Raw genomic sequence first — 57,671 nt, forward strand, 5'->3', positions numbered from 1 at the left:
CAAATGTTTTTTGTTACGTATGAATAAAAAAAGAGGAGGAATAAGTATGGAGGAATATGAGAAGTTGGTTTACATAGAATTAGCAGAATGGAAACGGAAGCTTCGTAAACGTTCATCCATGATCACTAGATTTTCCAAAAAAACACAAAATAAAATTAATGCCTATATACCTTCCAAAGCTCAAAGGGCAGTGACAGAAGCAATTAAACAAATGATTCAAACGACTCTTAAAGGATCTAACAGACTAACGAAAAAAGCTCAGAGCGAAAACATAACACTCGAGGAAAAAGACGAGCTTATGATGAAAAAAATAAATTTTTACCGAAAAACGGCAAGTGTAGAGGGGGCTAGTACAGGAGCAGGGGGAATATTATTAGGACTGGCGGATTTCCCCATACTTTTATCCATTAAAATGCAGTTTTTAATGGAAGCGGCTTCTCTTTATGGATATGATACAGAATTATATGAAGAAAGAGTTTTTCTGTTATATATTTTTCAGCTTGCTTTTTCTAGTGATGAGAAAAGAGCGGATCTCCTTGAGATAATAGAGAATTGGGAAGAATATAAAAAGGAAAAGACAGAACTTAATTGGGAACAGTTGCAAATGGAATATCGGGATTATATTGATTTTGTGAAAATGCTTCAATTAGTTCCAGGGATAGGAGCTTTTGTTGGGGCATATGCTAATTATAATTTGCTGGATCAACTAGGAGAAACAGCGAAAAATGTTTATCGAATAAGATATTTGCAGACTGCTGCTAAGTAAAAGCTTAAATAAGCAGAGTCTTTATTAGAGCATAAATGCTCTAATAAAGACGCTGTATTTTATTTCGCTATTAATGTTGGTTTTTTTAAGGATGCATCCGTATATTGCACAGCTGCAGAACATAATGTTTTGGCAGCAATCAGCATTGCTTTTTCATTAATATCAAATTTTGGATGATGGTGGGGATAAGTAGGTCCATCTGTATCTGGCTGTGCTCCTGTAAAGAAGAAAGTTCCTTTGACATGCTGCAAGTAATAAGAAAAATCCTCGCCTGTTAAATCAGGATCTCCTTCTATAGCGGTCACTCCTGGAATAGCAGAGGCGCATTGTGCAAGATATTCTGTTTCCTCTTTATGGTTGATAACAGGAGGATATCCTTTTTCAAAATTAAATGTATAAGAGCTGTTTGCTGTATAGCATGTTCCTTTAATGATTCTTTCCATTTCTTCAATAATCAATTCTTGTGCCTGTTCATTAAATGTTCGCACCGTACCACTGATTGTAGCTGTATCTGCTATAATATTCGGCGCTGTTCCGGATGTAAATGTCCCAATGGTAAGAACGGCCGATTCAATTGGATTCACTTTTCTGCTGATAATTTGCTGCAGGTTAACAACAAGAGCAGAGGCTGTTACAATGGAGTCTTTTGTCTTATGGGGCTGAGCTCCGTGTCCGCCTTGTCCTTGAATAATAATGTCAAATCCATCGGCTGCTGCCATCATTGGTCCGACGCGATAAGAAATGGTGCCAGTTGGCAAAGTAGCCCAAAGATGTGTGCCAAAAATGGCATCCACACCATCTAAGCATCCCGCCTCTATCATTGGTTTCGCCCCACCCGGATTTACTTCTTCTGCATGTTGATGGATAAGGACAAAGTTTCCAGATAAAGATTCTTTATTTTGTTCGAGAACTTTTGCTAATACTAATAAAGTAGCAGTATGTCCATCATGTCCACATGCATGCATCACACCAGGTGTTTTTGATTTATAAGGAACATCTTTTTCATCTTGAATTGGCAATGCATCAAAATCTGCACGAAGCGCTACTGTTTTTCCGGGTTTGCCTCCATAAATTTTAGCTACTACCCCATTGCCACCGATATTTCCTTGAACTTCAATTCCCAATTTTTCATAATAAGAATAGATATACTGAGCTGTTTTATGCTCATTATAGGAGAGTTCTGGATATTGGTGAAGGTATCTTCTTATTTCAACCATTTCTTGATAACTATTTTCTAAATCTAGAAACAGATTTTCTAACATTACTTTCACCTCATATAAAATTCTGAAAATTATTATTTCATATTATACCATGATAAAATGACAAGAGAAATGAAAATCAACATGCTGATACACTAAAGCATTGATTAAGTATGATATTAGGGGATTTTCGGGAAAAATAAAATTCAGGATTTTCTAGCTATACAACATTTGCTACACTAATGCTAGTAAATAGAAATGGAGGAACTAACAAGGTTGAAAAATTCTAAAGTGATTGTAGCTGGCGTAGTAATCGCCTTTATATTGTCCATCTATTTGATTATTGTTTTGGAAAGAGGAGGCAGCTTTGCCATCGATTCTGTGTTAACAGACTTTATTCAAGGAATATTTCCCCATAGCAGTTATTCTTTTTTTGAATTTCTGTCGAATTTTGGAGATAAAATAGGGATTGGGATTGTTGCTATTATTTTCATTATTTGGCTTGCATGGAAGAAACGGGATTTTCATGGAATTGCAGCCTTTGTTATTGCGATAGGGCTTGGCAATGAATTTAATAAAGTAATTAAAGAAGCAATCGCAAGACCTCGTCCTACATTTAATCATTTTGTAGATGAAAGCAGCATGAGTTTTCCAAGCGGCCATGCAATGGTGGGGCTTATATTATATATGTTTATTGCCCATTTTCTAGCGAAGGAAGCGAAATCCTCGGCTGGAAAAGGAATAATCGCCATTTGTGCTCTTTTGTTTGTACTGTTAATTGGAATTAGCAGAATTGTATTAGGTTTTCATTATCCAACTGATATTATTGGTGGATATTTAATTGGATCTATTTGGCTGTTTCTTTGGATTTCTTTATATGAACGGTTTGCAAATCGAAAAAAAGAACGAAACAAATGAAAAAGGAAGCCTGCTGGTTAGGCTTCCTTTTTCATTTAGGCTATTTTCGTATAGATTGTGGCTTTTAAAGTATCAGCCTGCAGATACTTCACTTTCCTTGGAAAAAACCTGAGCCGCTTCGTCGCTTTGCTCTTGCAAGGTCTTATCTTTTTTGCATTCTTACAGGAGTCTCCATATATGCAGGCTACTCAAGCTCTACTTCTCCTGTTTTTCTGATAAAAACAGCAAACTTTGAGAAAATAGTCTTCATTTAAAACAGTTTCCTTTTTAGCATAGATTGTTTTTTGCATAATTGATTTCTAGATAATTGAAGTTTTAGATAAGAAACATTGCAACAATGGTAGTGGCAACAAGCCCGATAATTACTGGTACTAGATTTCGTCTGGCTAATTCAAATGGATCAATATTACAAATTGCCGCTGCTGGAATTAATGCCCAAGGAATTAAAGTTCCTCCGCCTACCCAAATGGCGGCAATTTGTCCGAGAGCAGTGAGTGTGCTTATTCCTGCACCAATTGCATGTGCAAACAAACCAGCAATGGACCCTGCAAGGGAAATTCCTGAAAAGCCGGATCCATCTAATCCAGTTATTACTCCAACTGCTGTAAGGGTGATGGCGCCAATTTCTTTTGTCAGCGGTACGGTTGAAGCAAGTGCAACCCCTAGATCATTCACTAGACCATGAGAGGCTTTAGGAAGATGGTCTCCAACAATAGTAGTAAAACCCGAATCTCCAAGATAAAAGAAAGCAGCAATCGGAATGACAGGTCCAAATACTTTAAATCCAAATTGAAAACCTTCTATTAAATAGCTTGTTGTTTTTTCTAAACCTTTATTTTTATAGCTTACCAATGTAATTAAAATAAGAATTAGAATGGAGGTTCCTCCAACTAATGCAGTTGCATCTCCACCTTGAAGTTTTAAAAGAGACATTGCTACAACATCCAGGGCGAATAAAAGGGGAATAAGCAGGGCGAACATTCTTTGTTGTGTTTTGGAAAGCAAGTAGGAGTCTTGTTTCGGCAAAATGGAAGAAGAAGTGGAAGAAATGCCGGTAGTCATCGTTAACTTGCCATTCTTCATATCTTTTTTAATAAAATAAAAAGCGGCAACTGTAGTAACTGCTCCCATTACAATAACAAGTGGCACACTTGCAATCATCACTTCGTGGACAGGAATGCCAGCTGCATCTGCAGTAAGTTTTGGAGCGGCCTGAATAATAAAATCTCCAGATAAAGCAATTCCATGGCCAAATAAATTCATCGCCATTGCGACAGCAAGAGGAGGCAATCCTACCCGAATAGCTACTGGCAGCAGGACAGCTCCTATCAGCGCAACTGCTGGTGATGGCCAGAAGAAAAAGGAAATGACCATCATTAAAATTCCAATTATCCAATAAGCTAAACCTGGGGAACGAATCAATTTAGAAAAAGGAGAGATCATGACATCATTTATTCCTGTTTTCGTTAAGATTTTGCTCATCGCTACAATAATAGAAATAACCAATATGGTGGGCAATAATTCTGTAATTGCATAGATAAAACTAGTGAAAATGCTGCTAATCGATCCGCTTAATGATCCAGTTGCTGTAATGGCCAATAAAAAAATGCCAACAATACAGATGAAAGTAGTATCACGCTTCATTACCATAAATCCAATAATAAGCAATATAAATAAAACATATATCCAGTGAAGTGCTGTTAATTCTACACCCATATTCCTCGACTACTCCCTTCTAATCCGAGTGCAAAAATAGGCGATTTAACCAATTTCGGATTTACTACAGATTATGAATAGAGAGGAATTTGGTGAGTATATAGTAGAAGAAAAGTTTTAGTGGTTAAAAATGGGAAAGGGAAGTGCCTATCTTTTGAGATGGCGGGAGAGAGTTGCTTGCAAGTTATAAAGTCTAAGGCTGTCAACTGCTAGCCATACCTGTCATTTCCTCGGAAATATTCTATAATTTTGTCGGATGGCAAAGCATACTTTGTCTAATATGCAAAAAAATCTTAAAAAGTAGAGGGCAGGCTGCCTGAAAATCATTTGCTTTTTTTAAAGGAGTTTCTGGATAGGCAAATGTTTTTGTTCAGCCTGAATTTTCACTTTGCCCCTTTTTTAATAATCTGATCTCTTGGAAAGTAGCGCCTTTAGCTATTTTCTGCCGGTATAGTGAGTTGTGACAAATATGGCTTTCCATAAAAAAGATTATGTTGAGGATCATTCCAAGTTTTTTCAGGATTTTCTGTAAGGGGGGAAGAAATGTTGATTGGGTTTTGTCTCCACTTTATATATTCGCTTTTTGAAACCCATAAGCAAAAAATAATATACATATCTCCATTTTTTGGACGCAATAATCTGCTTGCTCGAAAGTCGTCCCTTTTTAGAGAAAGGGTCTTTTTGATTTCATATTCAAAAAGTGGCTTATGTTCATCTGTCACAGGGATATGGTTCATGGTAACAAACCCCTCGTTTACTAAACTGCCAGCAGAATCTATAACTTCATATCGCCGAGGCGAATGAAAAATGGTCTTTGCTGAAGTCTCATGCAAAAGAACTCCTTCCCCATTATTATTCTGCATTAAAAGCAGTGTTTCTGCTGCAAATTTTTTTTGATATTTTTTATATAAAAAATCATATGTGCCGCTAGTTAGATAAATATCCATTGTTTCCTCCTTAAATGAAGTTATTCTATTAAAGAATACGATATATAATAAGAATTTCCTGTATAAAGTCTCAAAAATTCTCAGCTAATACATTAACGTAACAGATAATGATTTATTTTTGGCTGTTTTCTATCCTTTTTGATAAGGCGGCTGCAGTTTAAAAGAGCAAAGCAGTTTTGAATACATGTAGATTCCTGCGGGAAATTGGCATGCAGCGAGGGAGAGCAAGGAGTCTCAAAAGTCTACTCACAGAAAGCGCAATGTACTCAGAAGTTGATGTAAACAGCAAAAATCTATATGCAAAGAGCGATGATTTTTAAAATATTAGATAAGTTTGTGTACTTTTTGTGACAGTTAGTTAAGTTATCTATACAGAGATAGGGGAAACAGCTATATTTAGTAGATTGTCATGTTTTATTCTATTTTATTTGAGGAACAATAAAAAAATAAATCATTTCTCTTTATTAAATTATATATATTATAATATAATAACAATTATTAATAAAAAGACAACTAAGCGAAACCTCCAATTGATAGGGATAAAATAGAGCAGCTCAAAATATGAAGTTTTTCACAAACTTTACTATAATAGATGATGAATGAAAGTAAATTTATAAAAAATAGAAGGATACACTCCGAAAGGTGGATATATTAAGTAATGGGCATGCAAATAAATGATACATTTTTAAAAGCAGCAAAGGGAGAGAAAACGGATTTTGTTCCTGTATGGTATATGCGTCAAGCTGGGCGATCACAGCCAGAATATCGAGCAATCAAGGAAAAGTATTCCCTATTTGAAATAACCCATCAGCCAGAGCTTTGTGCATATGTAACAAAGCTGCCTGTTGATCAATACAATGTGGATGCAGCTGTACTATATAAAGATATTATGACACCGCTTCCTGCTATAGGGGTAGATGTAGAAATAAAATCTGGCATTGGTCCAGTTATTGCAAATCCTATTCAGACACTTCAAGATGTAGAGAAATTAGGAGTACTGCAGCCACAAGAAGATATCAAATATGTGCTCGATACGATTAAATTGCTTACTGAAGAACAATTGACTGTTCCGTTAATCGGCTTTTCTGGCGCACCATTTACACTTGCCAGCTATATGATTGAAGGGGGTCCTTCTAGAAATTATCATAAAACAAAAGCGTTTATGCATTCAAATTCCACAGCATGGTTTGCTTTAATGGAGAAATTGGGTGATATGGTAGTTACATATGTAAAAGCGCAAATTAACGCAGGTGCAGGGGCTATTCAAATTTTTGATTCATGGGTAGGCGCATTAAGTGCAGAAGACTATCGAATATTTATTAGACCTATCATGAACAAAATTTTCTCTGCATTAAAAGACGAAACAGTCCCTCTTATTATGCATGGGGTAGGGGCAACGCATCTTGCTAAAGAATGGAATGATCTCCCATTGGATGTAGTGGGGCTAGACTGGCGTTTGCCAATTAGAGAAGCAAAAGAAAAAGGAATAACAAAAGCTGTCCAAGGAAATTTAGACCCTGCCCTTCTTTTGGCTCCTTGGGACATATTAGAAGAAAAGGCAAAAGATATTATTGATCAAGGAATAGAGCATAATGGATTTATTTTTAATTTAGGGCATGGTGTGTTTCCTGAAGTAGATCCACAAGTTCTGAAAAAACTAACAGCATTTGTTCATGAATATTCTTTGGAAGCATTAAAGAATAAATAATGTTTACTAATTGATTATAGAGATGGGTGAGGAAAGATGGCGAAAAAACAAGTTGGATTATTGGTGATGGCATACGGGACTCCATACAAAGAAGAGGATATTGAACGATATTATACACATATTAGACATGGCAGAAGACCCACTGATGAAATGCTTGAAGATTTAAAAAATCGTTATGAGGCAATTGGAGGTATTTCTCCCCTTGCGAAAATTACAATGGAGCAGGCGAAAAGTTTAGAAACATACTTGAATAAACAACAAGATGAAATAGAATTTAAGATGTACCTAGGACTAAAGCACATTGAGCCATTTATAGAGGATGGAGTAAAAAGCATGCATGAAGATGGCATTACAGAAGCTGTCAGCATTGTACTTGCTCCACATTATTCCACATTCAGCATTAAATCATATAATGGCCGAGCAAAAGAAGAAGCGGAAAAACTTGGCGGATTAACCATTCAGAGTATTGATAGCTGGTATAATGAGCCGAAATTTATTCACTATTGGGCAGAAAAAGTAAAAGAAATATTTGCTTTTATGCCAATTGAGGAAAAACAACATGCAGCATTAATAGTTTCGGCGCATAGTTTGCCAGAAAAGATTCTGCAATTTGGAGATCCCTATCCTAATCAATTAAAGGAAACGGCTGAGCTAATCGCAAAAGAAGCTGGTGTTTCTGCCTACTACAACGGGTGGCAAAGTGCAGGAAATACTCCGGATCCTTGGCTTGCTCCAGATGTTCAAGATTTAACAAAGGAACTGCATAAAAAATATGGCTATAAAGCATTTGTATATGCACCTGTCGGATTTGTATCTGATCATTTAGAAGTGCTGTATGATAATGATTATGAATGTTTAGTTGCTGCAAAAGAAGTTGGAGCCAGTTATTATAGACCGGAAATGCCAAATGCACAACCAGCATTTATTGATGCTTTAGCAACTGTTGTGTTAAATAAATTAAAAGTTTCTGCAATGAATTAAGTTGAATAGGAAATGGATAGATGCAAAAGGAAGAGAAAAGCGGGCTTATTCTAGTTATTTTCTTTTCCTTTTGCTTTTTATCACGGGGTTATGGGTTTTTTGGCTACCTATTTCAAGAAAATCTTCACTGATCGAAGTTTCATTTTATGAGAAATTAAAAAAATTCATATGATAGCGTTCGCTTATAAAGGATAGCGTGAAATGGTATTGATATAGAGATAACACTATGATATAGTGATAAACGTACTTTGTGACCAAAATATTCATTTGGTCATTTTTGTAGTCCATAAAATATTTAATTTAAAGGCTGCTTCTAGAAGATCGTTGTTTTTTGGATAATTTCCATAAGTAAATTCATGGTTAAAACAGATTGATTAGAGTGAAAGGTGCGAGACCTCTGTAGGATTAGCGGAATAGGCGATACGCCGAGGAGGCTCACCGCCCGCCCCACGGAAAGGGATCATCCTGGAACGGAAATCAAAAAAGCAACAAAGTTTACGAAAACAGCCAATTTAAAAAATAGAAGAGTAAAATGGTGGTGATATATATGGCGGTGGACAGGAGAAAACAAATTGTCGAAGCTGCATCCAAGTCTTTTTCTACATTTGGTTATAAAGCAACGACGATGGAGCAAGTCGCAAAAATTGCAAATGTAGGCAAAGGCACAATCTATACTTTTTTTAAAAATAAGGAAGAACTTTTTTCTGAAATTATCTCTGGATTGATTCAAGAGATGAAAGAAACTGCAGATGAGTCGTTTCATCCTGAACGTCCATTTATGGAGAATGTGCATAAAACACTTGTGAAGATGTTAGAATTTCGCAAAGAGCATCAATTAACGGTAAAGCTTTTTCAAGAACAAAGGGAAATGGGAACATTAGAAGTAAAAGAGGTAATTGATAGATTAGAAAGTGTAATTGTTCAATATATACGAAATCGTGTGCAAGAAGCGATTGATAAAGAGGAAGTTCAACAATGTGATACTGAATTAATGGCTTTTGTAATTTTTAAATTATATATTGCCCTTATTTTTGACTGGGAAAAACAACATGATCCACTTCAAGGAGAAGAGATAGCTGTATTTTTGGAAAAAACTTTTTTTAAAGGATTGTCCATCTAAGATAATCCTATTTTTATTAAAGGGAATGACTGAATGAACAAAATGGTCATTAAGTAATAGGAGGTAATAAAATGAAAACAGGTTTATTAAAAGCAGAAGTTTCATCCATTTTTAAAAATAGAATGAAGCTTATTTCAATCATCGCAATTATTTTTATTCCAATTTTGTATTCTGGCATTTATTTATGGGCATTTTGGGATCCTTACGGCAATTTAGAAAAACTTCCAGTTGCAGTAGTAAATGAAGACAGCGGTGCAAAAATGGATGGAAAAAAGTTAGAACTTGGAAAGGATTTGGTAGACAATTTAAAGGATAGCAATGATTTTGATTTTACCTTTGTGGAGAAGGAAAAAGGCTATAAAAACTTAGAAAATCAAAAATATTATATGCTAATTGAGATTCCTAAGGATTTTTCGGAAAATGCTACAACATTGATGGAAGATAATCCTAAAAAATTAGATTTGATATATGTTTCTAATCCAGGCTATAACTTTATTAGTGGCCAAATTGGCAATTCAGCAATGGAGAAAATTAAAGAAAGTGTAAGTAAAGAAATAACAAAAACATATGCTGAATCTATTTTTGACAATATTGGAGAAATGGCAGATGGACTGAAGTCAGCGAGTGATGGGGCAAAAAAATTGGAAGAGGGCACATCGAAAGTCCAATCGGGTTCAAAAGATGTATACAATAATTTAGCTGTACTTGCTGAAAAATCCATTGCTTTTAATCAAGGTGTTTCTTCAGCCAATGCTGGTGTCAAGGATTTGAAAGATGGTGCAGAAAATTTAGCTGAAGGGTTAGGAAAGCTGCAAACTGGTCAAAGTAGCCTTACGGATGCAGCTGGTAAACTGCAAGCTGGAGATCAATCCATTTTAAATGGAATTTCTCAAGCAACAGAAGGCATCAATAGTGTAAAAAATAGTATTCCAGCTTTAATAAATGGAACAAGCAAATTAAAGGAAGGTTCTGACTCATTATCTAATGGACTGACTAATTGGAGTGAAAAGTCAACAGAATTAGCAGATGGAGCCAAACAGTTAAATGCAGGCACAAAACAATTGCAGGAAACGATTAATTCTATGCTGCCATTGCTTGAAGGAGTACCAGAAGAAAATCAAAAAGAATTAGCAGCTGCTTTGCAAAGTCTTGTAGATGGAAGTGCATCGATTGCGGCAAACACTGAAGGCTTAGCGCAAGCTGCCAATCAGTTAGCTTCAGGTGGAGAAACATTATCAACTGGGCTAACTGATTTAAATCAAGGGCATGAGAAATTGCAGTCTGGCGTTAATCAGCTCGCAGATGGAAGCGCCAAATTACAAAGTGGCTCCCAGCAGCAAGTGGCAGGACAAAAACAATTTATTGCTGGCTTAAATACGTATTCTGAGCAATTTGGAAATGCAGTCAATGGCTCTACACAACTTGTTAAAGGAGTGGAGTCTCTTCAATCAGGGATGGATACATTAGCATCTGGTTCAAGTGCGTTATCTAATGGAACGAATAAATTAAAGGATGGTTCTAAAGAGCTGGCAGATGGTACGACTTCTTTAGTAGATGGAAGCAAGGAGCTGTCTTCCAAATTAAAAGATGGAGCAGATGATGCAAGCTCTATTCATTCTGATGATAAAACATATGATATGGTAGCTTCGCCAGTAGAGCTTAGTGATAAAAAAATCACAGATGTTCCAAACTATGGAACAGGATTGGCCCCATATTTTATCTCATTAGGATTGTTTGTTGGCGCATTAATGCTGTCCATTGTCTTTTCGTTTGATGAGCCAGAAATAATGCCAAAGAGCGGCTTCAGATGGTTTTTAAGCAAAACAGCCATCTTAGTGACAGTCGGCATCTTACAAGCATTAGTAGTTTCTTTTATTATGCTTGCTGTATTAAAAGTAGATGTGCAAAGTGTTCCTTTATTTATTCTATTTACAATTATTATTAGTCTTGTATTTTTCTCTATTATACAATTTTTGGTTACGGCATTAGGCAATCCAGGACGCTTCCTTGTTGTTATTCTATTAATCTTCCAATTAACGACAAGTGCAGGCACATTCCCATTGGAATTGATTCCTGACATATTGCAAGGAGTGCATGCACTTCTTCCAATGTCTTATTCTGTTGCAGGCTTAAAAGCGGTCATTTCAAGTGGTGATTTTGCTTTTATGTGGCATAATGCAGGGATACTAGCCATTTATCCAGCAATATTTATTATAAGCACACTTGTCTATTTCCTCGCCATGTTTAAACGCAAATATGCAAATGGCAGTCAAACAGCAGAATAATAGAGAAAAGATAGTCTGATCTTTTAGTAGGTCAGGCTCTTTTTTTCTTGATTTTCTAAGCAAATGTGCCAATAAAGTGAAATGAGTATAAATTAGATGAATAAGACGTGTAGATTAGATATAGTAAATAAGGACATAAATATTACTACTATAAAAGTTGTGTTACTATTATAATATGGAAAGATGAAAAAAAGGGGTGTCACCATGCTTTTTATAGATAATAAAGGTATAACGGATCCGCGCATTAACTTGGCAATAGAAGAATATGCGGTGAAAAATTTAGACATAAATGAAACGTATTTGCTATTTTATATAAATGAGCCATCTATTATTATTGGCAAAAACCAGAATACAATTGAAGAAATCAATACAGATTATGTAGAAGAAAAAGGCATACATGTAGTCAGAAGGCTTTCTGGCGGCGGAGCAGTTTATCATGATTTAGGAAATTTGAACTTTAGCTTTATTACAAAAGATGATGGAGACAGCTTCCACAATTTCAGAAAATTTACTGAACCTGTTGTAAAAGCTTTGCAAAGCTTAGGCGTTAATGCAGACTTGAGCGGCCGCAATGATTTGCTTGCGGAAGGAAGAAAAGTTTCTGGCAATGCTCAATACGCAACAAGGGGAAGAATGTTCAGCCATGGAACTTTGCTGTTTCGTTCAGAAATGGATCATGTTGTTGCTGCTTTAAAAGTAAAAAAAGATAAAATAGAATCAAAAGGAATTAAGTCTGTGAGAAGTCGAGTAGCGAATATTACAGAATTTTTGAAAGAGGATATAACGATTGAGGAATTCCGCAAATTGCTTTTAGCATATTTGTTTGAAGGAGAAGAAAATATTCAAGAGTATGTATTAACAGATGAAGATTGGGAGAAGATTCACATTATTTCAAAAGAACGATATCAAAATTGGGATTGGAATTATGGCAAGTCTCCGAAGTTTAATATTCAGCATTCCCACCGGTTTCCTGTCGGCCAAATCGATGTGCGTTTTGATGTAGTGAAGGGAATTGTAAAGCACTGCAAGATTTATGGTGACTTCTTTGGTGTTGGAGATGTTGCTGATATTGAAAATAGATTGATCGGTGTTCGTTATGATCGTGCTGATTTAAAAAAAGCATTAGAAGAAACGCCGATAAAACACTATTTTGGCAATGTAACAAAAGAGGATTTTCTACACCTTATCTATTAAAGATATAATTTTAAAAATGCTAAAAAGATGGCTAGCAGATAAAGCCATCTTTTTAGCATTTTTTTGATGAACCCTCCATTTTACAGTCCGCTAGAAGAGAAGAAAAGTAACAGAGTTTATTTTTCATTCGTTATTTGGCATGAACCGACTTGTGATTATTGCCTAAAGAATTTTGCAAAAAAGGGAGAATTTTAGGTAAGGAGAGAAGGTGTCCATAAAAGCTTTATCTAAGGGAATATTGTATTTCCTATATCTCCTGCTTTGCCTCAGGCTAGAATCAAGGAGGATGAAACAAACACTGATCGGAGTTTCACTTTATTTATAATTTCATAACTTCTAGTTCTAAATGAAAAGTTTTAGACTAATTATTATTAATAGGTTGTACTAGGATTGGAGGGATACAATGGCGAGGAAAATTGGATTTTATACGGTTTTATTTTATGTGGCGTACGGATTATTTTTTTATTGGTACTTATTTTATCATGCTGACACAGCTTTGCCTTTTGAATATCAAGGGTCACAAGCAGATCCAGCAACTTTTTTAAATAGCAGGGAACTTGCTCTTAGTGAGGAATATTCTAAAGTTCGCAATTTCTTATTTTTTCTGTCTACACCCTTTGAATGGGTGCTTTATATTCTTATATTAATATTCGGTTTATCAAAGGCCTATCAAAAATGGGGAGAAAAATCAGCGAAGTATAAGCTTTTGCAACAAGGGATCTATTTATTTTGGCTATCTGTAACTGCCTATATTGCCACATTTCCATTAAGCTATATCAGCTATACACTATCGAAGACATATCATATTTCCACACAAAATTTTGCAGCATGGATGAAAGATGAGCTTATAGATTTTTGGGTTAATTTCGTTTTTTTGTATCTTTTGGTTATAGTTATTTATTGGCTGATGAATAAAAGCAAAAAGCGCTGGTGGCTATACGCCTGGCTTATTTCGGTGCCATTTACCTTATTTATTACATTTATTCAGCCTGTTGTCATCGATCCCTTGTATAACGACTTTACACCTTTAAAAAACAAAGAGCTGGAAACAAAAATATTGAATCTAGCAAAAAAATCAAATATCCCAGCAGAACATGTTTTTGAAGTAAATATGTCTGATAAAACAAATGCTTTAAATGCATATGTTACAGGGATTGGCAGCAATTCAAGAATTGTTCTTTGGGACACGACGCTAAATCAATTGAAGGATAAAGAAATTTTATTTGTTATGGCACATGAAATGGCTCATTATGTAGAAAAGCATATTTATATAGGCATTGGGATTTCTTTAAGTTTATCACTTATAGGTTTATATATCATTTATAGGCTAATGCACATTATTATAGCCAAATGGGGAGATGCTTTTAAAATTAATGAGGTAAAGGATATCCGCTCTTTGCCGCTTATGCTTGCGCTGATCTCTTTTTTGTTTTTTATTTCTAGTCCATTAACCAATACTATCTCAAGGTATGAAGAGAACAGAGCAGATGAATATGCTGTAGCAATAACAGAGGATCCAGAATCAGGAATTACTACTTTTCAAAAGTTAGCGAAAACAGGGTTAAGTGAGGTAAATCCACCATTATTAGTAAAGATTTTTCGCTACAATCACCCAACTATGCTAGAACGAATAGCTGAATTGGAGGAAGCAAGCGTGCTAAAAAGAAATAGCGAAAAATAAAGGATGATGAACAATTGGAGTCTCTGCTAATTGTTGAAGCTTTTTTATAGAATATCGGAGACACGGATGGATAGTTTTTGTTTTTCTTTAAATGCTTTCTTCGTATAGATATGGTTTTTAAATGTGCAGCCTGCAACGAGTCTCTGCTTCCTGCGGAGCTCGTTTTTTCGCATTTTCATAGGAGTCTGCTTGTATTCAGGGTGCTGAAATCTATTTCCACCATTTGTCCGGTTAAAACTGCTTTTACACTATCCATTTAAACTTTTCTCTTTTTAAAAACTTTTTAGGGAGAAAGGGATAAAAGAAAATGCCACTTATTTTATGATAAAATAAGTGGCATTTTAGAATATCTTAATTACCGAAGCGCTTACATAATTGGTTGAATTCAATACTTAATTGATTAAATTTTTCTTTATCTCTTTCGTCAATGGCTTTATCAATCAGGGACATTAAGTTGTCTTTTTCTATCTTCAAATGAATTTCAGATAGCAGCATATCAATGTAAAGGTCCATCACATAAGTTTTTGCTTTTTTTCTTTTCATAGCATTTAATTTAGTTAACTCAGTGTATGACTTTTCCTTCATTTTCTTCACCCCTGATACCTTTTTAATATTATATGGTGAAATTTTCAAAATATCAATCAAATATTTTAAAAATTAAGAAAATGATTAAATAATTTGAATAAATTAGGAAAAATTAAAACTTTTAAGTAATAAGTAGTTCTTTAGTGCTATTATAGTGGGAAAGATAAGTGAAGGGGGAAATTTTTTGGTTTATATTTCAGAAATTTCGGAAAACTACAGCATTAATTTATTAACACTGGCAATCTTTCCTTTTACTACAAAAAAGGGAGAACTATTTTCAGAAATATATGAAGGGAATCAGAGTATTATTTGCAGTTTGCCGCCAAAAGAAATAATAAACAGGAATTGTATTGAATTGGGCTGTTCTTATGATGGAAAAAAAACAGGGACACGGGCGCTCATGAATTACAGCTATAAAGTGCCAATTGCAATTGATGCTTTTTCCATTTGTCTTTTTCCGACTCATTCTCCATCACATATTTCTTGCTCATGGATTTCTGTTTCTCCTATTGTAGAAGTGAAAAAAATCGGTTCTCTGCAAACAAATATCATTTTTAAAAATAATGTGGAGATTACGGTTAGCGTTTCCCATCATTCCATTACCAACCAAATATCTAGAAGCAATGCATTGCTGAAAAAGGTTAATCATAATCTAGAAAAGAAAAACAGTTCCTCCTTTTTTATTAAAAGTGAACATAAAAATAAAAAAGGAATGGAAGGGGAAAAATGTAAAGAAGACAATATTCTTTATCCAGAGGATTATGAGGAGAATTAGATATCCAATAATCGTTCTAAAGTTTATTTAATGATGTTGAATCTTTCTAGCGTGGTTTTATATGCAAGTCTTCGTTTATTAACTCTTTATGTACAGTCCTCACTGTTATTTTAATTAAGTCCCAAATAAATTTTTTGCTAATGCCACTATCATGATAATTAAGTATAGGCAGATAAATGGGGCATTCTATTAGATGCCTGTTTTGCTTTAGTGTTTTATATGAAAGTATTTTGCTTAATTTAGAGAAAAGTTTTTCAGCAAATGGCATTTTTTCGTCCATAGTTGAATTTAACTAGCAATTGGGGTAAAGTAGCGAATATAAGAATCCTTTCTGTGGTTATTCGTAGTTTTGTTAGCCGAAACAGAAATGGATTCTTTTTGCATTTAATCAAGTGCGGATAGGAAAAAGTTTTGGCATAGAAGTCTTTAACATGCATGAATGGGTTCTTGCCCTCCACCTAAGGGAAAACGAGAAATCGAGGCGGATAGAAATCTGCTGATTAAAAGCTTGATTGGAGTTTCGCTTGAATATATGGTCAGGTATGTTTGGATTAGAGCAAAGAAGCAATTAGAATTAGTATATGAAATGATAAAAAGGATGGTGTGTTATGAAAGAAAAAAAGGGTATAGAGGCTGAACATCTGTATAAATTAAATTCTGTTGTCGATCCTCAAGTAGATAGTAGCGGAAATGATTGTTTATATGTTGTTACATCGATTTGCCAAAAAAATGATACATATACTTCTAATATTTATTACAAAAGCTTAGAAGAAGACACAGAAGAGGTGCAATGGACATTTGGCACTGACAGAAATCATTCGCCTAGATGGTCTCCAGACAGCAAAAAAGTTGTATTTGTATCTAATCGAACAGGAAAAAATCAACTATTTATATTAAATAGAGAAGGAGGAGAAGCTAAGCAGCTCACTAATACTCTTAATGGGGCTACCAATCCTGTATGGTCTCCTGATGGATTAAAGGTTGCGTTTCAAACAAGTTTGGGCAAGGAAAAAAGCATCTATGATAAGGAAGATGAAATACATAAGAATAGTAAAACAGTTCCTTTCGAAGTTACAAACATGAAGTATAAATCAGATCAATCAGGCTTATGGGATGGAAAGTATCAGCACATAGGAATGGTTGATATTAGTACAGGAGAATTAACAGAGATTACTACCGGTGAAAATGATTATTTATTAGAAAGCTGGTCCCCAGATGGAAAATATATTGCGATTTCGGCAGATACACGTAAGGATAAGGACTTTAGTTTCTGCTCAGATGTTTTTTTATATGAGATAGAGACTGATAATTGGAAAAAAATAACTTATGGAACAGGGTATTATGGAAAAGCGACATGGTCTGCCGATGGGAAGAAAATAGGATTAATTGGGCATGAAAGGGAATATGAAAATGCAACATATTCTAAATTATGGGTATATGATGTTGAGTTAGAGTGGCTGCAGTGTTTAACACCTGATTGGGATGCAAATATTGGGGATGATGCAATTGGAGATTTTCAGCAAGGCATTGTTACCCCTGGAATGCTGTGGGGAGAAGACAATGAAAGCTTTGTATTTTTAGGAAGCGATCATGGCAATACGATTGTTTATTTTGGACATGAAACAGGAGCCATCTATCCATCTTTAATCGATAATCAGCATGTTTATGGTCTATCAACAGGGGGCAGCCTGAAACGGGCAGTTGTAGCTATAAGCAAACCGCAACTGCCGGGAGATTTATTTCTATTAAACTTAGAAACAGGTGAAGTAAAACAATTAACGGATATAAACAAACAGTTTGCCAAAGAGCATGAATTTGCAGAGGCAGAGGCCATTCAGTTTCAATCAGATGATGAATGGGAATTGCATGGATGGCTTATGAAGCCAATAGGTTTTAAAACAGGAGAAACATATCCATTAATTCTTGAAATTCACGGCGGTCCACATGCTATGTATGCGAATACTTATTTTCATGAATTTCAAACATTAGCAGCAAATGGCTTTGCAGTTTTATATATAAATCCTAGAGGAAGTTTTGGTTATGGTCAGCATTTTGTTGATGCAGTTAGAGGAGATTATGGAAACAAGGATTATGAGGATATAATGGCTGCAGTTGATTATATTCTTGCAAACTTTGACTTTATTGATGAAACACGATTAGGAGTAACTGGGGGCAGTTACGGCGGATTTATGACAAATTGGATGATAGGACATACAAATCGTTTTAAAGCCGCTGTTACACAGCGTTCTATTTCTAATTGGATTAGTTTTTATGGGGTAAGTGATATTGGCTACTATTTTTCTGATTGGCAATTAAAGGCTGATTTAACCGATGTTGAGACATTATGGAAGCATTCTCCATTAGCATATGTAGAAAAAATAGAAACTCCCTTGTTAATATTGCATGGAGAAAAAGACCTTCGCTGCCCAATTGAACAGGCAGAGCAATTATTTATTGCATTAAAAAAACAAAAGAAAACGACAAAATTTATTCGTTTTCCAGAATCGAACCATGAATTGTCAAGAAGTGGGAAACCATCTCTTAGGATAGAGCGTCTAAACTATATAAAGAATTGGTTTAAAGAGCATCTGATGAAAAACTAGTTTTATCATTTAACAATCAGCAGAGACATGGAAATCCTCCACTGATTGTTAGTTTGACTTTATTCGACAAGTGGAAAAATTATCTTGAAAAGCAGATTTTCTGATATGATAATAGAAAAGTCATTAGAATAAAAAATTTTAATAAAAGAAATAATAGAATTTTTGACTGAAAAATAGTGTAATTCTAGTTGGCAAGGGTAACAATTGTACAGAGAAGGACTAATTTTTTATAATTTTAAAAAAACAATTGTCATGCGAACAATGGGGAAGTCTCTATAAGCATAAATTTATCACGCATAATCGGGATTTTGCTCCTGCCTAAGGGATACAAAAAGAAAACATTAAATTTAGGTGGGAAGAAACTTGCCTGGAAAAGCCTGATGAAAATACAAAGACTTATAGTACCAATGTGTATAAGATCTATATTCATAGGTCTCAATTAACAATCATTGGGGGACGTGGAAAATTCCCGCTGATTGAAGTTTCACTTTATTAGCTGAAAATAGCATGGAAAGGAAACCTTACTGGGATGGAGAGAACAGATTATCAAAAGAAAAGAAAAAAACGAAGAAGGCTTAGGAAGGGCAGAGTATTTTTTGTGTTTCTTCTGATGGTATTGATCGTAGGGGCAGCCTATATTTACTTTCAATATAAGCAAGGAGTAAAGCAATCGGAAGAAAAAGGAGCCATTAGCAAGGTTAAGTATGAATTTAACGGGAAAGAGGATGCCGCTGGTGGAACCAACGTCTTATTGTTAGGAAGTGATGCTCGCAAAGAGGATGATAAATTTCGCACAGACACGATTATGATTGCCCAATACCATCCAGACAAAGGTACCTATAAAATTCTTTCCTTAATGCGTGATATGTATGTGGATATACCTGGGAATGGACAAGGCCGAATAAATTCTGCTTTTACGTTTGGAGGACCTGAATTATTAAGACAAACTATTAAAGAGAATTTTGATATAGACTTACAATATTATGCAATCGTTAATTTTGAAGGGTTTGAGGCACTTATTGATGAGGCATTTCCAGATGGTGTGGAAATGGATGTGGAAAAGAAAATGTCTACAAATATCGGAGTAACGCTAGAGCCTGGATTGCAGCATTTAAATGGAAAACAATTGCTTGGATATGTTCGTTTTCGCCATGATGCCATTTCTGATTTTGGAAGGGTAGAAAGACAGCAAAAAACGCTAAAAGCATTGGCTTCTCAAATTTCCAGTGTACAAACTGTTGCGAAATTGCCTAAGCTTGCTGGAGTAATGATTCCGTATATAAATACAAGTATGAATACTGGAGATATCATTTATATAGGAAAAGAACTTATTACAAATAAAGATGTGGAAATAGAATCTATGCGAATTCCTGTTGATGGCAGTTATCAGGATATGAGGGTAAATGGAGCGGCTGTTTTAAGTGTGGATCTTGAGCAGAATAAACAGGCAATAGCAGAATTTTTATCGAATTAAGAACAAACATTGTTAAAGAATACCTAGGGCAGATGATATTTTTTATGATTTTTAGCAAGTCGATGTTAAACAGTTATTGTTTAATGAAAAAAATGAAAAGAATTGATAGATATAAATGATTCTTTAAAAGGTAGCAAGGGGTTTTTATTAATGGATATAGAGACAATTAAAGCGTGGTTCACCATGGAAAATATCATGCAAATAATTGATAGCTACCGTTCTTTTGGTCCGCTGCCAGGCATTCTTTTACCTTTGCTGGAATCCTTTCTTCCATTTTTGCCATTGTTTTTATTTATAATGGCAAATGTAAATGCATTCGGCTTTTGGTTAGGATTCCTTTTTTCATGGATTGGCACCTGTGGTGGAGCACTGCTTGTTTTTTTATTGGTGAGAAAATATGGACAAAAAAGATTATTAAGTTTTATTAGAAATCATCAGAAGGTGCAAAGACTGATGATTTGGATAGAAAATCATGGATTTGGACCATTGTTTATCCTTTTATGTTTTCCTTTTACGCCGTCTGCACTAGTAAATATTGTGGCAGGATTGTCGAGAATTTCAATTGGACAGTATATGCTTGCTGTTTTAATTGGAAAGCTGGTAATGATTATTACCATTAGTTTTATTGGGTATGATCTAAAGTCAATGATTATGCAGCCGATGAGAACCATTCCTATAGCAGTTGCTATATTTATTCTATGGTATGTGGGGAAAAGGATAGAAGAGAAAATGAACCATACGGAAGAAAAAGAAAGAGGAAATGCATAGTGCGTTTTGAGCTTTAAAACTGGTCTGGAGGGAGAAAGCAGTTGAAGGAAACGTTCAAGAGAGAAGGCAAGGAATGGCTCAAGGCTTTTGCTATTGGGATTATCATTTTTATTATTATTCGTGCTTTTTTCTTCTCCAATTATGAAGTAGATGGTGAATCAATGATGCCCACCTTAGAAAATGGAAACAAGTTGGTTGTAAATAAAATCGGATATAAGATAAGTGATCTAAAGCATTTTGATGTGATTGTATTCCATGCGAATAAAGAAGATGATTATGTGAAAAGAGTAATCGGACTTCCAGGGGATAAAGTAGAATATAAAGATGATCATTTGTATATCAATGGGAAAAAATATGAGGAGTCTTTTTTAGATAATTATCGAAGCCAAGTTGCAGCAGGCCGCTTGACTGGTGACTTTACGTTGGAAGAAATTACAGGCAAAAAAACTGTACCGGATGACTCATTGTTTGTATTAGGGGATAATCGTTTAGGAAGCTGGGACAGCAGGCATTTTGGCTTTATATCAATTGATCAAGTAGTTGGAAAAGTAAGTGTAAGATATTGGCCGCTGCATGAATTTCAAATGGATTTTTAGAAATATGCATAATAAAATGGCTATAGTAATTAGACTGGTTTTATTTCAAATGAATTTAACTGGTCTTTTTTATAGAGATGAATGTTGGCTAAAAAAGAAATAGATATCGGTAAAGGGGTGGGATTATGAATAAGATGAGTGAATTTTCGAGATTTACAAATGAACATGCAGAAATTCTAGCTGTTGAAATAGTAGAAAATGTTCTTAGTGGGATTGAGGCAGCAATTCCAGCTTGGGAGAAAGAACAGGCAGTTTCCATGTATATTGATTTTTTTGGTTTTTTTGGAAAATCACTCATAGATCAAAATAAAGAGAGTGTTCCAGATGGTTTGATGGAATGGAGCAAAAAAAATGCAGCACGAGTAGCTTCAGATGGACAAATTTCAGAAATTGCGATGCGTTATCCTATAACACGAGAAGTAATAACAGATATTGTCACACGAATTAGTATCGAACAGGGATTATCTGTTAAAGAAAATGCATATATTATTAAACGCCTTAATGCTATGTTGGATATTAGTCTGATGGAGACAATTTGTGTATTTGAAAAGCTTAAAGATGCCAATGAAAAAGGCCTAAAAAAAGAATTAGCAAAATTGTCGGCTCCTCTTGTGCCTGTTAGCAATGGAGTTGTCGTTCTTCCCATAATCGGCATAATAGACTCTTTCCGGGCGAACTATATTATGGAGCATGTGATTCCGAAAGTAGCAGAATTAAATATTGAGAAAGTTATTATAGACTTTTCAGGCGTATATACTCTTAATACAGAAATTGCACAATATTTTCATGAAATTGGAGAAATGTTTCGTTTGATGGGAATTGAAACTTTTGTTACTGGATTGCGACCAGAATTAGTTCAAGTAGTCATAAAAAGCGCCATTACTATTAATAGGAATAATAGTTTTTCGAATGTTCAGCAGGCATTAAAAAGTATTCAAAAATAAAAAGAAGCTGTCGATTTTAGTCAGCTTCTTTTTATTTTACCGGCAAGAGCAACCTACCAAAAGTTCTCAGCTTATTAAATGCCAGTTCACTTTATGGAACAGATGTTTGTATGATATGATGAAGAAATACTAATTTAGAATGGGAAAGGAGTGGCTAATATGGCAGTACGTCTATTAGCTGGGCGAACTGGCAGCGGGAAAACCACCCAATGCATAGAAGAAATTCGCAACAAATTGCTAGAAGATCCCCAGGGGAATCCAATTATTTATCTAGTGCCAGAACAAATGACCTTTTTATCTGATCAGCGTTTAGTTGCTTCCGAGGGTATTGATGGCATGTTTCGTGCTCAAGTTTACAGCTTTACACGACTTGCATGGAGGGTCCTGCAAGAAACAGGTGGCATTAGCCGTTATCATATTGATAGTGTAGGCATTAATATGTTGATTAGAAAAATCATTGAAGATAATAAAGAAGAACTGATTTTATTTCAAAAAGTTGTGGAGAAAAATGGCTTTATTAGTCAAGTAGAACAGCTTATTACTGAATTCAGAAGATATTGTGTGACGAAAGAAGACTTGGCAGCAAAGCAGCAGGATATTTTTGCTGAAAATGATACCAAAGCATTAGAGGATAAGCTTCATGATTTACAGCTTATTTATGAAAAATTTGAAGAGAATATGATTGGAAAATATATAGATGGAGAGGATTATTTTCGTCTTTTGGCAAACAGTATATCAGCATCCAGCTATTTGCAGCAGGCAGAAATATATATAGATGGATTCTATAGTTTTACACCGCAGGAATATTTGATCATCCAGCAATTAATGAATGTATGTAAAAATGTAACAATTACTTTTACGTTGGATAAAATCTATAAATATGATTTGCCGAATGAATTAGATTTATTTCGAATGTCTGGAGAAACTTGTCAAATCATTTATTTGATGGCAGAGCAGTCAGGCCATGAAATCCTAGAAACGGTCATTACAGGACAAAAAAGAAGCAGTGAAGTATCTTTAAAGCACTTAGAAGCCCAATTTGCCAGCAGACCTCAATCTGCCTACAGAGGGAAAAATGCTGTGCATTTTGCAGAAAGTGTCAACAAAAGGGCGGAAATAGAAGGCATTGCAAGAGAAATCTTAAAAATAATTAGGCAAAAGGGCTATCGTTATCGAGATTTTAGTTTGCTTGCCCGAAATATAACAGAATATCAACATATCATTGAAACGATTTTTGCAGACTATCAGATTCCTTTTTTTATTGATCAGAAAAGAACAATGAATTTTCATCCTTTGATTGAGCTAATTCGTTCGTCTTTAGAGATTTTTGAGACAAACTGGAGATATGAACCAGTGTTTCGTGCCATTAAAACAGAGCTTTTATTTCCATTGCATGAAACAACAAATAGTTTGCGAGAAAAAGTAGATAAATTGGAGAACTATTGTTTAGCTTATGGAATAAAAGGAGACAAATGGACAAAAAAAGAGAGGTGGAAATATAAAAGAATTTATGGTCTTGAAATGGAGCAAGGAGTACAAACAGATAATGAACAGAAAGTGGAACAAGAAATAAATGAATTGCGTTTTGCGCTATCTGACCCATTGCTTCGTTTTGCAGGGCGCCTGAAGCGAGGAAAAACGGTTCGTGCTAAGTGCGAAGCTTTGTATTTATTTTTAGAAGAATTAGAAGTGCCAAGAAAATTAGAGTTATGGAAGACAGAACTAGAGCTAGCAGGAAAGCTTGTAAAAGCAGAAGAACATGATCAGGCATGGAATAGTGTTGTTGATTTGCTTGATCAATATGTTGAAATTCTTGGCGAGGAGGAATTATCCAATAAACAGTTTGCAAAGGTTCTTGATGCAGGACTGGAGACACTTCGTTTTTCTCTTGTGCCTCCAGCGATTGACCAAGTATTAATTGCAGATTTAGAAAAATCCCGTCTTGATAATATTAAGGCAGTGTTTGTAATCGGCCTAAATGAAGGAGTTTTTCCATCAAAGTTTGCAGATGAAGGCATATTTGCAGACAGCGATAGAGAAAGTCTTATCCAAACCGGCATAAAAATTGCCCCTACAAGCAAAACAAGATTGTTGGGTGAAGAATTTTTAGCTTATAAGGCATTTACTACACCATCCGATTATTTATATGTGACGTACCCGTTAGCAAATGATGAAGGAAAGTCGCTCCTTCCATCTGTTTATATCAAAAGATTAAAAGATTTATTTCCAGATGCCAAAACGTCTTATTATATGGCAGATCCGAAAGATTTATCAGAATCTGGCCAACTAGAGTATGCGGTTTTATGGAAAACAAGCTTGTCATATTTAACAGGACAGCTGCAATTAAAAAAGCGAAACTATGCAATTTATGATTTCTGGTGGGATGTCTATAATGCCTATATGGAGAATCAGAAATGGAAAGAAGCGGCAACTAAGGTATTCTCCAGTCTTAACTATCAAAATAGGACAAGCGATTTGACAGAACAGACAACTTTGGATCTATATGGAAATAATATTACAGCAAGTGTATCGCGTATGGAATTATTTCAGTCATGCCCATTTTCCCATTTTGCCAATCATGGCTTACGTTTAAGGGAACGTCCAGTTTTTCGTTTAGAGGCACCAGCCATTGGCGATTTGTTTCATGCTGCCTTAAAAATTATTGCAGAAACGGTTATGCAGGATAATCTATTGTGGTCTGATTTAACAAGAGAACAATGTGAAAAGCTGGCAAAAGAAGCGGTAGATATATTAGCTCCCAAACTGCAAAATGAAATATTATTAAGCACTAATCGCCATCATTATATAAAAAGGAAGTTAGAACAAATTATCAGCAGAGCCTCTTATATATTAAGCGAACATGCTAAAATCAGCGGTTTTTCTCCTGTTGATTTAGAATTGGAATTTGGTCCAAAGGGAAAAATGCCGCCACTTACTTTTGGATTGAAAAATGGCAGGAAGATGGACTTAGTTGGCCGGATTGATCGTGTAGACAAAGGTGAAGTCGACAATGAAATATTTTTGCGCGTAATTGATTATAAATCGAGTGCTCATGAATTGAATATGAATGAAGTATATTATGGGTTATCGCTGCAAATGCTGACCTATCTGGATTTAATTATTACAAATAGTTCTTTGCTTGTGGACAAGGAAGCACATCCAGCAGGAGTTCTTTATTTTCATGTTCATAATCCAATGCTTGCGAGCAAAAAAATCTTAACATTGGAAGAAATAGAAGAAGAATTGCTAAAGAAGTTTAAAATGAATGGTTTAATGCTAGGGGAAGAAAAAGTAATCAATTTAATGGATGTAACATTAGAAAAAGGGGATTCAGCAATTGTTCCAGCAGGTTTGAAAACAGACGGAACATTAACCAAACGCTCTAAAGTTGCAACAAAAGAAGAGTTCCGCTATTTGCAGCGATTTGTCCGCAATAAGTACTTGGAAATTGGAAATAGCATTACAGAAGGAAAAGTCGATATAGCGCCATACCGATTAAAGGAAAAGACCCCATGTACTTTTTGTTCATTTAAATCTGTATGCCAGTTTGATGAGGCTCTAGAGACAAATGAGTTTCGGTCTTTAGCATCTCACTCAAAAGAAGAAGCGCTTGAGCTGATAAAGAAGGAGGCAGAGAAAATATGAGACAAACCAATATTCCCCAAAAGCCAAGTGATGTCACATGGACAGATGATCAATGGAAAGCAATCATGGCAAATGGCCAGGATATTTTAGTTGCTGCTGCTGCTGGTTCTGGAAAAACAGCTGTTCTAGTAGAAAGAATGATTCAAAAAATGATTGCAGATGCTCCTATTAATGTGGATGAACTGTTGGTTGTTACCTTTACGAATGCATCGGCAGCTGAAATGAAACATCGAATTGGTGAAGTATTAGAAAAAAAACTGCATGCAAATCCAGCTTCCCAGCATTTAAGAAAGCAATTAGCTTTATTAAATAAAGCACATATTTCAACGATTCATTCTTTTTGTCTAGAGGTTATTCGAAGGTTTTATTACTTAATTGATCTTGACCCTGGCTTTCGAATCGCCGATGATACGGAAGCGCAGCTGCTTCGTGATGAATGTTTAGAACTATTATTTGAAGAAGAATATGGAAAAGCGGAGAATAATGCTTTTTTTGATGTGGTCGATGCTTTTACAAATGATCGAAGCGATGATGCTTTACAGAAAATAATCCAAGAAGTGTATGATTTTTCTAGAGCAAACCCATCGCCGAATGCTTATCTTTCTTCTGTTGTTAAAATGTATGAATTAAAAGAAGACAGCAAGATTGAGGAATTGCCTTTTGCTAAAGATTTATTATTTGATGTTGCGCTTCATTTGGACGGAGCAAAAAAACTTTTGAAATATGGAAAGCAATTAACCCAGAGGCCAGGTGGACCGAGCCCACGAGAAGCTAATTTTAAGGATGATTTAGCTTTAGTGGACGTGCTTATTCAAGCCAAAAATGATGGATGGCAAACATTATATGAAGCTATGCAGTCATTAAAATTTACGCGGGCTAAACCATGCAAAGGCGATCAATACCTTTCAGAATTAGTGGAAGAAGCACAGAGAGTAAGAGAAAAGGCAAAAAAAATCCTGCAAGAAATGCAAAGTGAATTATTTTCGAGAATGCCGCAAAGCTTTTTAAGAGATATGAAAGAAATGAAGCCATATGTCGAAACGCTTGTTGAACTTGTCCAGAAATTTTCACAGTTGTATCAGGCGGCAAAGGCAGACAAAGGACTAGTGGATTTTGCTGACTTGGAGCATTTTTGTCTAGAAATATTAAATGATCCAGAAGCAGCGAAAGAAAATTCCATAAGACCTTCCAGTGCTGCCGAAGTTTATCGCAATCAATTTAAGGAAGTATTAATAGATGAGTATCAAGATGGTGTGACACGTTGCTAATTGAAAAGATTAGCCACTAGCGCCTTTTGCTAGGAGAACTAAGAAACCAGATGAGTCGAATGAGGAGGTAACGCTCTGAAAGGCTCGACCTAATACTCCGAATAGCTTCATTTTGTGCAATCAAAATGTGGTTATAAGCTCGGTGAAGTCAGTTGAATATCACCCTAATTATAGGAAAGCGAAGTGGAGGCATTTTGTGTGATAGATAGACTGGGGTTCTACAAAAATACACACGGTTAGAATTTGGGGAAAAAATTCCCTAATGACAAAATTCCGAATGTACGGCTCTAGAGGTATAGGTACTCGAAAGGGTATTCCAACTTATTGTTGGGTTAGTGAGGTGGAGTAAAATTCGTCTTTATGAAACACCTTATGATGTTATAGGCATCATCCAGCTAACAGGGCTAAAGGAATGACCTAAATGTATTATATGTACAGATATGATTTCTTGGAACGTGGGAAGCTGACTACTTGGAGAGATTGCACTCGATGAAAAGGTATAAGGGAAAACTTAACTGTATAACCTTATTTTAAGTCAGTGAAAGTGATGGCATAGTACCTGCGAAGCCGTGATAATAAGCGGTGGAGGGATAGCCATTAGTCAATTGTATGAATAACTAAAACATTACTTTATATTATCAGGTTCTCGTATGACTAAAAGAAATGCAAACACCAAATGAATTTCAAAAGTGGTGAGAGTATTGACTGATACAGCAAACAAAAAAGTTTTAAAACGCCAGTCTTTACGAAACAATGAGTATTACGGTATGCAACAAACCTTCGATCAGCTTTACAAAGAAAGTCAAAGCAACAAAAAATTTAAAAATCTCTACGAACTTATAGTGAATAGAGAAAACATTCTACTAGCATATAGAAACATCAAGAAAAATAAAGGCTCTTTCACCAAAGGCATAAACGAATCAACAATCATCACAATAGGTGAAAACGAACCCGAAAAACTCGTTAATTATGTTAGAAAAAGATTAGAAAATTTTACTCCACATAAAATAAGAAGAAAAGAAATACCAAAAGCCAATGGCGGAATCAGACCGTTGGGAATACCGACAATTGAAGACCGCATTATACAACAATGTATAAAACAAGTCCTAGAACCAATATGCGAAGCAAAGTTCCATCATCACAGTTATGGCTTTAGACCGAACAGAGGAACGCTACACGCATATTCAAGGGCAGTAACGTTGGCGAATATTAACAAACTGCACTATGTGGTTGATATAGACATCAAAGGCTTCTTCGATAATGTCCATCATGGAAAACTTCTGAAACAAATGTGGAATCTAGGAATTCAAGATAAAAGAGTAATTTCCATAATTAGCAAACTGTTGAAAGCCGAAATAGTCGGTATAGGAAAATCTGACAAGGGTACTCCTCAAGGAGGTATTCTATCACCACTACTATCAAACATAGTTCTCAATGAACTTGATTGGTGGATTAGCGATCAATGGGAAACTTTCAAAACAAGGAAAAATTATGAGAGAGAACGTATCATAATTGGTAAAAGAAGGCTGGATAGGTCTGTAAAATATAAGACTTTAAAAAGAGCCACAAAATTAAAAGAGATGTTTATTGTTAGATATGCAGATGATTTTAAGATCTTTTGTAGAGACCACAAAAGCGCCTTTAAGATTTTCGAAGGAGTTAAAAAGTGGTTAAAGGAAAGATTGCATCTCGATATTAGTAAGGAAAAATCGAAGGTAATAAATTTAAGAAAGAACTTTTCTGAATTTCTTGGTTTTAAAATGAAAGTGACGAGGAACAAGAAAAAGCATACCGTAAAATCATTCATGACTGACAAAGCGAAAAGAAATGCAACACAAAAAATCAAAGAAAACATCAAAAGAATCAAGAAAAATACCAGCGCTCGAGAAGTGTCCAAAATTAATGCAACAATCTTAGGGCTTCAAAACTTCTATCAGCAAGCAACAATGGTAACAAAAGATTTTAGTGAAATTGCATTTTCAGTCAAACGAAACCTATATAACAGCTTAAAAGATGTGTCATCCGAAAATGGGGAACTTAGCAAGTATTACAAAACTCACTACAAAGATTATTTACGCAAGAAAAAGACATTTGTAGCAAAGGTCGCAATATTCCCTATTGATGGTGTTAAACACAAGAACCCGAAGAACTTTACTCAAGAAATAAACAACTACACAATTGAAGGTAGAAGCCTTATTCATAAAACACAAAAGTCAGTTTCAGAAGGAATCATAAGGTATCTTATGAAAAATCCCTTAATCAATCAAAGTATGGAGTACAACGATAACCGTATATCAAAATATATTGCTCAAAAAGGGATATGTTTCGTAACAGGAGAACCGCTCCTTCTGATTAATATGGAATTACATCATAAGAAACCCAAGTCATTAGGTGGAAGTGATGAATATAATAACCTAGTTTTTATAACTAAATCCATACACAAACTGATACACGCAACAAGAGAAGAAACAATTGAAAACTACCTTCAAATGATAAAAGTAACAAAAGAATGTAAAGATAAGGTGAACAAACTTCGAGTTATGGCTGGAAATAAAGTATTAGTTTAAAGATTCACAATTGATGGAACGCCGTATGAGGGGAAACTCTCACGTACGGTGTGAATGGGGGGAAAAGCCGGAGATCATCTCAAAGGCTTACCTATCCATATTAAATTTAGTGCAAGAGTCGATTCTTCAGCTTGTCACGGCAGATGAAGAGGCCAATGGAAATTTATTTATGGTGGGCGATGTAAAGCAGTCCATCTATCGATTTCGACTGGCTGAGCCTAATCTTTTCTTGTCTAAATATCTTCGTTTTCAGGAAAGAGAAGATTCTGGCTATAAAATAGATTTGGCGAAAAACTTTAGAAGCCGCAAGGAAGTGCTTGATGGAACAAACTTTATATTTAAACAAATTATGGGCGCCGTGGTCGGCGAAATTGAATACGACGAAAGTGCAGAACTAGTAAAAGGTGCATCCTATCCAGAAGAAACCTCTTATCCAATTAATCTTATTCTTGTTAATCAAAAAAATACAGAAAAAGAAGATGGAGACAAATCACAGGTTGATAATGAAGAATACGATGCAAAAGATTTGGAGCAATCTGTGTTAGAGGCTAGAGTGATTGCTAAACAAGTGACAGAGCTATTAGAGAATCATCATGAAGTCTATGACCCAAAAACTAAAAGCTATCGTCCAATCCGGTATAAAGATATGGTGATACTTCTTCGTTCCATGACATGGGCACCACAGATTATGGAAGAGCTAAAGCAATTTAATATTCCTACTTATGCAAACCTTACAACAGGATATTTTGAATCGACAGAAGTAAATATTACGATGTCTTTATTAAAAGTAATCGATAATCCCTATCAAGATATCCCTCTTGCTTCTATTATGCGCTCTCCGATTATGGGGCTGAATGAAGAGGAGCTTAGCAGAATTAGAATTGCCAATAAACAAGGGTCCTTTTATGATGCAGTACAAGCATTTTTATATGAAAAGGGAAATCAGGAAGAAGCATTGTATGATAAAATAAGACCTTTTTTTGATATGCTGCAAAATTGGCGCACACAAGCAAGACAGGGAGAAGTGTCTGCGCTTATATGGAAATTGTATCGTGATACGCATTTTTATGATTTTGTTGGTGGATTGCCAGGAGGAAATCAGCGCCAGGCAAATTTGCGTGCATTGTATGATCGTGCAAGACAGTATGAGGCGACTTCTTTTCGAGGGCTTTTCCGCTTCTTGCGTTTTATCGAAAGAATGCGTGACAGAGGAAATGATCTCGGCGCAGCACGTGCATTAACAGAACAAGAAGATGTTATTCGAATTATGACTATACACAGCAGCAAAGGGCTTGAATTTCCAGTTGTATTTTTAGCTGGCATTGGCAGAAATTTTAATACAATGGATTTAAAAAAATCTTTTTTGCTAGATAAAGATTTAGGAGTTGCAACAAATTATATTCATGTGAAAAATCGTATCTCTTATCCAGCTCTTGCACAAATAGCATTTAAGAAAAAGAAAAAAATGGAGCTGCTTGCAGAAGAAATGCGAGTATTATATGTGGCTTTGACTCGGGCAAAAGAAAAATTGGTCCTAGTAGGGTCGGTTAAAGATATCGAGAAGTCCAAAGAAAAATGGCGACAAATGACAAGTCATAATAATTGGCTATTAGATGAATTTGACAGAGCCTCTGCCAATTCTTATTTGGATTGGATTGGTCCAGCATTAGTCAGGCACCAAAAAAATACTCCTCTGCATTCAGAAAACTTTTATAGTTTTCCGTCAATAGCAGAGCACCCATCATCATGGAATATCCATATTCTTTCGACAGAAAATGTGCTGGAGCTTCAGCATGATCAGGAACAGGAAGATAATGAATGGCTCAAAACAGTAACAGCAGGAAAAAAAATCGATAAAGAATCTCCATTTAAACAACAGCTGAAGGAAACTTTCACTTGGAAATATTCTTATTTGGACAGTACGGTTTTTCGTTCCAAACAATCGGTTTCTGAGTTAAAGCGACAAGGAGAAAAACAGGATGAGGAAGGCGGAAAGGAACTTTTAAAGAAAGAAAACAAACCATTATGGAATCGTCCACGCTTTTTGCAGGAAAAAAAATTGACTCCTGCCGAAAAGGGAACTGCTATGCATATGGTAATGCAGCATATCAACTTGAAAGAAATGATTACAGCAAAGTATATAGAACGATTAGTAGAAGAAATGGTCACAAAAGAATTGCTGACAAAAGAGCAGGGAGAAGTGATTGAAGCCTCTGCCATAGTCTCCTTTTTTGAATCTGAAATTGGGAAAAGAATGCGGAATGCTGATAAAGTGGTAAGAGAAATCCCCTTTAATATTGCTTATTCTGCAAGTCAAATATATAAAGATTGGTCAGGAAATGATGAATCAGTTCTTGTCCAAGGAATTATTGATGTATATTTTGAAGATGAAAAAGGTTCTGTTCTTCTTGATTACAAAACAGATACGATTACAGGCAAATATAAAGAAGGATTTATAGAAGCAAAACCAGTCTTGCTAAAAAGGTATAGACAGCAAATAGATTTGTATACAGATGCATTGGAGAAAATTCTTAAACGAAAAATCGATGAAAAATACTTGTTTTTCTTAGATGGCGGCAATTCCTTGAAGATGGATAGCTGATCAAAAAATAGTTTAATTTAAATAAAAACCACCCATTTGCAGGGGTGGTTTTTATTTAGTTATTTGCTACATTTGGCTGATCGAGAAGACTAGTGTCTATATAATTGCTTGCGTTTAGGCCGTTATTTGTAATAATAAAGGCTCCCGTATTGGAAGTTCCCGAACCTAACGTCGCTTTGGAATTTCCCTTTGGAGAAATAAATAGAGAATCTCCAAATTGAACAATTCCTTCCCCGACATTCACAATTTGCACAGGACCGACTATTGCTGGCAAAATGGTCCACCTCCTTAGTTATTTGCTTATTTTTATTGTCTGTTTTCTGGTATAACATTGGGTTCATTAAAGGAAATTTCATTTGGTGCTTCCAATTGTATTAAGTTATTTTCTAGTGAAGTCGCTTTTGGCGCATCAAGCTGTCTAATATGCTTAATTCTTGCTTCTGCATATAAATGACGACAATTGCCGATTTGCAGCAAGGAAGCGGCTGAGACCCCGGTAATATTAATGTTATTTACTTTAATAATGGGTTTTAAATTTTCAAAATGGCATGTTATCTCTTCTTCGATTGGCGGAAGATGAAGGGGTTCTGAAAAGATGGGATAATCATTAAAAGAACCTTCTATCCCATAAAAGATTTTTTTTTGTCTTTGTACAGCTAAAGCCCGTGACATAGCTTGAAAATAGTTGGCATCGCCAATTTCAAAAATAGATGAAAAAGAGAGTACCACTGCTTTTGCTTTATTAACTACGGAGGTTCTTTGCAGCATTTTTTATCCTTTCGGAGTAAGAGGGACAAATGGGCCAATAATAAGAGATTCAGCAGGAGTATCAAAGGTGGAAGTTAGTTGAATTGTTTGTGCATCTCCTACTAAACAGATTGAAGAACTTGAAACCCCGATAATATTAATATCGCCGACAGACAGATCTCTATTGTATACTTGAAAGTTCATTCAGTTTTTCGTCCCTTCATATTTTCTGGAATATTGCTCAAAAAAAGATGCACACCATTTATCATTTCTTGTTTTAGTGAATCAATCGTTTTTTCTCTAAACAGATTAGGGTCTTCCTCCTTGCTGCGATGTAATTGCTGCAGATAATATTGAATTCTCGTTGGCAATTGTTTTGTTATATCTTCCTGGATAAAAGTAATGTAGGATTCATCTTCCTCTAATCCTAATTCCACTTGTTTATTTGTAATGATTTCAGGCATCTCCAATTGAATAAATTGATGCATAGCTTCTTCTATTTCCATAGAACGGGTCATTGCTTGCTTAGGATCTAATGGAGGATAAAAAGGACCATTTGGATTTATAGGACTATTTGGATTAATTGATAATTCCTCTATTTTTTCTAAATCGGAAGGATTAAGCCCAATATTTAAGGTTCCTTCTAATCTTTCAATTTTTAATTGATCGAAGCTGTAGTCAATTCGATCAACATGAACAGAAGGCTTCTCTTTCATTAAAGTTAGATCGTTCGTTAATGCGGAAACAGTTTGCTCCAGCTTTTTTATCCTTCGCTCAAGATATTGCAGGTAGGAGCGCATTTTTTCACTATATTGGTAAAATTCTTGTGACATAAAAGATAACCTCCTTTTTTACGGTTTAGAAGGAGCCTGCAAGGGAACTGCTGGAGAAAAAATCAGGTTTGAATCTGCAACATTTAAAGGATCTGATTCTTCCTGCGCACTTGGGGCAGATTCACTAAAACCACCTGTATTATATAAATAAGATGAGGGTTTGATGATACCTGCACTTCCTACCTGAAATACAGATGAGTTTGTAATCCCGCCAATTTTAATGGTATTAATGGTAATTGACTGTTGGATGAAATAATTCATTTTTATCACCTTTGGATTCCTTTTTAGGCATTTAGGTAATTTCCTTGGTCTGCTCCGTCATTATCGAATGTGTTGGTTGAACTTTGATAATTGGTTATCGATAATCCATCTCCGGTATTAAAAGATCCTGATCCTGAAAAAGTTTTCGCATTTGAGATTGGCATCATTTTATAAACATCGCCAATATTAAAGATCGAGCTGCTTCCTATAGAAATTACTTGTGCCACTCCAACAATAGCTGGCATAATCAACATCCTTTGTATAAGATTCTTTTTACATACTATGTGAAAGTGGATAAGTGGTGATACATTCGCCTAAAGTATTAAGGTTCTCTTAGTTAGCGTATTCGGCTAATAGGTTGGATTATTACAGCAAAGTAGAAGAATAGGCCAACTTTCTAGAAGGAAAGATGACAAATAAAAAAGAGCAGGTGTGAAAAGGCGGAATATTGGGGAATAGTACATAATAGATGAGATATGAAGGCTAAATAAAAAAGAATGTCTATAATATTTTGGCTGTACATATAAAGTTTATAAAGCCTTATGAGAATCTTCCTCTTATACGGAATGAAAACAAACTAGGAGTGTTTTGTAATGAAAATGAAAAAGTTTAGTGGAATCATTATTGCAATTGTTATTATTGTTGTTTTATTGTTAGTTTTTATGACGAGCTATAATGGATTTGTTAATGCAGAAGAAGATGTGGAACAGTCTTATGCGCAAATTGAAAATCAGCTGCAAAGAAGGCTGGATTTAATTCCTAATCTTGTAAATACAGTCAAAGGGTATGCTTCACATGAAAAAGAAGTGATTCAGTCTATTTCAGATGCACGGGCAAATTTGGCAGGAGCGAAGACGCCAGAGGAAGAGGCAACTGCAAATGCCCAAGTTTCAAGTGCTTTAAGCCGCCTTCTTGTAGTGGTGGAGAACTATCCGAATTTAAAAGCAGATAAACAATTTACACAGCTGATGGATGAATTATCAGGTACAGAAAATAGAATTTCTGTTGCTCGAAAAGACTATAATGAACAAGTTTCTTCTTATAATAAAAAGGTAAAAAGATTCCCAGGTGCGATATTAGCGCGCATTAGCGGATTTGATGAGAAGGAATATTTTCAGGCGAATAGCAATGCGGAAAACGCTCCAGAAGTGGACTTTGGAGGAAGCGGGGAATGACTGGGAAGTTATTTTCTGCTTTTTGTGCATGTATTTTTTCTCTTTTTGTTTGTGGAAGTGCATTTGCAGCAGCAGATGTACTTCCAAAGCCTGTAGGGGATATTTATGTACAAGATTTTGCCCAGTTATTAAATGATGGCGAGAAGCAGGAATTAAATCAAATAGGTCGTATATTGGAAGACAAAACAACAGCACAAGTGGCTGTTTTATCCATTCAGACTATAGGGAATAAAACAATCGAAAACTATGCAAATGAAGCTTTTCGAATATATGGCATTGGAAATAAACAAAAAAATAATGGCATACTGCTAGTAGTTGCTATGCAAGATAAAAAGGTAAGGATTGAAGTCGGTTATGGGTTAGAAGGAAGAATAACTGATGGCAAAGCAGGCAGAATCCTAGATGAATATACGCTGCCTTATTTAAAAAATGAAGAGCCAAATAAAGCGATAACAGAAACATATAAAGTGCTGGTTGATGAAGTATATCAAGAATATGGCATGGAAGCCCCTGACGGACTTGCAGCTGATAAAGCCATACAGCAAGGGGAAGAAACAGAATTTCCAATATGGCTTATTCTTATTATTGTAGCAGTGCTGTTATTTTTAGATTTTAAATTTTTTGGCGGAACAATCACTTATGCTATTTTAGCAATCCTTTCTCGCGGAGGAGGAGGGGGATCCTCTGGAGGAGGGCCAAGAAGTGGCGGAGGCGGTTCCTCTGGAGGCGGGGGAGCAGGAAGAAGCTGGTAAAGGATTGGAGATATATAATAGCATGATTTCTCGACCCTATTTAACTGGCTTTTGACGCCCACCTAAGAGACAAGAAGAAGTAACAAGACATATAGCTATAGCTAAGGAGAAGTTTTTTGAGTGAAAGCTCGATTGTTAGTTAGAATTTTTTGTTTTCTTAATTAAGTTGCTTTTTTGAATGAAGATAGTAGAAAGCTTATAATAGGAGGATGAGAATAAATATCAGGAGGGAAGGCATGAAATTAGTCACAGCATTGTATCAAGGAAAAGAAATGGTAGGTGTAATGGGGAAGTTTGATGATAAGGTGCTGCTAATAAAGCAAGCTGAAAGGAGATGTTTTAAAGGGGAAGTTTTTGAGGAGACTTTGTATGCATGTCTTCAAAAAGGTGAAGAGTTTTTGCATAATATTAGGCTGCTTATCCATTGGGTAGAAGCTAATCATTTAGAAGATGAATTATATATCCCTTTAAAAAATGTAGTACTGCTTGCCCCCATCCCAAAACCAGCCAAAAACATTTTTTGTGTTGGAAAAAACTATGCAGAACATGCAATAGAAATGGGAAGCAAAGACGATATACCTGAATATGTAATGATTTTTACTAAAGCTCCAACAACAGTGATTGGTCCAAATGAAACAATCCTTCTACATAAAGAAGTAACAGAGCAGCTTGATTATGAAGGAGAGCTAGCCATTGTTATTGGGAAAAAAGGAAGAGGGATAAAAAAAGAGGAAGCCTTTGATTATGTTTTTGGCTATACTATTCTGAATGATATTACAGCAAGGGATCTGCAAAAAAAGCATAAGCAATTTTTTATTGGAAAAAGTTTAGATAACAGTGCACCAATGGGGCCTTGGATTGTTACAAAGGATGCAATCAAAAATCCTAACCACTTGAAGGTGCAAACAAAGGTGAATGGGGAAGTGAGACAAGATTCTAATACAGAGCATTTTATTTTTCCAATTGAAGAAGTAATCAGTGTTTTATCCAAGGGAATGACATTGGAGCCAGGCGATATTATTGCAACAGGAACTCCTGCTGGTGTGGGAAAAGGATTTAACCCACCTCGTTTTTTAAAAGAAGGAGATAAAATAGACATAAAAGTAGAGAATATTGGCGTTTTAACCAATATTGTAGGAGAAAACAGCCAGTAAGACACTGCTTGCCACTTTAAATTATGATAAGATATTAAAAGAAAAGGAGGGGGCATACTTATGATACATGCACATATAACTTCATGGGCATTGGCGCTTATTCTTTTTGTGATAGCACTAGCATTGCATAAAAGCGGCAAAGCAAAAGGCAGCAAAATTGTACATATGATTCTTAGGTTAATGTATTTATTTGTGATTGGAACAGGCATTTGGATTCTCATTTCTTTTGGAAGTCTGCCAGTAAAATACTTATTAAAAACGCTAGTAGGACTATGGGTTGTTGTAATGTTTGAAATGATTCTTGTTCGCACAAAAAAGGACAGAAAAACAAGCATTCTTTGGATACAATTTATTGTAGCGCTAGTGCTAGTCCTCTATTTAGGAATGACATTGCCGATGGGAATTTGGCATTATTAAAAGCAAAAACACTAGAAAAGGACAATGCACAGTAAAAAACTCGATGCATTGTCCTTTTTATAATTGCAGCAAACACTAATTAATAGATTGCAATATTGTTTGTTTCCCTTGCTGTTTCAACCTTGGCAAATAGGCCCCTGCTAAGACTGCTTATTAATTATTTTGTTGGTTCAGCTAAACTTGGCTGATGCTTTCTGCGAGCGAGAGTAGCTTTGTCCCTATAGTGTTTTGCTTCTCCAGCAGAAGTCTCAGTACCTTCCACTCTAATCACTACATTACAAAAATCAACAATTAGCTTTAGCAAGTTCTTTTTTTATTGTCAGTTTTATCCTCTTTTGATACGTTAAAAGTACTGATGAAAATGAGGTGAAAGGAATGTGAGAACTTATTATCCGAAGTTATTGCTATTATTGTTTTTATTAGGAAGTGTATTGTTTGCTGCTTTTTCTTATCATCTTCCGTTTCTTATTTTGCTTTTTTCATCATCTTGTATTCTTGCATTATTTTTTATTACTCCGATAGTGAAGAAAAAAACAATATTTTATATTTTTGCATTTATTCTAATAGAAGTTTTAGTTGTATTAATGGATAAACAATTTGTTGTTTATTTATATGCTGTATTGCTATTTCTTTTAATAGAATGCAGCAAAGATTTAGCTGTATATACTTTTCGGCTTCTTTTAATTTCTCTTGCATTTATTAATCTGCTGATCTTTTTCTTTCTTTATTCCTCTTTTATACTTATGTATTTATGTGGATCGAGTTTAATTGTTATCCTTTTATATCATGCAAATGAAGTATCCCAGGATTATTTGCAAGTAAGAAATGCATATGAATCTTTAGTCAATGAATTTCGCATTCAAAAGCGGCATGCTTATCAAAATGAAAAAGAGGCCAGAATGGAAGAACGCAATCTTATTGCAAGAGAAATGCACGATGCAGTGGGGCATAAGTTAACGGCATTATTGATGCAGATTGAGCTGTTTAGAATTCAAGAGAAGAATGCCTCTTTTAATATCCTGAAAAAGATGGCTTCAGAATCATTAGAAGAAACAAGAAAAGCTGTACGCATTTTGCAGGAAGAAGAACCTTACGGAATTTCTTCTGTACTGCATTTAATAAAAAAATTGGAAAGTGAAAATACGGTTTATGTTCATTTGACCACTAAAAAAGGAGTCTTTCAAGTATCCATAAACAATCGCCAAAGCGCAATTCTATATCGCATAATCCAAGAGGGGCTAACGAATGCGATGAAATATGCCAGTTCCAAACAAGTTTTTATTACACTAAGTGTTTCGCCGATTGGCCATATTATGTTTGAATTAAAAAATCAGTATGTGCATAAACATCCATTGCATGAAGGATTCGGACTGGAAAATATGAAGAAGCGTATAAAAGAAATTGGCGGAACATTACATATATATCAAGTGGAAGATCAATTTATTGTACAAGGAACAATGCCTGTAGAGGAGATAAACATATGATAAGGGTGCTAATAGCAGAGGATCAGGGGATTGTGAGAAATGGTTTAAAAATGATTATTGAGCAAGATCAAGACATAAAGGTTGTGGCAGAAGCGGAAAATGGCAAAGAAGCATTAAAGCAATTAGACATGTATGCAGTAGATATTGTGTTAATGGATATACGGATGCCTGTTATGGATGGAATAGAGGCAACAGAGCAAATAAGAAAAGCATTTCCAAACGTGAAGATATTAATTTTAACAACATTTAATGACGAGGAGTATGCAATTCAAGCATTTAAAAAAGGGGCAAATGGATTTTTATTAAAGACAACGGACAGTGTGCATTTATTGCAGAGCATTAAAAGCTGTTTGGCAGGCGGAATGTCTATTCATAATGAAGTGGCCCCAAAATTAATGTCAAAGCTTTTGTCAGAAAACAAAACAGAACATACCATATCGTGTAATTATCATTTAACCGATCGAGAAAAAGAGATTGTTCAACAGATAGGATTGGGAAAAACAAATAAAGAAATTGCGGGGGAATTATTTTTATCTGTTGGAACGGTAAAAAATCATATTACACAAATTTTAACCAAACTTGAATTAAGAGATCGGACACAGCTTGCTATCTTTGCAGTGAAAAATGATTTTATTTAATTTGAATAGCTCATATTTATTGTGCTGCATCTAGATGTTTAGGTAAAGAATTTTCATTTAGATGCAAGCAGGAAAGCATGCTTGTGAACCATATATGAAATAAAGCTGTTTAAAAAGGGAGAGAGGAATCTTTTCCTTTTTATTTTGAAGTAAATATGCCTCTTATCCATGACTTAAGTCATTTGTTTTTCTGCAAGAAGTGACCTTTAGTTATAGGAGCATAAGGGAATTTTCTTTAAGATAAGAAATAGAAAGGATGATGCTGCATGTTAGAAATAATAAAGTTGTCCAAAGCATATAAGCAAAAAAAGGTAGTTGATTCGATTAATTTGTACTTGGATTGTGGAGAAACGGTTGGTTTGCTGGGGCCGAATGGAGCAGGAAAATCAACAACCATTTCTTTAATCTCTTCCTTGGTGCAGCCAAGTGGCGGGGATGTGCGTTTGCATAATGAAAGCATTTTAAAATCCCCACAGAGTTTACGTGAGATTTTAGGTGTTGTTCCTCAAGAAATAGCTCTTTATATGGATCTTTCTGCAAGAGAAAATTTAATTTTTTTCGGAAAAATGCACCGCATTTCAAATAGTAGCCTGCAAAAGCGGGTTGATGAAGTGTTGGATATTATCGGTTTAAAAGATCGAGAAAAAGATTTAGTAAAAACATTTTCCGGTGGAATGAAACGAAGATTGAATATTGGGGTAGCACTGATTCATGAACCGAAAATTATCATTATGGATGAACCGACTGTTGGGATTGATCCGCAATCTCGCAATTATATACTAGAAACGGTAAAAAAACTTAATAAAGAACAAAACATGACCGTTCTTTACACAAGTCATTATATGGAGGAAGTAGAATTTCTTTGTGACCGCATTTATATTATGGATCACGGTCAAATCATTGCATCTGGCACAAAGGAGGAATTAAAAAATATTCTTTCTCAAGAAACGGCAATCAATATTAAAGTGGAGTTGATCAAACATGATTTTGTCGAGGCATTAAAGAGCCAAGACAATGTTAAAAATTTATCGATTCAGCAATCTGTCATTACAATAATTGTTCCAAAACAAGTAAACATGTTGAAGAATATTTTTAAAATAGCGGAAGAACATACAACAAATGTACTCTCCGTAAATATTGTGACACCGACTTTAGAAGATGTATTTTTGCATCTTACAGGGCGTCAGTTAAGAGATTAGGAGGGAAAGGCATGTTCTTTCAGCTAATAAAAAAAGAATTGCTTATTATGTGGAGAAGACCTAGAGAATTGATTATATTGCTGTTGATGCCATTTATTTTGATTACCATATTAGGAAGTGCACTAGGGGCTTTTAATGATGGCGAGGTAAAGGTGGATGCAAAACTCGCCGTTTATTTAAAGGATGAATCAAAGACGGCACAAAATAAAGCGATAAAAGATATTCAAAATAGCTCCTTATCAAATGAGGAAAAAGCAGCAAAAATAGCCATTGTTTCTGCATTTAATCCTGTAGATATTTTTTTAAACGAAGTAATAGAAAATAAAGAGCTAAAAAAATTAGTGAAAGTTATTGTTGTCAAACAGCCTATTTCTACAAAAGAGCAAAAAAAATATGATGGCATACTGGAGATTCCTTCTTCTTTTTCAGAACAATTTTATGAAAAACTCCTTTATGAAAAAGGTGATGGCGGACAGTGGAAGTTAGCAGTTGCAGATAATACCTCAGTAAATGCAACGGTAATCCAAGATATTGTTTCTGGTTTCCAGAAAGAAATCAACTTAGCAAAAACAGCACAACAATTGCAAGTCGATTATAAAAAAATCGCTTCTGCTGATACAAAAGTTGGAAAAGCAGAAAATATAGTGCAGAAAAAAGATATTAATGCATTTTCTTATTACGCAGTGGGAATGTGTGTCATGTTTGTATTTTATGTGGCAACAACCGTAGCGAGTTTTGCCTATCAGCAGAAAGAAGATCATATGTATGAACGAATATTGCTTGCAAATGTGTCTCCTTTTGCCTATTTTGCTGGAATATTTGCAGCGACGTTTCTGCTTTCTTTTATTCAGATGAATTTATTGTTCAGTCTAACTGCTCTTTTTTATGGAGTAACATTTTCAAATATTTTGTATTATCTCTATATTACAATAGCGCTGAATGCTATGACAGCAAGCTTTGCCGTTTTTATAACATCTATTAGCTATGTGAGCAATTCAAGAAATGTAGAAGGTATTTTCTCTAGCTTAATTGTTCCCATTTTAGCATTTGTTGGGGGAAGTTTTTTTGATTTAAGTGCAATTGGCGGATTTATGGAACGTTTGGGAGAATTATCACCAGTGGGAGCAGCAATTACTGCTTATTTGAAATTGATGCAAGGTTTTCCTTTACAGGATATGGGGGAGCAATTACAAGCAATTTTCCTCTTTACAGGTGCACTGCTTGTCATAACATTCGTTTTAATTAGGAAAAGAGGTGTTGCAAGATGAAGGCGATTCTATGGGGAAAATATAAACAAACTATTCGGAAACCAGGGGCCTTCATTATTATTACGCTGATTTGTGTAGTTTTTTCTTTTTTGCTAGGCAAATCGTCTTTTTCCAAAATAGAGGTGCCTGTTTTTAATGAAGGAAGCAGCAGCGGTCTGCAGTCAATTTTGCAGGAGTTGAATAAAAGCGACAGTTATTCATTTAAAGCATACTCCCTAAAGGAAATGAAAAAGAAAGTGGAAGAAGGGAAATCAGCTGCTGGGTTAAAGCTAGGGGAGGATTCGTATACACTTATTCGTGTTGCCGACACTGCTGATGTGATGCTGATCAATCGTTATGTAGAAAAGTATTATCAAAATAAACAGCAGAAACAGTTATTATTGGCATCAGCGGAGAAACAGGATGCAGAAAAAATCATCGATGAGAATGAGAAAAAACCAATACTCACTATTTCACAGGATAGTGTTATATCGCAAAAAAAATCTTCCTATAATCAATCGCTGCAAGCATTATTTGGATTTACTCTATTTTTTAGCATCTATACAGTAGCATATACGGTTGTAGAGATATTGAGAGATAAACAAAATGGCTTGTGGGATCGCTTTATTTTATCATCTACATCGAAGACACAGCTGTATTTGGGACATTTATTATTTAGTTTTATTATTGGATATATTCAGATGATCATTATTTTTTCTATTTTTAATTATGGAGTGGGAGTAGACTTTAATGGCAAGTTTTATTGGATATTTATTTTAATTGTTCCATATTTATATGCAATTGTATCATTGGCTATCCTATTGACGGGATTAGTGAAAACAGCCAGCCAATTTAACTCTATCATTCCCCTTATATCGGTAAGTTTTGCAATGCTAGGGGGGGCATATTGGCCCTTGGAGATAGTTACCTCTAAGTTTTTATTGCTATTATCCAAATTCATCCCCATCACTTATGGCATGGATCTGCTTAAAACGGCAATTATTCAAGAAACGTCATGGTCAGAACTAATGTTGCCGGCTGCTGTTCTTCTATTGATGGGAACATTAATGCTTGGAGTAGGCATTCGTTTAATGGAAAAAAGACATGTTTGATGGAGAATAAGATTAATAGAATGGAACAGAGGGTGAATCGGGGCAGATGGCAAACGCCGGCTCTCTCTTGAAAAATGCGCAATGGAGGCATAAATTATGTTTTCATTGCGCATTTTTTTCGTTTTTTTTTAATAAACGATATAATAATTGGTATAGAAAGGAGTGAGTCGATGTTTATACATAAAATTAATGAAGACCTTTCACTAAAGCTTGTCGATATAAGAGATGCTGATGCTATCTTCAGTTTAACAAATAAAAATAGAAAACATTTGCGAGAGTGGCTGCCATGGCTTGATGCAACAACTAGATTAGAAGATACACAGTCTTTTATTAAATGCTGTTTAGAAGGATATGCTGAAAATAAAAGCATGAATACAGCAATTGTCTGGAAAAAAGAAATAGTCGGCATGGCGGGATTCAATCAAATTAACTGGGCTAACCAAACAACCTATATCGGCTATTGGCTTGCAGAAGGCTATCAAGGAAAGGGCATTATGACAAAAACAGCAGCCGCATTAACTGATTATGCATTAAATGAATTAAAATTAAACAAAGTGGAGATTCGGGCAGCTGTTGAAAATAAAAAAAGCAGAAGCATTCCAGAAAGGTTAGGGTTTATACAAGAAGGCATCATTCGGCAAGGAGAATGGCTGTATGATCATTATGTAGATACTGTAGTGTATGGGATGCTTCATGAGGAATGGAATAAATAAATAAATAAATAAATAAATAAGCAAAACCCGATTTTCTATTGGGCTCGAATAGAAAATCGGGTTTTGCTGAATACCATCTAAAAGAGCTCATTTTTCATCTCTCCTAGCTAAGAAGATAATTTTTCAATAATCATCCGTTTGCCTGTATTTAATGTGAATTCAAAGCGGTCTGTCACTTTTTCATTATAATAAAAATGATGATTGACACTGCATAGACCGTCTTGGTTATCAAAAATCATCATATTGACACCGCTTTTTCTTTTTACATCTTTTAAAAAGGTAAGCTGGTTATAACAATAGATACAGTCATAGATAGAAAATTTCATCGTATTTAATGTGGTTATAAACTGGTAAAAACTATCATCACTAATTTCCTCCAAAAGTCTTTCCAATGCAAAAACAAGGTGTTTGCGTATGCGAATGGTATCTTGATTTTTAAGAGTAAGAATGGAACCTGATGCATTTATCATTCCTTCATCCAAAAGAATGCCTTTTCGCCAGTTATTTAATGACAGCACTTCAATTTCTTGATGAATATATTCCTCTAATAAAGAAGCTTCTTCTGTTTCATCATCAAAAAAAATCCATTGATCATTTATATATTCAACAGTGCCCATCGTAAAAGCACGAGTTTGGTATTCAATAAGCTTCAAACGCTGCTGTTTCATTGTAAACCTCCTATTTGCTCCATTAAATTCTTTTTAGACATAAATTGCCTATTTTAAACTTATCATGCTTTCATACGAAAAAAATGATAGAAACAAAACTCCTCACCTTGAAGAATTAGGCTTTGGTAAAATTATCTATTGATTGCAGTGCAGGGCATTGGCTTTTCCGCAGGAGGCTCATGCCTTCTCACTTTCATCCACAGAGTAAAAAAATCAACAATTAGCTTTACACAGCCAAAAATTAAAGTACATGAATTAGTTTATATGGACAAATAACCATTTGTTTATTTCCGCATAGAATACTTCATATTGATTGGTATCTAATCAAACTTTCCACTTAGAAAGGATGATAATCAAAATGTGTGGAATAACAGGTTGGGTTGATTACAAAAAGGATTTGAGAAAAGAAGCGGATATATTAGAGGCGATGGCGGAAACATTAGCAAAAAGGGGACCAGATGATACAAATATATGGACGAAACTGCATGCTGGATTTGGCCATAAGCGTTTAGTTGTAGTAGATCCACTTAATGGCATTCAGCCAATGACAAAGGAAAAAGAAGGTTTTTCATATACTATTTGCTACAATGGTGAGTTGTACAATACAGAAGACATAAGAAAAGAATTGCTAATAAAAGGATATTCATTTAATGGCCATAGTGATACAGAAGTTTTATTAGCATCCTATATAGAGTGGCAAGAAGAATGCTTGCAATACTTAAATGGAATCTTTGCTTTTGCTGTATGGGATGAAAAAAGAAATTCTTTATTTATTGGAAGAGACCGTTTAGGTGTAAAGCCATTGTTTTATTCTGAAATAGGTTCTGGATTTATATTTGGATCAGAAATGAAAGCATTGCTTGCTAATCCAAATATAAAAGCAGAATTGGACCGGGAAGGATTGGCGGAAGTCTTTGCATTAGGGCCTTCTCATACACCAGGCAGCGGCATTTTTAAAGGGATTAAGGAATTGCGGCCAGGTCATGCATTAAAATTTTCACAAGAGGGTTTAAAAATATGGCGTTATTGGAATGTAAAAAGTGAACAGCATGAAGATACATTTGAAGAAACAGTAGAAAAAGTACGCTACCTATTTAAGGATGCTGTTACAAGACAATTAGTTTCCGATGTGCCCTTAAGCACCTTTTTATCCGGGGGCGTAGATTCAAGCGCTATTACAGCAATTGCCTCAAATGAATACAAACAATCTGGAAAAGGGCCTCTTCATACGTATTCCATTGATTATGAAGGCAATGATAAATTTTTTAAAGCAAATGAATTCCAGCCAAATTCAGATGGAGTTTATATTAAGAAAATGACAGATACATTTGGAACCATTCATCATAATTGCATTATTACGCAGGAAACGCTGGCACAGTTTCTGCATGAAGCCGTGACAGTAAGAGATGCGCCTGGAATGGCTGATGTAGATTCTTCCCTTTTATGGTTTTGCCGGGAAATAAAAAAAGATTTTGTTGTCAGCTTATCTGGGGAATGTGCGGATGAAATCTTTGGTGGATATCCATGGTTTAGAAGAGAAGCAGATTTGGCCCGCGGCGGTTTTCCGTGGATGAGATCGATTCAAGAAAGACAAGGGTTGCTAAAAGAGGATTGGAGCAGCAAGTTAAAGCTAGAAGATTACATGATGGATAAATATAATCAAACAATTGCAGAAACTCCTAAGTTGGATGGAGAAAGCAAAGAAGATGCCAAAAGAAGAGAATTATTTTATTTAAATCAGCTTTGGTTTATGACAACATTGCTAGAGAGAAAAGATAGAATGAGCATGGGAGCAAGTTTGGAAGTCCGTGTGCCATTTGCAGACCATCGTCTTGTAGAATATGTATGGAATGTGCCATGGGAAATGAAAAATTATCAAAATAGAGAAAAAGGATTGTTGAGAAAAGCGTTAGAAGGAATTCTTCCAGATGAAGTCTTATACCGCAAGAAAAGCCCTTATCCAAAAACACATAATCCTATTTATACAAAAACGGTAAAAGATATGCTGACAAATATCCTTGCAGATAAAAGCTCTGCCTTATACGAATTTTTTGATAAAGAAAAATTAAATCAAATTATTGAAACAGAAGGATCAGCGTTTAAAGAGCCATGGTTTGGGCAACTGATGACAGGACCACAACTATTGGCGCATTTAGCCCAGATGCATTATTGGTTTAAAGACTATAACATTAATGTAGTAGATTAATAAATGTGAAAACATATGCTAATTATTTGATGAATAAAACAGGTGGAAAGAAAAAACTTTCCTCTGTTTTATTTTTTTTGGTATAAAAAGAACGTTTGTTCGTTTATAATAAAAGAACAAAGAAGATAAAAGGGGATATTATGGAGCCATTAAAAAATATATATAATACATTATTTTTAAAGAAGTTAGCCCAAGCGATTAAAACAGAATATATAGACTTTCATGAACAGGAATTTATCGAGCTGGCAGTGCAAAACGATTGGGAAGAACTTGCCTTAAAGGAAAGAATGCGACGCATCACCATTTCTTTGCATAAGACCATTCCATTAGAGTATAAGGAGGTGCTTTTTTGTTTTTACAAAGCCGCTCCAAAATTTACAGGACTAGGAGGCATTATTTTTCCTGATTATGTAGAAGTATATGGAAGCGGCTATTGGGAGGAATCTATTGCTGCTTTAGAATATTTCACCCAATACTCGACCTCTGAGTTTGCCGTTCGTCCCTATTTATTGTTGGATCAAACGAGAATGCTGAATCAAATGCAAATTTGGGCAAAAAGCGAAAATGAACATATTCGCAGATTGGCAAGCGAAGGATGCCGTCCCCGGTTGCCATGGGGCATGTCCGTTCCTTCTTTAAAGAATAACCCTTTGCCGATATTGCCTATTTTAGAAATGTTAAAAGCAGATGAGTCTTTGTATGTTCGCAAAAGTGTTGCCAATAGTTTAAATGACATTTCAAAAACGCATCCTGACCTAATGATAGAGATTGCACAAAAATGGCATGGAGATAATCCTCATGCAAACTGGATTATAAAGCATGCCTCGAGAACGTTGCTGAAAAAGGGAGATATCCGCGCTTTGCAGATTTTTGGCTATCAAAATAGCGAAGGGATAGAAATAACAGATTTTATTTGCAGAGGAACTACCTTGGCAATCGGAGAAAGTCTTTATTTCTCTTTCCAAGCTGCTTCTGCTTATGAGAAAAAAGTAAGGATAGAATATGCCATTGATTATGTAAAAGCAAATGGAAAAAGAAATCGGAAAGTGTTTCATTTATCAGAAACCGTTTTGCGCCAAGGTGAAAAACGGCGCTATGAAAAAACCCATGCATTCAAAGATTTAACAACAAGAAAACATTATGCGGGCATGCATACGCTGACTATTTTTGTGAATGGTGAAAGAAAAAAGGAATTGAATTTTGAAGTGAAAAAATAGCCAAAAAGAGGCTGTAATTGTATCAGCCTCTTAAACAGCTTCCTTTTTTTGTCTAATTTCCCGTTTTTGCTGCTGCTGGAGAAGAAAAAAGAATACACCACAAAGGACAAGCATCCCGCCGACAATTTGCCAGCCAACCAATGTTTCTCCTAATAATAGAATGGCCAGTATAGTAGCACCTACTGGTTCGCCTAATATGCTCATAGAAATCGTGGTGGCATTCACATAATTAAGGAGCCAATTGTTAATGACATGCGCAATAGTCGGAACAATGGCAAGCAATAGAAAAATTCCCCATTCTTTAGACGGATAGCCTGTTAAATGTTCCCCCATTATTAAGTTGTAAATGGTTAACAAACATGCAGCAAAAAAGAAAACGGTGCAGGTGTAAATCCAATGAGAGATCTTTTTTACAATGCTTTGGCCAATCAGCAAATAGCCAACTACTGCAATAACACTTAAGAAAGAGCAAATATCGCCAAGGAGCGCTTTACTGTCCAATGTGATATCGCCCCAGCCAATCATCATTGCTCCTATTATCGCAATTCCCATTGTCATGATAGCAGAGGAGGTTGTACGTTCTCGAAAGAAGAGAAATCCCCCCAATAAAGAGATAATTGGCTGCAGTGCTAGAATGATTGTAGAACTTGCAACAGTTGTCAATTGTAAGGAAGTAAACCATAAGGCAAAATGCAAAGCCAAAAAAGTTCCCGAAAAAAATAAAAGCTGCCAATCGCGTTTTGTTAATTTTTTAAATTCCAGTCTATTTAAATACACCATTGGAAGCATTAGGGCACACGCGAGCCACATGCGATACATGCTTAAAATGGTAGCAGGTGAATCCGACCACTTAACGAAAATAGCAGAAAAAGAAATAGCAATAATCGAAATAAGCAACGGTAGCCCAATGGACTTTGAATGATTTGTCTGCTCCACTATAGTCCTCCTGTTTTTACTCTAATGTATATTAGTAAATATAGTACTTATCATTAGGTTAAACAAGAAGATTATTGCAATTTAAGGGTTAATCCCATATTTTTTAGGACTGAAGTTATCGTGCAAAAGAAAGAATGCTGCTTTCATATGGTTTCATTACAACAGTAAGCTCTTGTGCTTCAGCAGCATATTCATGATTGTTTATAAGCATGGTAACTTTTTTTCCCTTCAATGAAAATGGCAATGTATAATGAATTTCTTGGTCACTATGATTAAGAATGACAACAATATACTCTGTGTCATTTTCCTTATAATAAGCAAAACATTTTTCAACTGGCGGAAGAAAAAACAAGGGACCATCAAATGTTAAAAGCGGTGTTTCTTTGCGAATTCGTATCAATGTTTTTAAATAATTTTTAAAATCTAAATCGTGCTGTTCCTCTTGCCATGGCATGCATTTTCGGCATCCAGGATCACTGCCTCCATCTAAACCAATTTCATCTCCATAATAAATGCATGGTGTTCCAGGGTAGGTCATTAAAAAAGTAAATAATAGTTTCACCCGTTCTTTGCGATACTGGCACTCATTTAAAATGCGAGGAGTATCATGGCTGCCCACAATATTAAATAGCAGATGATTTACATTATCTGAGTACTGTTGAAGAATGGTGGTGATATCTTCAATGAACTGCTGCGCAGACAGCATATCATAAGCAAAAAACTGCAGTGATTTGCTTAGCACAGGATAATTCATAACAGAATCAAATTGATCTCCTCTAAGCCATGGCAATGCATCATGCCAAACTTCTCCTAAAATAAACAAGTCTGGTTTTATGGATTTTACAGTAGAACGGAATTCCCGCCAAAAGCAGTGGTCTATTTCATTGGCTACATCTAATCTCCAGCCATCGATATTGCATTCTGTAATCCAGTAAGAAGCGATTTCAAATAAATATTTTTTTACTTCTGGATTGGATGTATTTAATTTTGGCATGTTTTCATAAAATCCAAATGTTTCATAATGAAAGCTGTTTTCCTGTTTAACAGGGAATTGATTAATATGAAACCAATCTTTATACGGCGAATTTTCTCCATTAATGAGCACATCCTGAAACGGCGGAAACTGGTCGCTGCTGTGGTTAAATACGGCATCAAGCATTACACGCATGCCTCTGTTATGACATTCCTCTACAAGTCTGCGAAAAAGATCAATATCGCCAAATTGGGGATCTATCTTAAAATAATCAATGGTATCGTATTTATGATTGCTTTTTGCATAAAAAATGGGAGTAAGATAGATTCCGGTAATGCCTAAATCTTCGAGATAATCTAATGCTTCTAGGATTCCTTGAAAATCCCCTCCAAAAAAATTCGTTAAACTCGGTTCTGCGGCTCCCCAGCCAACTGTATGATCAGGATTCAAAGAGGCATCGCCATTGCGGAAACGCTCTGGGAAAATTTGATACCAAATCGTTTCATATACCCACTCGGGAGGAGAAAACAAGTCCTTTTTATGCATATAAGGAAAACAAAAATACCAGCCAGTATCTTCTGGAATAAAGGAAGAAAATCCTTTTTCCGTTAAAGTGATTTGCTGTTCGTGGTCTTTTAAAATAAAACCATAACGAACCCGTTTATGGTCGGATTTAATGGCAGCTTGCCAGTAGTCAAATAAACCATCACTTCCAGTTTTTTTCATTCCTTGGCGAAAGGTTACCCACCTATAGTCTGATGTTTCATATTGGTCCCCATAAATAATTTCAATTTCAGATACATTTGTTTTTTTTGTGCGAATGCGTATATGCAAGGTTTCAGAATCATGAAGATAGCAATAGTTATCAACAGCTCTATGATAAATCGATGTTAAATCAATCATTATATTCTCTCTCTCCTTAAAGAAACTTTTCCATATTGTTTCCAAAATTACTAGGTTTTAAAAGGATAATTGAGAAATAATTAGGATATTTATAGGTTTATAGAAGAGCCTGATTAGCTAAAATGAATAAACATAAAAAAAGGATAGCCATCTATTAGATGGGAGCTATCCTTTTAACAAATAAATCATAAATCCTTTAGCCATTAACGATTGTACCACCATTTACATGAATGACTTGTCCACTTACATAACTAGAATCTTCGCTGGCCAAATATACATATGCTGGTGCCAGTTCATTTGGTTGTCCAGCACGGCCAAATGGTGCATTGGAGCCAAATGTTGAGACTTTTTCACTGTCGAATGTTGAAGGAATTAATGGTGTCCAAATGGGTCCAGGTGCTACACCATTTACCCGAATGCCTTGCTGTGCCAATGATTGGGACAACGATCGGGTAAAGGAAGTGATGGCTCCTTTAGTCGATGAATAATCAAGTAATGTTTCATTTCCTTGATAGGCAGTAATCGATGTTGTATTAATAATGCTGTCACCTGACTTGAGGTGGGGAAGAGCAGCCTTTGTTAAATAAAACATGGAAAAAATATTGGTGCGGAATGTTTTTTCTAATTGTTCTGCTGTTATATCCAATAAGCTATTTTGTGGATGCTGCTCTGCTGCATTATTGACTACAATATTAATTGCTCCAAATTCAGCCTTTGTTTTTTCCACTACTGATTTACAGAAGGATTCATCGCCTACATCTCCCGCAATGGTTAAACATTTTACTCCTTCTGCCTCGACCATTTCTTTTGTTTTTTGAGCATCATCATGTTCATTTAAATAGACAACAACGACATTTGCGCCTTCTTTTGCATAATAAATGCTGACAGAACGGCCAATGCCGCTGTCGCCGCCTGTTATAATAGCTGTTTTTCCAGCCAGTTTGCCAGAACCTTTATAATTTGGGCTAACTTCAGTTGGAGCTGGTTTCATTTCTGTTTGAAGTCCTGGTTGTTGATTTTGATGCTGTGGGGGGAAAGTCTTCTGTTGATTTTGGCTGTTACTCATATATAGTCACTCCTTTGATTTCTTGTATGTTGTCTATTTTTCCCTAAAAAGCAAGGATAAACATGGAAATAATAGGAGAGAAAAAGGAGGTTTATAAATGGGGGAAGGGGGAACAAATAAAATTTTAAATCAAAAAACCCTCCAATGCAGGAGGGAGTTTAACTTAGCGATAGTTGACAAATTGAACATCAACAGTGATTTTAGAGTCTCTTACAGCTGCAATAATTTGCTGCAAATCATCACGGCTTTTTGCAGTGACACGAATCTGATCATCTTGAATTTGGCTTTTTACTTTTAGTCCGCTGTTTTTAATAAGGGTATTAATAATTTTTGCATTATCTTTATCGATGCCTTGCACTAATTTTGCGCGTTGGCGAACAGTGCCGCCAGATGCGCCTTCAATTTTCCCGTAATCAAGGTTTTTGATAGGGATTGCACGTTTAATCATTTTGCTGATTAAGACATCTTTTAATTGTTCCAATTTATATTCATCATCTGAAACAAGGACAAGTTCTTCTTTATCTAAAGAAATGGTGCTTTTGCTCCCTTTAAAGTCATAGCGTGTTTGAATTTCCTTCATTGCAATTTGAATTGCATTTGAAACTTCTGACATATCTACTTTAGAGACAATATCGAATGAGCTTTCTTTTGCCATCGTATAAAAACCTCCTGATTTAAGCTGGTATCCTGTTTATCACGCATTAACGGGCTGTTTATCCCACCTAAAGGATGATAAGAAGCTAGATGAGGGAAAACTAGCCAGTAAAAGCCTAATTGTTTAACTAACAATCAATGAGGATAAAGATAGCCTCCACTGACTGTCAGTTTTACTTTATAACAGACCTAGCCTTTTCTTTTATGTATGTATTATAGTAGAATATAGCAGTTGTAACAACTTTGGAGTTGAAAGTTGAAATTTGAATGGATTGGTATCTAAGGAGGACAATAAATGTCTTTAAGAGATTATATGGGACAAGCAGTAGTAGCGACAGTTGTTAGAGAAGCAGCATTCGGTTATTTTCTGCAAGTCGAAGCAGACGAGGAAGATATTCTTCTTCATTTTAAGGAAACAGATCAAAAGTTTGAAATTGGCGATGATGTTCGCGTTTTTGTTTATACAGATTCACAAGGAAGAGTATGCTCTAGTACGTTTATTCCCAAAATTTCTGTTGGAACGTATGATTGGATGAAAGTAACAGATATTAAATCTGGAGTGGGCTGCTTTTTTGATATTGGACTAAAAAAGGATATGCTTCTTGGCGAGGACGATTTGCCAGTGCATGAAGAAATTTGGCCTGAAGTTGGCGATATGCTTTATATTACATTAAAAGTGAACCGCAATAATTTTTTATATGTGAAGGTGGCGACAGATCCAGTCATTGAAAGCATTTCTGTAAAAGCAACTAGAAAAGACTACAATAAAAATATTCATGGATTTATTTATCGTACTGCAAAGGTGGGCAGCTGGATTTATACAGCTGAAGGATTTAAAGGATTTATTCATGAAACAGAACGTGGCAAAGAACCAAGACTTGGCGAAAAAGTGGAGGGACGCATTATTGATGTCAAAGAAGATGGAACGATAAATGTTTCCCTGTTGCCAAGAAAGGAAGAAGCGATGGATAAGGATGCAGAAACGATTCTTGCTTATTTAAATGTGAGAAAAGGTGCTATGCCTTATGGCGATAAAAGCATGCCGGAAGATATCCAAGAGCGCTTTGGTTTAAGTAAAGGATCCTTCAAGCGTGCATTAGGAAAATTAATGAAAGAAAAGAAAGTGTATCAAGAGGAAGGCTGGACTTATTTGGCAAAGAATGAAGAGTAAAGTATAAATTTCTTCTAAAAAAACAATAAGCAGTCTGGTTACATCAATTAATAAGAATAAGAGGAGCTTCCAAAAGGGAGCTCCTCTTAACGTTAATCAGCTTTTAAAAAATATATTTTTCAAGAAGGTCAATCGCTTCGCGGACTTTTTCTAGCTCGTGATCTGGCAAATCTTTTATCCGAGAATGGAAATTAGCCTCAATTCCAGCGAAAACAGTTTCTAATTTTTTTTGGCCTTCTATTGTAAAGGAAATGGATTGTTTTCTTCGGTCGTCTTTATTTTCCACTTTTTTTAGTAATCCTTTTTCCGTTAATTTTTTTATTTCTCTGCTAGTATTGGGCATAGAAATATAGAGGCAGTCGCTGATTTCGCTTAATGTTGCTGACTGGTTAACATAAATATGCTCCATTATGCTGTACTGTACTGATGTTATATCAGTAGGTCTGTTATTTTTTGTTAGTTGATGGGTAACTTCATGTACAGAAGCTGTGAATTTAACAAATTGTCGGAATAATAGACTGTTATCCATTCTTAGCACCTCCTATATAAAATAACAAATTAGTTATCAAAAAACAATTATCAATTGACAACTAAAGGGCGGAGCTGTATATTTTAGTTATCAATTGATAACTAAAGTGGAGGTGTTTTTTATGAAAGCATTGGCTGTTTATTCCCATCCTAATCATAATAGCTTAAACTTTGCGTTCTTACAGAAGGTTATAAAGGGAGCAGAAGAAAATGCCCATATTTCAGAATTGAAAGTATTAGATTTGTATAAAGAAAATTTTAATCCAGCTTTAGTTTTTAATAAGGAAAAAAGACGGAGAGATATGCATAACGATCCAGATTTAGAATTATATCGAAAGCAGATTTTATGGGCAGATATATTGATATTTATTTATCCAATGTGGTGGGGAAGGCCTCCTGCGATGCTATTAGGATATATTGATCAAATGTTTTCTGCAAATTTTGCCTACAAAGATAAAAAGGGGCTTTTGCCAGAGGGATTATTAAAAGGGAAATCAGTTGTATGCATTACAACTATGAAAGGACCAACCAACTATCCTTTTTTATATTTGCGTAATGCTCATAAAATTTTAATGAAACGAGCATTATTTCATTTTGTTGGCATCAAAAAAGTTAAATTTTTTGAGTTTGGCAATATGGAAAAAAAGAATGGAAAGCAAAAAGAAAAACTCCAAAAAATCTACCTGTATTTTAAGAAATATAAAGGGAATTTCTCATTTTATAAATTATTTTAGTTTCATCTGAATGCACTATTGTTCATGTTTGCCAAAAGGGCTCGAAATAGTAGTATTCCGAGCCAAAAAGTTGCTGTTTTATAAATGATCTGTTTTTTTGCTGTATTGATGTTTCCCATTTTTTCTGTTTTTTTCACGCATCATATTTTTTTCATGACGCAATGCATTATTGTCTTTTGCTTTTTTATCATTATCAGTTGTATGGCTCATATTGATCTCCTTTCAACATGAAAAGTAAAGTTCCTTGTTAGAACCATCTTATTATTTGTTAAGAAAGGAGAGATTATGTAATAGCCTATTCTTTGTTGTTTAAGAAAAATAGGGCAATCGTATTAGCTCCTGTATGGGAACCAATTGCAGCGCCAATCGCTGACATATAGACTTCTTTAGGATGAAACTGCTCGATGATCATATTTTTTAGTTCTTGGGCTGTTTGCTCATCATCTGCATGGCTGATGGCCACTGTTTGGCTTGATAAATCAGCTCCTCGCTCTTGCATCAGCTCTAACATGCGGCGCAGCAATTTCTTTTTTCCTCTCATTTTTTCCAACGGAACAAGTTTGCCATCTTCGACATGAAGCAGTGGCTTAATTTGCAATAATCCTCCAATAAAAGCAGATGCTTTGGAAACACGCCCTCCTTGTGCCAAATAATCCAGATCATCTACTGTAAATAAATGTTCCATATGATTTGCATAAGAATGCAGGGAAGCAAGTGTTTCTGCAAGGTTTTTTCCTGAATTTCTCATAGACACCGCTTTTTGCACAATTAATCCGCAGCCTAAGGAAGCACATTTTGTATCGAGAATTTTCATTTCAAACTCTGGGTATTCTTCTTTTACTTGTTCATAAATCATTACCGCTGTTTGAAAAGTCCCTGAAAGCTGGGAAGAAAAAGCGATATATACGCCCGTTTCTTTGTTTTCCGCCATTTTCGTAAAAGTATCTTTAAAAACGACTGGAGAAACTTGAGAAGTTTTTGGAACTTGTCCATTGCGGATTGCATCATATACGGATGATGGGGAAATGGATTTTAGATCTTCAAATTCTTCACCATTCAAGTTCACTTTTAAGGGAAATAGTGCAACTTCATTTTCCTCATAAAAGTGTAGGGGTAAATCACAAGCACTATCTGCCATAATTTTAAATGTCATAATTGTTCAACTTCTTTCTGTATTTTATTAAAAAAATAATAGTATGGTTAAATTTATGGTATATTGAGTGCTGATATGCTAGTTTTGCCATTATATTATTTAAATAAAGGGGTCATACATAATAAAAGTGTATATTTTTTTTTGTGAAAAAACAATGTATAGGTAATAGCAATATAGTAAAAATTACTATAAATGGAGGAGACAAATGTATTTACTGCAAGCAAAAAAATTAACGATTGTAATCATTGGAGCATTATTAAATGCAATAGGGATGAATTGCTTTTTAATACCAGCGAATGTGTATGCAAGTGGATTTGCAGGGGTAGCTCAGCTTATTGCCAACTGGACTCCGCTATCAACAGGAATTTTGCTGTTTTTATTAAATGTTCCTGTTGCAGTGCTAGGCTGGTTGAAAGTAGGAAAGTCATTTACTTTATACAGCTTTTTAAGTGTTGCATTTATGTCTTTATTTCTTGAGATTATACCTGTGAATGCTTATTCAAATGATATATTATTAAATGCTGTTTTTGGCGGCGTTATCTCTGCTGTTGGCGTTGGTTTTACGCTCAAATGGGGGGCTTCTACTGGAGGGATGGATATTGTTGCAATGATTCTTTCTCGTGTACAGGATAAGCCTGTAGGCACCTATTTTTTCACCTTAAACAGCATTATTATTGTGACTGCTGGCTACCTTTATGGATGGGAAAAAGCTCTTTACACATTGGTAACGTTATATGCAGCAACAAGAGTGATTGACGCTATTCATACAAGGCATCAGAAGCTTACTGTCATGATTGTCACAAAAAAATCAGACGAATTAAAATGCGCCATTCATGAAAAACTAGTCAGAGGAATTACGATGATTCCAGCTAGAGGAGCCTTTTCTAATGAGGAACGAGATATGATGATGATTGTTATCACTCGATATGAACTATTTGATTTAGAAAGAATCATTAAAGAAGTGGATCCAAATGCATTTACCAATATTGTACAAACAACAGCAATTTTTGGTTTCTTTAGAAAAGAGTAGATTGGAGGTAATCCATTGCTGAAGAAAGCTTTTTTTATGTTAGTTGCCTATCTTTTAATTGCCTTCCCCTTTGCAAATGGTATAATTGCCAAGGCCAGCAGCTTGTCTTTAGAAATTAATGCATTGCCAAGAACAGATGACATGGAAATACAATTAAAATTGACAAATAATAGTGATCAACGTCAGGAGCTGCGGTTTTCCTCCTCGCAAAAATATGAAATCGTCATAAAGTCTCTAGCGGGTGAAGAAGTTTATCGATATTCTTTTAATAAAGTTTTTGCACAAGCAATACAAAGTTTGGCAATTAATCCAAAAGAATCCTTAGTCTGGAAAGAAAAATGGGATTACAAAAATAATG

Annotated in this window: 52 protein-coding genes (1 of these 52 only partly in view); 34 read left to right on the plus strand and 18 right to left on the minus strand. The window is 35.3% G+C overall.

Annotation, left to right across the window (positions count from 1 at the left end):
- The first annotated feature begins 46 nt into the window (after positions 1–46).
- Entirely contained in the window at positions 47–766 is a 720-nt protein-coding gene (locus NCCP28_RS05475) for an EcsC family protein (RefSeq protein ID WP_248560402.1), read from the plus strand.
- Between the two features lie 59 nt (positions 767–825).
- On the opposite strand, the gene NCCP28_RS05480 is transcribed toward NCCP28_RS05475, so the two are convergent.
- Positions 826–2,028: a M20 family metallopeptidase gene (locus NCCP28_RS05480; RefSeq protein ID WP_248560403.1), complete on the minus strand. Its 1,203-nt coding sequence runs from the start codon at positions 2,026–2,028 to the stop codon at positions 826–828.
- 213 nt (positions 2,029–2,241) lie between these two features.
- On the opposite strand from NCCP28_RS05480, the gene NCCP28_RS05485 reads away from it, so the two are divergent.
- Complete coding sequence (locus tag NCCP28_RS05485) at positions 2,242–2,883, plus strand: phosphatase PAP2 family protein (RefSeq protein ID WP_248560404.1); 642 nt, start codon at positions 2,242–2,244, stop codon at positions 2,881–2,883.
- 315 nt (positions 2,884–3,198) lie between these two features.
- Here NCCP28_RS05485 and NCCP28_RS05490 read toward each other — a convergent pair whose 3' ends face one another.
- Positions 3,199–4,599: a hypothetical protein gene (locus tag NCCP28_RS05490; RefSeq protein WP_248560405.1), complete on the minus strand. Its 1,401-nt coding sequence runs from the start codon at positions 4,597–4,599 to the stop codon at positions 3,199–3,201.
- A gap of 431 nt (positions 4,600–5,030) precedes the next feature.
- Positions 5,031–5,546, minus strand: a complete 516-nt coding sequence (locus NCCP28_RS05495) for an antibiotic biosynthesis monooxygenase family protein (RefSeq protein ID WP_248560406.1) — start codon at positions 5,544–5,546, stop codon at positions 5,031–5,033.
- 658 nt (positions 5,547–6,204) lie between these two features.
- On the opposite strand from NCCP28_RS05495, the gene hemE reads away from it, so the two are divergent.
- The 6 genes from hemE (at position 6,205) to NCCP28_RS05525 (ending at position 14,515) form a co-directional block, all read left to right on the plus strand.
- Entirely contained in the window at positions 6,205–7,254 is a 1,050-nt protein-coding gene (hemE, locus tag NCCP28_RS05500) for a uroporphyrinogen decarboxylase (RefSeq protein WP_248560407.1), read from the plus strand.
- A gap of 36 nt (positions 7,255–7,290) precedes the next feature.
- Positions 7,291–8,235 carry a ferrochelatase gene (gene hemH, locus NCCP28_RS05505; protein ID WP_248560408.1) on the plus strand — a complete coding sequence of 315 codons (945 nt, stop codon included), beginning with the start codon at positions 7,291–7,293 and terminating at the stop codon, positions 8,233–8,235.
- Positions 8,236–8,782: 547 nt separating this feature from the next.
- The gene (locus NCCP28_RS05510) at positions 8,783–9,355 is read left to right on the plus strand and encodes a TetR/AcrR family transcriptional regulator (protein WP_248560409.1); all 573 of its coding nucleotides are present in this window, start codon (positions 8,783–8,785) and stop codon (positions 9,353–9,355) included.
- Between the two features lie 71 nt (positions 9,356–9,426).
- Positions 9,427–11,640, plus strand: a complete 2,214-nt coding sequence (locus NCCP28_RS05515) for a YhgE/Pip domain-containing protein (RefSeq protein WP_248560410.1) — start codon at positions 9,427–9,429, stop codon at positions 11,638–11,640.
- 204 nt (positions 11,641–11,844) lie between these two features.
- Positions 11,845–12,834 carry a lipoate--protein ligase gene (lplA, locus tag NCCP28_RS05520; RefSeq protein ID WP_248560411.1) on the plus strand — a complete coding sequence of 330 codons (990 nt, stop codon included), beginning with the start codon at positions 11,845–11,847 and terminating at the stop codon, positions 12,832–12,834.
- Positions 12,835–13,237: 403 nt separating this feature from the next.
- Positions 13,238–14,515 carry a M48 family metallopeptidase gene (locus tag NCCP28_RS05525; RefSeq protein ID WP_248560412.1) on the plus strand — a complete coding sequence of 426 codons (1,278 nt, stop codon included), beginning with the start codon at positions 13,238–13,240 and terminating at the stop codon, positions 14,513–14,515.
- Positions 14,516–14,866: 351 nt separating this feature from the next.
- Here the strand turns inward: NCCP28_RS05525 and NCCP28_RS05530 are convergent, their stop codons facing one another.
- On the minus strand, positions 14,867–15,100 hold the full coding sequence (locus NCCP28_RS05530; RefSeq protein WP_248560413.1) for an IDEAL domain-containing protein: 234 nt from the start codon (positions 15,098–15,100) through the stop codon (positions 14,867–14,869).
- Positions 15,101–15,284: 184 nt separating this feature from the next.
- Between NCCP28_RS05530 and NCCP28_RS05535 the strand changes: the two genes are divergently transcribed.
- From NCCP28_RS05535 to addA, 10 genes are all read left to right on the plus strand, one after another.
- A complete protein-coding gene (locus NCCP28_RS05535; protein WP_248560414.1) occupies positions 15,285–15,875 on the plus strand; it encodes a competence protein ComK in 591 nt (196 codons plus the stop codon).
- A gap of 608 nt (positions 15,876–16,483) precedes the next feature.
- Positions 16,484–18,478, plus strand: a complete 1,995-nt coding sequence (locus NCCP28_RS05540) for a S9 family peptidase (protein ID WP_248560415.1) — start codon at positions 16,484–16,486, stop codon at positions 18,476–18,478.
- A 529-nt stretch (positions 18,479–19,007) separates the two neighbouring features.
- On the plus strand, positions 19,008–19,952 hold the full coding sequence (locus tag NCCP28_RS05545) for an LCP family protein (RefSeq protein ID WP_248560416.1): 945 nt from the start codon (positions 19,008–19,010) through the stop codon (positions 19,950–19,952).
- A gap of 150 nt (positions 19,953–20,102) precedes the next feature.
- Positions 20,103–20,720 (plus strand): TVP38/TMEM64 family protein, encoded by a 618-nt coding sequence (locus NCCP28_RS05550; protein WP_248560417.1) that lies wholly within the window; start codon positions 20,103–20,105, stop codon positions 20,718–20,720.
- A gap of 41 nt (positions 20,721–20,761) precedes the next feature.
- A complete protein-coding gene (gene lepB, locus NCCP28_RS05555) occupies positions 20,762–21,316 on the plus strand; it encodes a signal peptidase I (protein ID WP_248560418.1) in 555 nt (184 codons plus the stop codon).
- A 125-nt stretch (positions 21,317–21,441) separates the two neighbouring features.
- Entirely contained in the window at positions 21,442–22,260 is an 819-nt protein-coding gene (locus tag NCCP28_RS05560; RefSeq protein ID WP_248560419.1) for an STAS domain-containing protein, read from the plus strand.
- Positions 22,261–22,419: 159 nt separating this feature from the next.
- The gene (gene addB, locus NCCP28_RS05565) at positions 22,420–25,905 is read left to right on the plus strand and encodes a helicase-exonuclease AddAB subunit AddB (protein WP_248560420.1); all 3,486 of its coding nucleotides are present in this window, start codon (positions 22,420–22,422) and stop codon (positions 25,903–25,905) included.
- Entirely contained in the window at positions 25,902–27,173 is a 1,272-nt protein-coding gene (locus NCCP28_RS05570) for a UvrD-helicase domain-containing protein (RefSeq protein ID WP_309296616.1), read from the plus strand. The genes addB and NCCP28_RS05570 overlap by 4 nt, the downstream gene beginning before the upstream one ends.
- Positions 27,174–27,940: 767 nt before the next feature.
- Positions 27,941–29,740 carry a group II intron reverse transcriptase/maturase gene (ltrA, locus tag NCCP28_RS05575; RefSeq protein ID WP_248561096.1) on the plus strand — a complete coding sequence of 600 codons (1,800 nt, stop codon included), beginning with the start codon at positions 27,941–27,943 and terminating at the stop codon, positions 29,738–29,740.
- Positions 29,741–29,753: 13 nt separating this feature from the next.
- On the plus strand, positions 29,754–32,342 hold the full coding sequence (gene addA, locus NCCP28_RS05580) for a helicase-exonuclease AddAB subunit AddA (protein ID WP_309296618.1): 2,589 nt from the start codon (positions 29,754–29,756) through the stop codon (positions 32,340–32,342).
- Between the two features lie 55 nt (positions 32,343–32,397).
- On the opposite strand, the gene NCCP28_RS05585 is transcribed toward addA, so the two are convergent.
- From NCCP28_RS05585 to NCCP28_RS05610, 6 genes are read right to left on the minus strand one after another with little or no spacing between them, the layout of a single operon-like run.
- Positions 32,398–32,616: a spore germination protein gene (locus NCCP28_RS05585; RefSeq protein ID WP_248560421.1), complete on the minus strand. Its 219-nt coding sequence runs from the start codon at positions 32,614–32,616 to the stop codon at positions 32,398–32,400.
- Between the two features lie 32 nt (positions 32,617–32,648).
- Positions 32,649–33,110, minus strand: coding sequence for a spore germination protein GerPE (locus NCCP28_RS05590; RefSeq protein WP_248560422.1), 462 nt, complete (start codon positions 33,108–33,110; stop codon positions 32,649–32,651).
- 3 nt (positions 33,111–33,113) lie between these two features.
- A complete protein-coding gene (locus NCCP28_RS05595) occupies positions 33,114–33,293 on the minus strand; it encodes a spore gernimation protein GerPD (RefSeq protein WP_248560423.1) in 180 nt (59 codons plus the stop codon).
- Positions 33,290–33,922, minus strand: coding sequence for a spore germination protein GerPC (gene gerPC / locus NCCP28_RS05600; protein WP_248560424.1), 633 nt, complete (start codon positions 33,920–33,922; stop codon positions 33,290–33,292). Before gerPC ends, NCCP28_RS05595 begins: the two co-directional genes overlap by 4 nt.
- An 18-nt stretch (positions 33,923–33,940) precedes the next feature.
- Positions 33,941–34,183, minus strand: a complete 243-nt coding sequence (locus tag NCCP28_RS05605) for a spore germination protein GerPB (protein WP_248560425.1) — start codon at positions 34,181–34,183, stop codon at positions 33,941–33,943.
- 23 nt (positions 34,184–34,206) lie between these two features.
- Complete coding sequence (locus NCCP28_RS05610; protein WP_248560426.1) at positions 34,207–34,428, minus strand: spore germination protein; 222 nt, start codon at positions 34,426–34,428, stop codon at positions 34,207–34,209.
- A gap of 354 nt (positions 34,429–34,782) precedes the next feature.
- On the opposite strand from NCCP28_RS05610, the gene NCCP28_RS05615 reads away from it, so the two are divergent.
- The 10 genes from NCCP28_RS05615 to NCCP28_RS05660 all read left to right on the plus strand — a co-directional run bounded on the left by NCCP28_RS05615 (position 34,783) and on the right by NCCP28_RS05660 (position 44,074).
- Positions 34,783–35,358 carry a LemA family protein gene (locus NCCP28_RS05615; RefSeq protein ID WP_248561097.1) on the plus strand — a complete coding sequence of 192 codons (576 nt, stop codon included), beginning with the start codon at positions 34,783–34,785 and terminating at the stop codon, positions 35,356–35,358.
- Positions 35,355–36,110 (plus strand): TPM domain-containing protein, encoded by a 756-nt coding sequence (locus tag NCCP28_RS05620; RefSeq protein WP_248560427.1) that lies wholly within the window; start codon positions 35,355–35,357, stop codon positions 36,108–36,110. The genes NCCP28_RS05615 and NCCP28_RS05620 overlap by 4 nt, the downstream gene beginning before the upstream one ends.
- A 236-nt stretch (positions 36,111–36,346) precedes the next feature.
- Entirely contained in the window at positions 36,347–37,264 is a 918-nt protein-coding gene (locus NCCP28_RS05625; RefSeq protein WP_248560428.1) for a fumarylacetoacetate hydrolase family protein, read from the plus strand.
- A gap of 60 nt (positions 37,265–37,324) precedes the next feature.
- Positions 37,325–37,681, plus strand: a complete 357-nt coding sequence (locus NCCP28_RS05630; protein ID WP_248560429.1) for a YisL family protein — start codon at positions 37,325–37,327, stop codon at positions 37,679–37,681.
- Between the two features lie 377 nt (positions 37,682–38,058).
- Positions 38,059–39,165: a sensor histidine kinase gene (locus tag NCCP28_RS05635; RefSeq protein WP_248560430.1), complete on the plus strand. Its 1,107-nt coding sequence runs from the start codon at positions 38,059–38,061 to the stop codon at positions 39,163–39,165.
- Positions 39,162–39,803, plus strand: coding sequence for a response regulator transcription factor (locus NCCP28_RS05640; RefSeq protein ID WP_248560431.1), 642 nt, complete (start codon positions 39,162–39,164; stop codon positions 39,801–39,803). The genes NCCP28_RS05635 and NCCP28_RS05640 overlap by 4 nt, the downstream gene beginning before the upstream one ends.
- Before the next feature lie 266 nt (positions 39,804–40,069).
- The gene (locus NCCP28_RS05645) at positions 40,070–41,002 is read left to right on the plus strand and encodes an ABC transporter ATP-binding protein (RefSeq protein WP_248560432.1); all 933 of its coding nucleotides are present in this window, start codon (positions 40,070–40,072) and stop codon (positions 41,000–41,002) included.
- Between the two features lie 11 nt (positions 41,003–41,013).
- Positions 41,014–42,270 (plus strand): ABC transporter permease, encoded by a 1,257-nt coding sequence (locus NCCP28_RS05650; RefSeq protein WP_248560433.1) that lies wholly within the window; start codon positions 41,014–41,016, stop codon positions 42,268–42,270.
- Positions 42,267–43,361, plus strand: a complete 1,095-nt coding sequence (locus NCCP28_RS05655) for an ABC transporter permease (protein WP_248560434.1) — start codon at positions 42,267–42,269, stop codon at positions 43,359–43,361. Before NCCP28_RS05650 ends, NCCP28_RS05655 begins: the two co-directional genes overlap by 4 nt.
- Before the next feature lie 170 nt (positions 43,362–43,531).
- Entirely contained in the window at positions 43,532–44,074 is a 543-nt protein-coding gene (locus NCCP28_RS05660; RefSeq protein ID WP_248560435.1) for a GNAT family N-acetyltransferase, read from the plus strand.
- Positions 44,075–44,181: 107 nt separating this feature from the next.
- Here the strand turns inward: NCCP28_RS05660 and NCCP28_RS05665 are convergent, their stop codons facing one another.
- On the minus strand, positions 44,182–44,742 hold the full coding sequence (locus NCCP28_RS05665; protein ID WP_248560436.1) for a DUF2777 domain-containing protein: 561 nt from the start codon (positions 44,740–44,742) through the stop codon (positions 44,182–44,184).
- Between the two features lie 358 nt (positions 44,743–45,100).
- Here NCCP28_RS05665 and asnB point away from each other — a divergent pair, with 358 nt between their 5' ends.
- The gene (gene asnB / locus NCCP28_RS05670) at positions 45,101–46,948 is read left to right on the plus strand and encodes an asparagine synthase (glutamine-hydrolyzing) (RefSeq protein ID WP_248560437.1); all 1,848 of its coding nucleotides are present in this window, start codon (positions 45,101–45,103) and stop codon (positions 46,946–46,948) included.
- Between the two features lie 140 nt (positions 46,949–47,088).
- Positions 47,089–48,165, plus strand: coding sequence for a DNA alkylation repair protein (locus NCCP28_RS05675; protein ID WP_248560438.1), 1,077 nt, complete (start codon positions 47,089–47,091; stop codon positions 48,163–48,165).
- 30 nt (positions 48,166–48,195) lie between these two features.
- On the opposite strand, the gene NCCP28_RS05680 is transcribed toward NCCP28_RS05675, so the two are convergent.
- From NCCP28_RS05680 to NCCP28_RS05695, 4 genes are all read right to left on the minus strand, one after another.
- On the minus strand, positions 48,196–49,101 hold the full coding sequence (locus tag NCCP28_RS05680) for a DMT family transporter (protein WP_375709371.1): 906 nt from the start codon (positions 49,099–49,101) through the stop codon (positions 48,196–48,198).
- Between the two features lie 115 nt (positions 49,102–49,216).
- Positions 49,217–50,977: a glycoside hydrolase family 13 protein gene (locus tag NCCP28_RS05685; protein ID WP_248560439.1), complete on the minus strand. Its 1,761-nt coding sequence runs from the start codon at positions 50,975–50,977 to the stop codon at positions 49,217–49,219.
- A gap of 196 nt (positions 50,978–51,173) precedes the next feature.
- Positions 51,174–52,043 carry an SDR family oxidoreductase gene (locus tag NCCP28_RS05690; protein WP_248560440.1) on the minus strand — a complete coding sequence of 290 codons (870 nt, stop codon included), beginning with the start codon at positions 52,041–52,043 and terminating at the stop codon, positions 51,174–51,176.
- 163 nt (positions 52,044–52,206) lie between these two features.
- On the minus strand, positions 52,207–52,698 hold the full coding sequence (locus tag NCCP28_RS05695) for a YajQ family cyclic di-GMP-binding protein (RefSeq protein ID WP_248560441.1): 492 nt from the start codon (positions 52,696–52,698) through the stop codon (positions 52,207–52,209).
- 294 nt (positions 52,699–52,992) lie between these two features.
- Between NCCP28_RS05695 and NCCP28_RS05700 the strand changes: the two genes are divergently transcribed.
- The gene (locus tag NCCP28_RS05700; protein ID WP_248560442.1) at positions 52,993–53,868 is read left to right on the plus strand and encodes a CvfB family protein; all 876 of its coding nucleotides are present in this window, start codon (positions 52,993–52,995) and stop codon (positions 53,866–53,868) included.
- Between the two features lie 103 nt (positions 53,869–53,971).
- Here the strand turns inward: NCCP28_RS05700 and NCCP28_RS05705 are convergent, their stop codons facing one another.
- Complete coding sequence (locus tag NCCP28_RS05705; protein WP_248560443.1) at positions 53,972–54,397, minus strand: MarR family winged helix-turn-helix transcriptional regulator; 426 nt, start codon at positions 54,395–54,397, stop codon at positions 53,972–53,974.
- Positions 54,398–54,518: 121 nt separating this feature from the next.
- Between NCCP28_RS05705 and NCCP28_RS05710 the strand changes: the two genes are divergently transcribed.
- Positions 54,519–55,130, plus strand: a complete 612-nt coding sequence (locus NCCP28_RS05710; protein ID WP_248560444.1) for an NAD(P)H-dependent oxidoreductase — start codon at positions 54,519–54,521, stop codon at positions 55,128–55,130.
- A 78-nt stretch (positions 55,131–55,208) separates the two neighbouring features.
- Here the strand turns inward: NCCP28_RS05710 and NCCP28_RS05715 are convergent, their stop codons facing one another.
- Both NCCP28_RS05715 and NCCP28_RS05720 read right to left on the minus strand, forming a co-directional pair.
- Complete coding sequence (locus tag NCCP28_RS05715) at positions 55,209–55,340, minus strand: DUF3941 domain-containing protein (RefSeq protein ID WP_101175224.1); 132 nt, start codon at positions 55,338–55,340, stop codon at positions 55,209–55,211.
- 85 nt (positions 55,341–55,425) lie between these two features.
- Positions 55,426–56,283 (minus strand): DegV family protein, encoded by an 858-nt coding sequence (locus NCCP28_RS05720; RefSeq protein ID WP_248560445.1) that lies wholly within the window; start codon positions 56,281–56,283, stop codon positions 55,426–55,428.
- A gap of 205 nt (positions 56,284–56,488) precedes the next feature.
- Between NCCP28_RS05720 and NCCP28_RS05725 the strand changes: the two genes are divergently transcribed.
- Positions 56,489–57,313 (plus strand): YitT family protein, encoded by an 825-nt coding sequence (locus tag NCCP28_RS05725; RefSeq protein WP_248560446.1) that lies wholly within the window; start codon positions 56,489–56,491, stop codon positions 57,311–57,313.
- 15 nt (positions 57,314–57,328) lie between these two features.
- A protein-coding gene (locus NCCP28_RS05730; RefSeq protein ID WP_248560447.1) for a BsuPI-related putative proteinase inhibitor crosses the window boundary here: on the plus strand, positions 57,329–57,671 show its beginning. Its footprint extends 392 nt past the window's final position; only the first 343 of its 735 coding nucleotides appear in the window; it begins with the start codon at positions 57,329–57,331; its stop codon lies off the right edge, out of view.

Origin of the sequence: Niallia sp. NCCP-28 (assembly GCF_023168165.1) — a bacterium.
Taxonomy (GTDB): domain Bacteria; phylum Bacillota; class Bacilli; order Bacillales; family Cytobacillaceae; genus Niallia.

Bases quoted from the DNA above. Each gene is read 5' to 3' on its own strand.
- NCCP28_RS05510 (WP_248560409.1), top strand. From the start codon at position 8,783: ATGGCGGTGGACAGGAGAAAACAAATTGTCGAAGCTGCATCCAAGTCT.
- NCCP28_RS05495 (WP_248560406.1), bottom strand. From the start codon at position 5,546: ATGGATATTTATCTAACTAGCGGCACATATGATTTTTTATATAAAAAA.
- NCCP28_RS05650 (WP_248560433.1), top strand. From the start codon at position 41,014: ATGTTCTTTCAGCTAATAAAAAAAGAATTGCTTATTATGTGGAGAAGA.
- hemH (WP_248560408.1), top strand. From the start codon at position 7,291: ATGGCGAAAAAACAAGTTGGATTATTGGTGATGGCATACGGGACTCCA.
- ltrA (WP_248561096.1), top strand. From the start codon at position 27,941: ATGCAACAAACCTTCGATCAGCTTTACAAAGAAAGTCAAAGCAACAAA.
- hemE (WP_248560407.1), top strand. From the start codon at position 6,205: ATGGGCATGCAAATAAATGATACATTTTTAAAAGCAGCAAAGGGAGAG.
- NCCP28_RS05610 (WP_248560426.1), bottom strand. From the start codon at position 34,428: ATGCCAGCTATTGTTGGAGTGGCACAAGTAATTTCTATAGGAAGCAGC.
- NCCP28_RS05710 (WP_248560444.1), top strand. From the start codon at position 54,519: ATGAAAGCATTGGCTGTTTATTCCCATCCTAATCATAATAGCTTAAAC.
- addA (WP_309296618.1), top strand. From the start codon at position 29,754: ATGGAACGCCGTATGAGGGGAAACTCTCACGTACGGTGTGAATGGGGG.
- NCCP28_RS05640 (WP_248560431.1), top strand. From the start codon at position 39,162: ATGATAAGGGTGCTAATAGCAGAGGATCAGGGGATTGTGAGAAATGGT.
- NCCP28_RS05545 (WP_248560416.1), top strand. From the start codon at position 19,008: ATGGAGAGAACAGATTATCAAAAGAAAAGAAAAAAACGAAGAAGGCTT.
- NCCP28_RS05590 (WP_248560422.1), bottom strand. From the start codon at position 33,110: ATGCTGCAAAGAACCTCCGTAGTTAATAAAGCAAAAGCAGTGGTACTC.
- NCCP28_RS05715 (WP_101175224.1), bottom strand. From the start codon at position 55,340: ATGAGCCATACAACTGATAATGATAAAAAAGCAAAAGACAATAATGCA.
- NCCP28_RS05550 (WP_248560417.1), top strand. From the start codon at position 20,103: ATGGATATAGAGACAATTAAAGCGTGGTTCACCATGGAAAATATCATG.
- NCCP28_RS05645 (WP_248560432.1), top strand. From the start codon at position 40,070: ATGTTAGAAATAATAAAGTTGTCCAAAGCATATAAGCAAAAAAAGGTA.
- NCCP28_RS05615 (WP_248561097.1), top strand. From the start codon at position 34,783: ATGAAAAAGTTTAGTGGAATCATTATTGCAATTGTTATTATTGTTGTT.
- NCCP28_RS05665 (WP_248560436.1), bottom strand. From the start codon at position 44,742: ATGAAACAGCAGCGTTTGAAGCTTATTGAATACCAAACTCGTGCTTTT.
- NCCP28_RS05675 (WP_248560438.1), top strand. From the start codon at position 47,089: ATGGAGCCATTAAAAAATATATATAATACATTATTTTTAAAGAAGTTA.
- NCCP28_RS05725 (WP_248560446.1), top strand. From the start codon at position 56,489: ATGTATTTACTGCAAGCAAAAAAATTAACGATTGTAATCATTGGAGCA.
- NCCP28_RS05540 (WP_248560415.1), top strand. From the start codon at position 16,484: ATGAAAGAAAAAAAGGGTATAGAGGCTGAACATCTGTATAAATTAAAT.
- NCCP28_RS05475 (WP_248560402.1), top strand. From the start codon at position 47: ATGGAGGAATATGAGAAGTTGGTTTACATAGAATTAGCAGAATGGAAA.
- lplA (WP_248560411.1), top strand. From the start codon at position 11,845: ATGCTTTTTATAGATAATAAAGGTATAACGGATCCGCGCATTAACTTG.
- NCCP28_RS05660 (WP_248560435.1), top strand. From the start codon at position 43,532: ATGTTTATACATAAAATTAATGAAGACCTTTCACTAAAGCTTGTCGAT.
- NCCP28_RS05685 (WP_248560439.1), bottom strand. From the start codon at position 50,977: ATGATTGATTTAACATCGATTTATCATAGAGCTGTTGATAACTATTGC.
- NCCP28_RS05515 (WP_248560410.1), top strand. From the start codon at position 9,427: ATGAAAACAGGTTTATTAAAAGCAGAAGTTTCATCCATTTTTAAAAAT.
- NCCP28_RS05605 (WP_248560425.1), bottom strand. From the start codon at position 34,183: ATGAATTATTTCATCCAACAGTCAATTACCATTAATACCATTAAAATT.
- asnB (WP_248560437.1), top strand. From the start codon at position 45,101: ATGTGTGGAATAACAGGTTGGGTTGATTACAAAAAGGATTTGAGAAAA.
- NCCP28_RS05695 (WP_248560441.1), bottom strand. From the start codon at position 52,698: ATGGCAAAAGAAAGCTCATTCGATATTGTCTCTAAAGTAGATATGTCA.
- NCCP28_RS05560 (WP_248560419.1), top strand. From the start codon at position 21,442: ATGAATAAGATGAGTGAATTTTCGAGATTTACAAATGAACATGCAGAA.
- NCCP28_RS05480 (WP_248560403.1), bottom strand. From the start codon at position 2,028: ATGTTAGAAAATCTGTTTCTAGATTTAGAAAATAGTTATCAAGAAATG.
- NCCP28_RS05620 (WP_248560427.1), top strand. From the start codon at position 35,355: ATGACTGGGAAGTTATTTTCTGCTTTTTGTGCATGTATTTTTTCTCTT.
- NCCP28_RS05625 (WP_248560428.1), top strand. From the start codon at position 36,347: ATGAAATTAGTCACAGCATTGTATCAAGGAAAAGAAATGGTAGGTGTA.
- NCCP28_RS05490 (WP_248560405.1), bottom strand. From the start codon at position 4,599: ATGGGTGTAGAATTAACAGCACTTCACTGGATATATGTTTTATTTATA.
- NCCP28_RS05705 (WP_248560443.1), bottom strand. From the start codon at position 54,397: ATGGATAACAGTCTATTATTCCGACAATTTGTTAAATTCACAGCTTCT.
- NCCP28_RS05595 (WP_248560423.1), bottom strand. From the start codon at position 33,293: ATGAACTTTCAAGTATACAATAGAGATCTGTCTGTCGGCGATATTAAT.
- NCCP28_RS05530 (WP_248560413.1), bottom strand. From the start codon at position 15,100: ATGAAGGAAAAGTCATACACTGAGTTAACTAAATTAAATGCTATGAAA.
- NCCP28_RS05655 (WP_248560434.1), top strand. From the start codon at position 42,267: ATGAAGGCGATTCTATGGGGAAAATATAAACAAACTATTCGGAAACCA.
- NCCP28_RS05720 (WP_248560445.1), bottom strand. From the start codon at position 56,283: ATGACATTTAAAATTATGGCAGATAGTGCTTGTGATTTACCCCTACAC.
- NCCP28_RS05690 (WP_248560440.1), bottom strand. From the start codon at position 52,043: ATGAGTAACAGCCAAAATCAACAGAAGACTTTCCCCCCACAGCATCAA.
- NCCP28_RS05570 (WP_309296616.1), top strand. From the start codon at position 25,902: ATGAGACAAACCAATATTCCCCAAAAGCCAAGTGATGTCACATGGACA.
- addB (WP_248560420.1), top strand. From the start codon at position 22,420: ATGGCAGTACGTCTATTAGCTGGGCGAACTGGCAGCGGGAAAACCACC.
- gerPC (WP_248560424.1), bottom strand. From the start codon at position 33,922: ATGTCACAAGAATTTTACCAATATAGTGAAAAAATGCGCTCCTACCTG.
- NCCP28_RS05700 (WP_248560442.1), top strand. From the start codon at position 52,993: ATGTCTTTAAGAGATTATATGGGACAAGCAGTAGTAGCGACAGTTGTT.
- NCCP28_RS05630 (WP_248560429.1), top strand. From the start codon at position 37,325: ATGATACATGCACATATAACTTCATGGGCATTGGCGCTTATTCTTTTT.
- NCCP28_RS05525 (WP_248560412.1), top strand. From the start codon at position 13,238: ATGGCGAGGAAAATTGGATTTTATACGGTTTTATTTTATGTGGCGTAC.